The 55,339-nt window shown below is 72.1% G+C and carries 66 protein-coding genes, 1 tRNA gene and 1 pseudogene (1 of these 68 cut by a window edge); 11 read left to right on the forward strand and 57 right to left on the reverse strand.

Annotated elements, in window-relative coordinates:
- Positions 1-184 precede the first annotated feature (184 nt).
- The 4 genes from ACIQVZ_RS27740 (at position 185) to ACIQVZ_RS27755 (ending at position 4,979) form a co-directional block, all read left to right on the forward strand.
- Positions 185-631, forward strand: a complete 447-nt coding sequence (locus ACIQVZ_RS27740; RefSeq protein WP_402453505.1) for a MobC family plasmid mobilization relaxosome protein — start codon at positions 185-187, stop codon at positions 629-631.
- 173 nt (positions 632-804) lie between these two features.
- Positions 805-2,340 (forward strand): relaxase/mobilization nuclease domain-containing protein, encoded by a 1,536-nt coding sequence (locus ACIQVZ_RS27745; protein WP_402453507.1) that lies wholly within the window; start codon positions 805-807, stop codon positions 2,338-2,340.
- 82 nt (positions 2,341-2,422) lie between these two features.
- Complete coding sequence (locus tag ACIQVZ_RS27750) at positions 2,423-3,709, forward strand: MFS transporter (RefSeq protein WP_402453508.1); 1,287 nt, start codon at positions 2,423-2,425, stop codon at positions 3,707-3,709.
- A gap of 13 nt (positions 3,710-3,722) precedes the next feature.
- Positions 3,723-4,979, forward strand: a complete 1,257-nt coding sequence (locus ACIQVZ_RS27755) for a hypothetical protein (RefSeq protein ID WP_402453509.1) — start codon at positions 3,723-3,725, stop codon at positions 4,977-4,979.
- Between the two features lie 94 nt (positions 4,980-5,073).
- On the opposite strand, the gene ACIQVZ_RS27760 is transcribed toward ACIQVZ_RS27755, so the two are convergent.
- A tRNA-Met gene (locus ACIQVZ_RS27760) sits at positions 5,074-5,150 on the reverse strand.
- 316 nt (positions 5,151-5,466) lie between these two features.
- Between ACIQVZ_RS27760 and ACIQVZ_RS27765 the strand changes: the two genes are divergently transcribed.
- A complete protein-coding gene (locus tag ACIQVZ_RS27765; RefSeq protein ID WP_402453511.1) occupies positions 5,467-5,838 on the forward strand; it encodes a hypothetical protein in 372 nt (123 codons plus the stop codon).
- 155 nt (positions 5,839-5,993) lie between these two features.
- Positions 5,994-6,239 (forward strand): hypothetical protein, encoded by a 246-nt coding sequence (locus tag ACIQVZ_RS27770; RefSeq protein ID WP_402453513.1) that lies wholly within the window; start codon positions 5,994-5,996, stop codon positions 6,237-6,239.
- A gap of 46 nt (positions 6,240-6,285) precedes the next feature.
- Here ACIQVZ_RS27770 and ACIQVZ_RS27775 read toward each other — a convergent pair whose 3' ends face one another.
- Entirely contained in the window at positions 6,286-6,567 is a 282-nt protein-coding gene (locus ACIQVZ_RS27775; RefSeq protein WP_402453515.1) for an FAD-dependent monooxygenase, read from the reverse strand.
- A 4-nt stretch (positions 6,568-6,571) separates the two neighbouring features.
- Positions 6,572-6,739, reverse strand: coding sequence for a hypothetical protein (locus tag ACIQVZ_RS27780; protein WP_402453517.1), 168 nt, complete (start codon positions 6,737-6,739; stop codon positions 6,572-6,574).
- A gap of 923 nt (positions 6,740-7,662) precedes the next feature.
- Here ACIQVZ_RS27780 and ACIQVZ_RS27785 point away from each other — a divergent pair.
- Both ACIQVZ_RS27785 and ACIQVZ_RS27790 read left to right on the forward strand, forming a co-directional pair.
- On the forward strand, positions 7,663-7,902 hold the full coding sequence (locus tag ACIQVZ_RS27785; RefSeq protein WP_402453518.1) for a DUF397 domain-containing protein: 240 nt from the start codon (positions 7,663-7,665) through the stop codon (positions 7,900-7,902).
- 138 nt (positions 7,903-8,040) lie between these two features.
- A complete protein-coding gene (locus ACIQVZ_RS27790; RefSeq protein WP_402453519.1) occupies positions 8,041-9,138 on the forward strand; it encodes a helix-turn-helix transcriptional regulator in 1,098 nt (365 codons plus the stop codon).
- On the opposite strand, the gene ACIQVZ_RS27795 is transcribed toward ACIQVZ_RS27790, so the two are convergent.
- From ACIQVZ_RS27795 to ACIQVZ_RS27810, 4 genes are all read right to left on the reverse strand, one after another.
- Entirely contained in the window at positions 9,135-9,953 is an 819-nt protein-coding gene (locus ACIQVZ_RS27795) for an SAM-dependent methyltransferase (protein ID WP_402453521.1), read from the reverse strand. The two genes, ACIQVZ_RS27790 and ACIQVZ_RS27795, sit on opposite strands and share 4 nt — an antisense overlap.
- Before the next feature lie 197 nt (positions 9,954-10,150).
- Positions 10,151-10,666, reverse strand: a complete 516-nt coding sequence (locus tag ACIQVZ_RS27800; RefSeq protein ID WP_402453523.1) for a hypothetical protein — start codon at positions 10,664-10,666, stop codon at positions 10,151-10,153.
- 103 nt (positions 10,667-10,769) lie between these two features.
- On the reverse strand, positions 10,770-10,916 hold the full coding sequence (locus ACIQVZ_RS27805; RefSeq protein WP_402453524.1) for a hypothetical protein: 147 nt from the start codon (positions 10,914-10,916) through the stop codon (positions 10,770-10,772).
- A 397-nt stretch (positions 10,917-11,313) separates the two neighbouring features.
- Complete coding sequence (locus ACIQVZ_RS27810) at positions 11,314-11,622, reverse strand: hypothetical protein (RefSeq protein ID WP_402453526.1); 309 nt, start codon at positions 11,620-11,622, stop codon at positions 11,314-11,316.
- A gap of 420 nt (positions 11,623-12,042) precedes the next feature.
- Between ACIQVZ_RS27810 and ACIQVZ_RS27815 the strand changes: the two genes are divergently transcribed.
- From ACIQVZ_RS27815 to ACIQVZ_RS27825, 3 genes are all read left to right on the forward strand, one after another.
- On the forward strand, positions 12,043-12,702 hold the full coding sequence (locus ACIQVZ_RS27815; protein ID WP_402453527.1) for a hypothetical protein: 660 nt from the start codon (positions 12,043-12,045) through the stop codon (positions 12,700-12,702).
- Between the two features lie 375 nt (positions 12,703-13,077).
- Positions 13,078-13,599 carry a glycoside hydrolase family 108 protein gene (locus ACIQVZ_RS27820; RefSeq protein WP_402453528.1) on the forward strand — a complete coding sequence of 174 codons (522 nt, stop codon included), beginning with the start codon at positions 13,078-13,080 and terminating at the stop codon, positions 13,597-13,599.
- Between the two features lie 72 nt (positions 13,600-13,671).
- A complete protein-coding gene (locus ACIQVZ_RS27825) occupies positions 13,672-14,160 on the forward strand; it encodes an IS5 family transposase (protein WP_402453529.1) in 489 nt (162 codons plus the stop codon).
- 132 nt (positions 14,161-14,292) lie between these two features.
- Here ACIQVZ_RS27825 and ACIQVZ_RS27830 read toward each other — a convergent pair whose 3' ends face one another.
- The 50 genes and pseudogenes from ACIQVZ_RS27830 to ACIQVZ_RS28075 form a co-directional block, all read right to left on the reverse strand.
- Entirely contained in the window at positions 14,293-14,685 is a 393-nt protein-coding gene (locus tag ACIQVZ_RS27830) for a hypothetical protein (RefSeq protein ID WP_402453530.1), read from the reverse strand.
- Between the two features lie 51 nt (positions 14,686-14,736).
- On the reverse strand, positions 14,737-14,988 hold the full coding sequence (locus ACIQVZ_RS27835) for a hypothetical protein (RefSeq protein ID WP_402453531.1): 252 nt from the start codon (positions 14,986-14,988) through the stop codon (positions 14,737-14,739).
- Positions 14,989-15,020: 32 nt separating this feature from the next.
- Positions 15,021-15,368 (reverse strand): DUF317 domain-containing protein, encoded by a 348-nt coding sequence (locus ACIQVZ_RS27840; protein ID WP_402453533.1) that lies wholly within the window; start codon positions 15,366-15,368, stop codon positions 15,021-15,023.
- Positions 15,369-15,644: 276 nt separating this feature from the next.
- On the reverse strand, positions 15,645-17,444 hold the full coding sequence (locus ACIQVZ_RS27845) for a hypothetical protein (protein ID WP_402453535.1): 1,800 nt from the start codon (positions 17,442-17,444) through the stop codon (positions 15,645-15,647).
- Positions 17,441-18,661: an AAA family ATPase gene (locus tag ACIQVZ_RS27850; protein WP_402453536.1), complete on the reverse strand. Its 1,221-nt coding sequence runs from the start codon at positions 18,659-18,661 to the stop codon at positions 17,441-17,443. Before ACIQVZ_RS27850 ends, ACIQVZ_RS27845 begins: the two co-directional genes overlap by 4 nt.
- Positions 18,658-18,936, reverse strand: a complete 279-nt coding sequence (locus tag ACIQVZ_RS27855) for a hypothetical protein (protein WP_402453685.1) — start codon at positions 18,934-18,936, stop codon at positions 18,658-18,660. The genes ACIQVZ_RS27850 and ACIQVZ_RS27855 overlap by 4 nt, the downstream gene beginning before the upstream one ends.
- A complete protein-coding gene (locus ACIQVZ_RS27860; RefSeq protein WP_402453538.1) occupies positions 18,933-19,883 on the reverse strand; it encodes a hypothetical protein in 951 nt (316 codons plus the stop codon). Before ACIQVZ_RS27860 ends, ACIQVZ_RS27855 begins: the two co-directional genes overlap by 4 nt.
- A gap of 154 nt (positions 19,884-20,037) precedes the next feature.
- On the reverse strand, positions 20,038-20,763 hold the full coding sequence (locus tag ACIQVZ_RS27865; RefSeq protein WP_402453541.1) for a hypothetical protein: 726 nt from the start codon (positions 20,761-20,763) through the stop codon (positions 20,038-20,040).
- A gap of 472 nt (positions 20,764-21,235) precedes the next feature.
- Positions 21,236-21,643: a hypothetical protein gene (locus ACIQVZ_RS27870; RefSeq protein WP_402453542.1), complete on the reverse strand. Its 408-nt coding sequence runs from the start codon at positions 21,641-21,643 to the stop codon at positions 21,236-21,238.
- Positions 21,640-22,926, reverse strand: coding sequence for a hypothetical protein (locus ACIQVZ_RS27875; protein WP_402453544.1), 1,287 nt, complete (start codon positions 22,924-22,926; stop codon positions 21,640-21,642). The genes ACIQVZ_RS27870 and ACIQVZ_RS27875 overlap by 4 nt, the downstream gene beginning before the upstream one ends.
- Positions 22,923-23,612 carry an HAD family hydrolase gene (locus ACIQVZ_RS27880; protein WP_402453545.1) on the reverse strand — a complete coding sequence of 230 codons (690 nt, stop codon included), beginning with the start codon at positions 23,610-23,612 and terminating at the stop codon, positions 22,923-22,925. Before ACIQVZ_RS27880 ends, ACIQVZ_RS27875 begins: the two co-directional genes overlap by 4 nt.
- Entirely contained in the window at positions 23,609-24,835 is a 1,227-nt protein-coding gene (locus ACIQVZ_RS27885) for an MFS transporter (protein ID WP_402453548.1), read from the reverse strand. Before ACIQVZ_RS27885 ends, ACIQVZ_RS27880 begins: the two co-directional genes overlap by 4 nt.
- Positions 24,836-24,869: 34 nt before the next feature.
- On the reverse strand, positions 24,870-25,316 hold the full coding sequence (locus ACIQVZ_RS27890; RefSeq protein ID WP_402453550.1) for a hypothetical protein: 447 nt from the start codon (positions 25,314-25,316) through the stop codon (positions 24,870-24,872).
- The gene (locus ACIQVZ_RS27895; protein ID WP_402453551.1) at positions 25,313-26,077 is read right to left on the reverse strand and encodes a DUF317 domain-containing protein; all 765 of its coding nucleotides are present in this window, start codon (positions 26,075-26,077) and stop codon (positions 25,313-25,315) included. The genes ACIQVZ_RS27890 and ACIQVZ_RS27895 overlap by 4 nt, the downstream gene beginning before the upstream one ends.
- Before the next feature lie 98 nt (positions 26,078-26,175).
- Positions 26,176-27,129 (reverse strand): winged helix-turn-helix transcriptional regulator, encoded by a 954-nt coding sequence (locus ACIQVZ_RS27900; RefSeq protein WP_402453552.1) that lies wholly within the window; start codon positions 27,127-27,129, stop codon positions 26,176-26,178.
- Positions 27,130-27,174: 45 nt separating this feature from the next.
- A complete protein-coding gene (locus tag ACIQVZ_RS27905) occupies positions 27,175-27,531 on the reverse strand; it encodes a hypothetical protein (protein ID WP_402453554.1) in 357 nt (118 codons plus the stop codon).
- Between the two features lie 14 nt (positions 27,532-27,545).
- Positions 27,546-28,178: a DUF4913 domain-containing protein gene (locus ACIQVZ_RS27910; protein ID WP_402453555.1), complete on the reverse strand. Its 633-nt coding sequence runs from the start codon at positions 28,176-28,178 to the stop codon at positions 27,546-27,548.
- A 333-nt stretch (positions 28,179-28,511) separates the two neighbouring features.
- Positions 28,512-28,895 carry a hypothetical protein gene (locus ACIQVZ_RS27915; RefSeq protein WP_402453688.1) on the reverse strand — a complete coding sequence of 128 codons (384 nt, stop codon included), beginning with the start codon at positions 28,893-28,895 and terminating at the stop codon, positions 28,512-28,514.
- 115 nt (positions 28,896-29,010) lie between these two features.
- Positions 29,011-29,532, reverse strand: a pseudogene (locus ACIQVZ_RS27920) (DNA cytosine methyltransferase); the annotation flags it as partial.
- Complete coding sequence (locus tag ACIQVZ_RS27925; RefSeq protein ID WP_402453557.1) at positions 29,529-29,990, reverse strand: hypothetical protein; 462 nt, start codon at positions 29,988-29,990, stop codon at positions 29,529-29,531. The pseudogene ACIQVZ_RS27920 and the gene ACIQVZ_RS27925, both read right to left, overlap by 4 nt.
- A gap of 114 nt (positions 29,991-30,104) precedes the next feature.
- On the reverse strand, positions 30,105-30,650 hold the full coding sequence (locus ACIQVZ_RS27930; RefSeq protein WP_402453560.1) for a hypothetical protein: 546 nt from the start codon (positions 30,648-30,650) through the stop codon (positions 30,105-30,107).
- A 56-nt stretch (positions 30,651-30,706) separates the two neighbouring features.
- On the reverse strand, positions 30,707-31,159 hold the full coding sequence (locus ACIQVZ_RS27935; RefSeq protein WP_402453563.1) for a hypothetical protein: 453 nt from the start codon (positions 31,157-31,159) through the stop codon (positions 30,707-30,709).
- Positions 31,160-31,309: 150 nt separating this feature from the next.
- On the reverse strand, positions 31,310-31,834 hold the full coding sequence (locus ACIQVZ_RS27940; protein ID WP_402453565.1) for a hypothetical protein: 525 nt from the start codon (positions 31,832-31,834) through the stop codon (positions 31,310-31,312).
- Between the two features lie 80 nt (positions 31,835-31,914).
- Positions 31,915-32,391: a hypothetical protein gene (locus ACIQVZ_RS27945; protein WP_402453566.1), complete on the reverse strand. Its 477-nt coding sequence runs from the start codon at positions 32,389-32,391 to the stop codon at positions 31,915-31,917.
- A gap of 182 nt (positions 32,392-32,573) precedes the next feature.
- On the reverse strand, positions 32,574-33,743 hold the full coding sequence (locus ACIQVZ_RS27950) for a DnaB-like helicase N-terminal domain-containing protein (protein WP_402453569.1): 1,170 nt from the start codon (positions 33,741-33,743) through the stop codon (positions 32,574-32,576).
- Positions 33,740-34,549, reverse strand: a complete 810-nt coding sequence (locus ACIQVZ_RS27955; RefSeq protein ID WP_402453572.1) for a hypothetical protein — start codon at positions 34,547-34,549, stop codon at positions 33,740-33,742. The genes ACIQVZ_RS27950 and ACIQVZ_RS27955 overlap by 4 nt, the downstream gene beginning before the upstream one ends.
- A gap of 314 nt (positions 34,550-34,863) precedes the next feature.
- Complete coding sequence (locus tag ACIQVZ_RS27960; RefSeq protein WP_402453573.1) at positions 34,864-36,102, reverse strand: DNA cytosine methyltransferase; 1,239 nt, start codon at positions 36,100-36,102, stop codon at positions 34,864-34,866.
- A 188-nt stretch (positions 36,103-36,290) separates the two neighbouring features.
- The gene (locus ACIQVZ_RS27965; protein ID WP_402453575.1) at positions 36,291-37,175 is read right to left on the reverse strand and encodes a hypothetical protein; all 885 of its coding nucleotides are present in this window, start codon (positions 37,173-37,175) and stop codon (positions 36,291-36,293) included.
- A 68-nt stretch (positions 37,176-37,243) separates the two neighbouring features.
- Positions 37,244-38,077 (reverse strand): hypothetical protein, encoded by an 834-nt coding sequence (locus ACIQVZ_RS27970; protein ID WP_402453669.1) that lies wholly within the window; start codon positions 38,075-38,077, stop codon positions 37,244-37,246.
- Positions 38,078-38,232: 155 nt separating this feature from the next.
- Positions 38,233-40,002: a type IV secretory system conjugative DNA transfer family protein gene (locus tag ACIQVZ_RS27975; RefSeq protein ID WP_402453672.1), complete on the reverse strand. Its 1,770-nt coding sequence runs from the start codon at positions 40,000-40,002 to the stop codon at positions 38,233-38,235.
- Positions 40,003-40,142: 140 nt separating this feature from the next.
- Entirely contained in the window at positions 40,143-40,532 is a 390-nt protein-coding gene (locus ACIQVZ_RS27980; RefSeq protein ID WP_402453577.1) for a hypothetical protein, read from the reverse strand.
- A 249-nt stretch (positions 40,533-40,781) separates the two neighbouring features.
- Positions 40,782-41,198: a hypothetical protein gene (locus tag ACIQVZ_RS27985; RefSeq protein WP_402453579.1), complete on the reverse strand. Its 417-nt coding sequence runs from the start codon at positions 41,196-41,198 to the stop codon at positions 40,782-40,784.
- Positions 41,195-42,031, reverse strand: a complete 837-nt coding sequence (locus ACIQVZ_RS27990; protein WP_402453580.1) for a hypothetical protein — start codon at positions 42,029-42,031, stop codon at positions 41,195-41,197. Before ACIQVZ_RS27990 ends, ACIQVZ_RS27985 begins: the two co-directional genes overlap by 4 nt.
- Positions 42,028-42,708, reverse strand: coding sequence for a hypothetical protein (locus tag ACIQVZ_RS27995; protein WP_402453582.1), 681 nt, complete (start codon positions 42,706-42,708; stop codon positions 42,028-42,030). The genes ACIQVZ_RS27990 and ACIQVZ_RS27995 overlap by 4 nt, the downstream gene beginning before the upstream one ends.
- The gene (locus ACIQVZ_RS28000) at positions 42,705-43,181 is read right to left on the reverse strand and encodes a hypothetical protein (protein WP_402453584.1); all 477 of its coding nucleotides are present in this window, start codon (positions 43,179-43,181) and stop codon (positions 42,705-42,707) included. The genes ACIQVZ_RS27995 and ACIQVZ_RS28000 overlap by 4 nt, the downstream gene beginning before the upstream one ends.
- Positions 43,182-43,208: 27 nt before the next feature.
- Entirely contained in the window at positions 43,209-43,706 is a 498-nt protein-coding gene (locus ACIQVZ_RS28005; RefSeq protein ID WP_402453586.1) for a hypothetical protein, read from the reverse strand.
- Between the two features lie 14 nt (positions 43,707-43,720).
- A complete protein-coding gene (locus ACIQVZ_RS28010; protein ID WP_402453587.1) occupies positions 43,721-44,698 on the reverse strand; it encodes a hypothetical protein in 978 nt (325 codons plus the stop codon).
- Between the two features lie 199 nt (positions 44,699-44,897).
- A complete protein-coding gene (locus tag ACIQVZ_RS28015) occupies positions 44,898-45,836 on the reverse strand; it encodes a hypothetical protein (RefSeq protein WP_402453590.1) in 939 nt (312 codons plus the stop codon).
- A gap of 44 nt (positions 45,837-45,880) precedes the next feature.
- Positions 45,881-46,621: a hypothetical protein gene (locus tag ACIQVZ_RS28020; RefSeq protein WP_402453592.1), complete on the reverse strand. Its 741-nt coding sequence runs from the start codon at positions 46,619-46,621 to the stop codon at positions 45,881-45,883.
- Positions 46,618-46,959: a hypothetical protein gene (locus tag ACIQVZ_RS28025; protein WP_402453594.1), complete on the reverse strand. Its 342-nt coding sequence runs from the start codon at positions 46,957-46,959 to the stop codon at positions 46,618-46,620. Before ACIQVZ_RS28025 ends, ACIQVZ_RS28020 begins: the two co-directional genes overlap by 4 nt.
- A gap of 122 nt (positions 46,960-47,081) precedes the next feature.
- A complete protein-coding gene (locus tag ACIQVZ_RS28030) occupies positions 47,082-47,789 on the reverse strand; it encodes a hypothetical protein (protein ID WP_402453596.1) in 708 nt (235 codons plus the stop codon).
- Positions 47,764-48,429 carry a hypothetical protein gene (locus ACIQVZ_RS28035; RefSeq protein ID WP_402453599.1) on the reverse strand — a complete coding sequence of 222 codons (666 nt, stop codon included), beginning with the start codon at positions 48,427-48,429 and terminating at the stop codon, positions 47,764-47,766. Before ACIQVZ_RS28035 ends, ACIQVZ_RS28030 begins: the two co-directional genes overlap by 26 nt.
- Positions 48,430-48,480: 51 nt before the next feature.
- Complete coding sequence (locus ACIQVZ_RS28040) at positions 48,481-48,933, reverse strand: hypothetical protein (RefSeq protein ID WP_402453601.1); 453 nt, start codon at positions 48,931-48,933, stop codon at positions 48,481-48,483.
- Positions 48,930-50,516, reverse strand: a complete 1,587-nt coding sequence (locus tag ACIQVZ_RS28045; RefSeq protein ID WP_402453603.1) for an ATP-binding protein — start codon at positions 50,514-50,516, stop codon at positions 48,930-48,932. Before ACIQVZ_RS28045 ends, ACIQVZ_RS28040 begins: the two co-directional genes overlap by 4 nt.
- A gap of 26 nt (positions 50,517-50,542) precedes the next feature.
- On the reverse strand, positions 50,543-50,974 hold the full coding sequence (locus ACIQVZ_RS28050; RefSeq protein WP_402453606.1) for a DUF6238 family protein: 432 nt from the start codon (positions 50,972-50,974) through the stop codon (positions 50,543-50,545).
- A gap of 17 nt (positions 50,975-50,991) precedes the next feature.
- The gene (locus ACIQVZ_RS28055) at positions 50,992-52,452 is read right to left on the reverse strand and encodes an SCO6880 family protein (RefSeq protein WP_402453675.1); all 1,461 of its coding nucleotides are present in this window, start codon (positions 52,450-52,452) and stop codon (positions 50,992-50,994) included.
- Positions 52,453-52,591: 139 nt separating this feature from the next.
- The gene (locus ACIQVZ_RS28060) at positions 52,592-54,112 is read right to left on the reverse strand and encodes a conjugal transfer protein TrbL family protein (RefSeq protein ID WP_402453608.1); all 1,521 of its coding nucleotides are present in this window, start codon (positions 54,110-54,112) and stop codon (positions 52,592-52,594) included.
- Positions 54,113-54,147: 35 nt separating this feature from the next.
- Positions 54,148-54,849, reverse strand: a complete 702-nt coding sequence (locus ACIQVZ_RS28065; protein ID WP_402453610.1) for a hypothetical protein — start codon at positions 54,847-54,849, stop codon at positions 54,148-54,150.
- The gene (locus tag ACIQVZ_RS28070; protein ID WP_402453677.1) at positions 54,850-55,161 is read right to left on the reverse strand and encodes a DUF6112 family protein; all 312 of its coding nucleotides are present in this window, start codon (positions 55,159-55,161) and stop codon (positions 54,850-54,852) included.
- 95 nt (positions 55,162-55,256) lie between these two features.
- A protein-coding gene (locus ACIQVZ_RS28075) for a C40 family peptidase (RefSeq protein WP_402453678.1) crosses the window boundary here: on the reverse strand, positions 55,257-55,339 show its final stretch. Its footprint extends 1,054 nt past the window's final position; 83 of the gene's 1,137 nt are visible here — the last part of the coding sequence; its start codon lies off the right edge, out of view; its stop codon occupies positions 55,257-55,259.

Genomic DNA, 55,339 nt, shown 5'->3' on the forward strand with positions numbered 1-55,339 from the left:
GTCCCCCCGTCCGGCGCACCGCCCTACCCTGGTGTCTTCCCAAACCCACCAACCCCCGGCCGCCCCCGGGGGGGGGGGGGGGGGGCGGGTGGGGGGGGGGGGGGGGGCCCCCCCCCCCCCGACACTCGGCTCGCCGCAGCCAGGGGGCATCGGCGGGCAGGAGAACCGACAGGAACAGCCCGAGATGACCGCCACCGAGTCCGCTGCCGAAGCCGAAGAGCCGAACGCTGAGCGCCGCCCGCGCCGTCGCTTCCACGAACCGCAGCAGCGCCAGCAATTCCTGACGATCCGAGTGAGCAACGACGAGAAAGTCCTGCTCCGCAGCGCCGCCGCCGCCCGCGCCGAGACCGTCGCCCGCTTCGTCGCGAGTGCCGCGCTCGCCGCCGTGAGCCACCCCGACGCCGCGCGCAACGAAGACGATCATTTCGATCGCGCGATCGACGAACTCGCCGCAGCACGACGCCAAGTCGCCCGCGTCGGCAACAACGTCAACCAGATCGCCCGCGAGCTGAACGCCGGCGGACTTCCCCACCCGGCTGACCTGGCCGATGCGCTGGTCCGAATCCGCAGCGCCATCACCACGGTCGACACCACAGCTGCTGGCCTCCTCAAGCGACGGAAGAAGCCCTGAACCCGAACATCACCCGCGGAGAACGGACTTACGGCCTTCTGGCCTACCTCTTCGGTCCCGGGCGTAAGGACGAGCACAGCGACCCCCACCTCGTCGCCAGCTGGGACGGATTCGCACCGGACCCAGGGCGGGACCCGAACGCCTCGATCAAGCAACTGCAGACGGCCTTGGACATGCGGGTCGACCAGCGCGGGCCCCGGCGACGGTTGAAGAAGCCGGTTTGGCACTGCTCGGTCCGCACCGCCCCCGAGGACCGGTGGCTCAGCGACGAGGAGTGGGCAGAGGTGGCGCGCCGGGTCGTCGCGGCCACCGGGATCGCCGAGGACGGCGATCCCGACGGCTGCCGGTGGGTGGCCGTGCGCCACGCCGAGGACCACATCCACATCGCCGCAACCATCGTGCGCGGCGACTTGCGCAAGGCGGACATCGAGTTCGACTTCCGCCGGGCGCAGGCCGAGTGCCGAACGATCGAGCGGGAGTGGGGGCTGCGCCAACTCAACTCAGGTGACGGCACCGCCGCGAAGGAACCGACCAACCGCGAGAAGCACAAGGCCCAGCGCCTCGGCGAGGCGGACACGAGTCGTCAGCGACTGCGCGACGCGGTCCGCCAGGCCCTGGCCGGCGCGAACGACGAGGCCGAGTTCTTCGCCCGGCTGGAGACGGCCGGCGTCTTGATCAACCGCAAGATCGGCCCGTCCGGTGACACCCTCGGCTACAGCGTCGCCGTCATCGGCGAGCGCGATGCCAACGGCGAACCGGTCTGGTTCGGCGGCTACCGGCTCGCCCCTGACCTGACCCTGCCCAAGATCCGCCGTCGCCTCGCGTCGGCCGAGAACCGGCCGGCCGAGCCCCGCTCCGCCGTAGGGGACAGCGGTGGCCGCAGGCGGGCCGGGCGTCGCTCTCCGGCGGCTGAAGCCCGTCTTCGGGCGGCGGACAGCGCGCTGGAGGGCATCGACCTGTTGCGTGCCGAGCCCGAGGCTGCGGCGGGAGTCGTCGAGGCGACCGGGGAAGTACTCGACGCCCTGGCTGCTACCGCCCTGCCCACGCAGAAGGCCGAACTGCTGGCCGCAGCACGTGCGTACGAGCGAGCGTCGCGCTCGTACGTGCGGGCCGCGAACACCGACTCCCGCGCCGTGCGTGCCGCCGCCCGCGCGGTCCTGTCCAGTGGCTACAGCACCAACCGGGGCCCGGACGCCGCCGCCGCGGCCACCGCGCTCTCCGCACTCGTGCTGCTCGTGATCGCGGCCAGCCGCTGGCACGCCGAGCGCGGACACCGCCAGCAGGCCGCAGCCGCCCGAGCGGCGGCCGAGCACCTGCGGGCGGCCTACCGGAAGGCTGCGGGCCAGCCGATGGCCACCCTGCGCGAACGGGGCCGGCAGCTTCCCGCCGCAGTGCGCGACCGCCAGGAGCAGGCCGTGCGCCGCGCTGTACCGGGCGAGGGTGGACGGCAGCTGCTCGCCGAGCCGGAGTTCGACGCCCTCGCCGCCGCCCTCGCCGAGGCAGAGGCAGCCGGGCACGACCCGACGGCCCTGCTGGAGCGCGCCCGGTCCTGGCGGGAGCTGGGCACGGCCGACTCGGTCACCGCCGTTCTCACCTGGCGCGTACGACACATCGCGAAGCTGCCGCACCCGGCCACGGACCAGCCGGCCCGCGCTACCGGCTCGCCGGCCTCGATCGCACCCTCCACCGCCGCCCCGCGGCGCCGCTGACCCGGCCGCCGACGGACGCCACCAGGGCTCCGCCGGCGGCCGTACCAACCCCACCTACCGCACCCCGAGCAGGGAGGCCACCTTGCCCCGCCCAACGGCCGCCGGCCGCACCCGGAACCGAGCCGCCAACGCGGCCGAGCGCGACTGGATGCTGCGCTGCTACACCCTGCGCGCCGGCGAATCGCTCGCCGCCGCCGTGGTGATGTACGCCGCCCCGCTGCTCGTCCTGAACCTCACCCACTCCACCGCGCTGGCCGGCCTGGCCTTCCTGCTGGAATGGCTGCCACGGCTTGCCGCCATCGCCGGCGCCGGACCCACCATCGACCGCTACAGCCCCCGCACCGCCGTCCTGACCACGAGCCTGCTGCGCGGCGTCACCGCCCTCGCCACCATGGTCGGGCTGGCCGCCGGCGCCGGAGTCTGGCTGGTGCTGGTCTTCGGCGTGGTCGCCGGCATGCTCGCCGAGACCGCGTACCTGGCCAACGAGGCCGTGGGAGCAGAAGCAACTCGCCGCGCGGGACACAACGCGTACCGCGTGCAGTCCGTCCTCACCGGCACCGACCGGGCCGCACTCCTGCTCGGCCCACTGATCGGCGGCGCTCTCCTGCTCGCCGGGCCCGCCCTGCTGCTGGCAGCCGTGGCGATCCTGTCCGCGGTCACCGTCACCGTGGCAGCCAGCGTGCGCACCCACCGCCCCCACCTGCACGTCGTCACCGACCCGGTCACCGCCCGCCCGCTGGCCAGCCTCGCCACCGGCATGGGCACCCTGCGTCGAACCCCCGCCCTCGCCTGGCTGGTCGGAGCCCTGGCCAGCGCCAACCTGGCCGGCGGACTGGCGCAGGTCTCCACCGCTGTCACCGTCGCCCGGACACTGCACCACTCCAGCGCCGCCGTCGGCGCGCTCTGGAGTATCGCCGCCGCGTGCTCGCTGGCCGCAGTCGCCGCCACCCGCCGCGCCGTCGACCGCTGGGGCCTGTTCACCGTCGGCAGCATCTCGGCCGCCGCCATGTGCACCGCCACCTTCGCCAGCGCCCTGGCACCCGACCTCCCCCTCTACGCCACGGCCGTCGCGCTGCTGATGGCCGCCCAGAGCGCGGCGACCGTTGTCCTGCGCACCGTCCGCGCTCACCTCATGCCCGAGCGGGCCTTCGCCGCAACCCTCGCCACCACCGTCCTGCTCGTCCTTGCCCCGCTCCCGCTGGCCGGACTGCTCGTCGCGCTGTGGCCCGGCGACCACCAGGGCCTGCTGGTCGCGGTGACCGGACTGATCGTCTCGGCTGGCACCTTGACCTGCTTCCGCGGTCTACGCCGTCACCGCACCGCCTGGCAGACCACCGACGACACCGAACGGCCCCTGAAGGCCGCCTGATCCGGAGGCTCTCATGCCCAGCCGAGACCTGACCAACTACATCGACCACGCCGACCTCACCGCCGAGGACTTCGCCGCCTTCGAGTACCTGCGTGCCTACCTGCCCAACACCCACCCGCGCTGGGAGCTCGTGCTCGGCGTCAATTCCTTCACCAGTGACGGCCAGTGGGCGAGCACTGAAGCCCTGTTCGGGCCAACCGACTCGCCCGCCGGAGCCGGACGGTTCGCGCAGGTGTACTTCGACGAACACGGCAAAGCTCTTCCCGATCGACCGACTGGTCCCGTCAGCTCGCCGCTCGCCGGGCAACTGGCCGGCCACCTGCCCGGCTGGTCGGTCCAGCCCCTACCGCTTCACCCCGGTCGTGATCTCGCCGACCTGCACAACCGGGCATGGTCGTGGTCCTGGTCCGGCTTCACCAGCACCAGCGCTCCGCACACGGCCATCGCCCTCACCGGCCCCGCCGGTGAACACCTGCTCGTAATCCGGCCGGGCGAGGACACCCCACTTCATGTAGGCCCGGCCCGCCCCGACGACGCACACCACTTCTTCGGCAGCGCGTCGCAGCCGCCAGAGGTAGCCACCTTCGCGGGGCGCCTGGACCTGGCGGCGGTGACAGCCGAGATCACCGGCACCCTCGCACCCCGCTGCCAGCAGGCGCTCTGGCGGGCCCGCTCGCACGCCGCGGAGACCGCCGTCGAAGGCCTACGCGCCCTGAGCAACGCCCTGATCGGGGAGACCACCTGGTCGGACACCCGAGACCGCTCGATCCAGGTCTTCGACTCCGAGGACGACCGCAACCGCAGGGCCTGGGACCACGTCGAGGTCCTGCTCGACACAGGGCAGCACCTCCTCGCCGGCATCCGATCCACCACCCACGTCGAGGACCACCTGGACCCGCTTGCAGGACCCGACCTGCGACGCCTCTACGTCGTCGAGAACGCGCTCACCCGGCTCCAGGAGATCCGGGACGGCTGGCGCGAGGCGGTGACCGCCCTCGTGGGACCGCCTGGCACGATCGAGCTCCTGCTAAGCCGTGCCGAGAACCTGCGCAACGAGGAGGCCTGGCCGTTCAGCCAGCGCCTCGCCGACGGCCCGCTGCCCTCGCTGGCCGCCTACGTCGCGCCGAGGATCGGCACGGCTGGCCCCAGCCGGGACCAGCAGATGAACGCCGCCGTGGCCCGCACCACGGCCCTTCCCGCCCAGACCACAGCCGCCGCGCCACCGACGAAGCCAACGGCGCAACCGGGCAGACGCGAACTCACTCGCTGACCATCGGCGCCGCCAGCGTGACCGACTCCGTCGCACGCAACCCTACGAACAAGGCCGGGCCCGGCGCGCAGTGCGCGCCGGGCCCGGCCTTTCGTGGTAGCGGGGACAGGATTTGAACCTGCGACCTCTGGGTTATGAGCCCAGCGAGCTACCGAGCTGCTCCACCCCGCGTCGATGGACAAGACTGTACGCCACCCACTGTCGGGAGGAGAAACGCACGTGGGCCCGGACAGGGTGAGCGTCGAGAACCGCGATGTCGGGTGCGAGACCGACGTAGGCTGCCGACCTCGCACACCGGGCAGCGGGGCCGGACTGGGTCCATCGGGCTGACGCCTCTTCACGAGGTGCTGGCGCTCTCCGGATCGGGCTGCAGCGGGGACCGCGGTGTGGTGACGCAGGTCACCCGGAAATACGGACAAAAAGGGAAGAAATGTTTCCATACTGGGCCTTTCCTCTCATACGTCACGAGAGTTGGGGACTCCAGACCATGTTCGACGACCACGACCTGCCGCGCTACACCCACTTCCGCTACGGCGAGCAGCCGGAGCCGGCCTCGCCGGCGGCGGAGACGTTGGCCGTTCCGCACCCCGGCCCCCTGAGTCCCCGCGGCATGCTCATCGCGTGCGCCCAGTGCCACGCCAGCCGTGACTTCCTCCTGATCCACGTCCGTAGTCGGCCCGGTTCCGACCTGGTCTTCGTGCGGTGCCGGTGCGCGCACGAGTGGCTGGAGCCGGATCTGGAGGCGAGCCAGGTTGCCGAGGCCCAAGGCGCCAACGCCGAGGAGCGTCAGTGGAACTCCTTCGAGGAGATGTATCGGGGCCTGGGATTCGACGGCACGTTCCGCGGCATCTACTTCTAGTAATGAGCGGTATTGCGGTGGATGCAACATAAGCCGCATCTCGCGAAGGGCTCTGACCTGTGGTTTTCCGAGGGGATCAGCGTCGGGCTGATCCCCTCGGGCGGGCTCCACCTTGGGTGCGTAATCAGATGCAACGATGTTGCGTTGGATGCAACATGAGTCGAGCGGTTGATTTTCCGGGTGCCGCCCAGCTGGTGCTGGCTGGTGGCGCCGTGCATCTGGACCCTGAGCCAGCGGTCTTCGAGTCGATGCTGGACGGCTGGGTGCTGCAGCAGAAGGCCCGCTTCCTGGACTGGGAGCAGACGATCAAGCCCCGGTTGAGGCTTATTCGCCGGTTCGCGGAGTTCACCAACGAGGCGGCGGTCACGGTCCGCATGGTCCCACGGGTGACGCTCCGGTAAGAGCGGTTTTGCCCGGAGCGGGAGAGGTTCGCGCCACGTTGGTCATCTACACCAGCAGCGCCACCGCAAGGTCCGCTACCAGTGCGGTGTTGGCGCCGATGCCCAGGGCGGGGCTCATGGCGTGGACCGCGTCGCCCGTGACCGTGACGTTCGACGGGTCCCAGGCGTCGACGGGCACACAGCTGCGGCACTTGAGGGCCTGCACGGTGGCGGTGTCCCACGGCCGGACGGTCTCGACCAGGGCCGGGTGCCAGGCGGCGACGCGCTCCAGCACGTGCGCCTTGAGCTTCTCGGGCCCGGCGGTGAACAGTTCGCCGTCGGGGAGCATCCCGTCAGCGAGGGAGTTGAAGATGCTCAGAGCGTAGTCGGCGGTGGCCTCGCGGCCGGAAGGAGGCGTCCTGCTCGGCTATCAGCGGCGAGGTCGGGTCGGTGCGCTCCAGCGGGCCCAGGGTCAGCCCGGTGAAGTCGGCGGCGTAGGCCAGCGAGACGGTGTTGAACAACTGCGGGGGCAGCTTGGCCTTCGCAGCGTCGGTGAGATGGATCTTCGCGGCGATGTGCCGGGAACCGAGGTCGGCGGCTTCGACTCGGGGCAGGCACTGGGCGCTACGTCGGCACCACGTCGATCAGCGGCACGTGTTCCTGGTGGCGACCGCATAGCGGGCCCCGTGGCGTCCCTGAGCCCGGCGGCAGTAGCTGCCGGGAACGTACGGCCGCCTCGGGCAGCAGCGGTAGGCGGAACCGGTGGCCGGCGCGGCGGTCCTCTGCCGTTTACCCAGCGGGAGAGGCCCGGGGGCGAGCAATCCAGGGGAAGGAGGAGCGCCGCCCGCCCCGGGCGTCCGCACTGGCCCCGTACTGCGCAGTGCCGCGGTTCGCGACAGGCGAAGACGGCCGCCCCAGGGATTCGGCGCCGGCGCGAGTCCCGTGACAGCAGCCCTCCGGAAGAGCGCCACTGGTAGCAAGGGGTCAGGGCCGGCAAGCGGGTGGCGACGCCGAGCACCGTGAAGCACTGCATCACCACGCCGGCGAGGGCGGAGGTCCGTGCAGAACAGTCGGCGCCTGCTGTGGACCGCTGTGGTCGACCGGGAGGCAGAAGGGCGGTTCGTCACCGCAGGCCGTACCGAACGGTCTCCGCTATGTCGGGCGGGCGCGCACCCGTGGGCCCCGGTGCCGGCGCTGGCCTGGCCAGCCCGGTCCGAACACGTGCCGTCCTTCCGGAAAGTTCGCAGCATGCGGGCGAATTTAAAAAGATAATCGCCATTCAAATCCCCCGTTCGGCCGGTGCGGTGTTCGAAAATAAATGGCTAGCATTCATGGCTCATGGGGTGCTGCAATTGCAGCACCCCAGGCCGCCCGAGGGATGTCCGAGACAATCCCGATCACACCCGAAGGCTGCCGGTCAAGTACGTCGAATGCGGGAGGTCACATGCAGGGCTTCACCAATGGAATGTCGGCCGCGCTGATCGAGGATGTCGCCTGGATCAAGGCCCAGGCCAGCTACGGAGACGGCGGCGAGTGCGTCGAACTCGCCGGACTGCCGACCGGCGACGTGGCCATCCGCAACTCCCGCGACCCGGAGGGTGCCACCCTCATCGCCACGCGCGGTGAGATCCGGGCGTTCCTCGACGGCGCCAAGCGGAACGAGTTCGACCACTTGATCGCCTAAAGGAAAATCCAAGGTCAGATAAGTCAGATTAGCTTCATATTCTGACCGGGGTACTTCCGCGTGACGGCACGCGGGCGCGGCATGTGGGAGTATGTAGGCCATTGGTGTCAGGCCACCCGAATCGCCTACGGAGTCCGCGTGTCGTCCATTTCCGAATCCGCCGAATTGCCCGCCGGTGAGCGCCCTGCCGGCAGCGGCACGCCCCAAGGCGAGGATCCACTCCAGCCCGCAGAAGGCTCTGGCGGCCACAGTCTCGCCGCCGTCCTGTCGCTGAACCCTCGTGCCGACATGACGGCGCCGCCGGTGCAGGACACACCCACGGCGGACCGGGTGGTTTTGGGAGAACGCCTGCGCCGGGCCCGCGACCGGCGGGGCCTGTCCCAGGAGCGGGCGGCCGCGCACGGCAAGATCCTGCTGCCGGAATCCAAGTTGTCGTACTCGACGCTGTCGCGCATCGAGTCCGCCAAGACGCCGGTCTCCAAGGAGATCGTCACCGCCCTTTCCGAGGTCTACGGGCTCGACGCCAGGGAACTGCGGGAGCTGCTGGACCTGGTCGAGCGGGGCCGACGACTCGAATGGTTCGAGACCCCGGAGTGGGAGGGCGCGGTCGCCCCGCACTGCAGTACCTACCTGGGGCTGGAGCCGGTCGCCCGGGAGCTGCGCACCTTCCAGACCACGATCATTCCCGGGCTTCTGCAGACGCCGGGCTACGCTCGCGGCATCATCGCCGACCACCACCTGGCCGTCGACGAGGAGCGCGCTAAGCACAGGGTCCGCGCCAGGATGGAGCGGCAGCGGCGCTTCTTCGCTTCGCCGCCCGCGCGGACCGTCCTCGTGATCAATGAGCTCGCGCTGCAGCTGACGATCGGCAGCTCCACCGTCATGGCGGCGCAGGTGCGTCACCTGCTGCACGTGGCGGACATGCCGAACGTGAAGGTGCGCGTCGTGCCGCTCGACCAGACCATCGCGACGCCCGTCAGCGGCCTCACCCACCTGATGTTCCAGCCCGAGGGACCGCCCGAGATGGTCTACATCGAAGGCCTGAGCTCGTCCACCTACCACCCGGCCGACACCGGGGAGCCCAGCGCGCGCAAGAAGGTGCGCAAAGGCAAGAATGCCAGCGCGGACATGGAGTCCTACGTTCAGTTGGGGCTGAAGATCAGCCAGGGCGCGGCCCACCGGCGGCGCAGCATGGACATCCTGGCGCGGGCGTTGAAGCGGTTCGAGGGGCGCTAGTCGGCCGGCCGGGGGCACGGGATGCGGGCGAGGCCCCCGTACTGCTGCCACTGGCTGGAGCGCAGGGCCCGCTGAAGGGCCGAGTCGGGGCGCCAGTCGGCGACGTCAACCAGCCCGGGCTCTTCGAGGGCCAGGCCGTCGAAGTAGGTGTCGACCTCCCAGCGCTCCCGTACCCGGCCCCAGAGTTCGCCGGTCTGCTCGGCCATGATCCTGGTGACGTCGCCGCGGAGCTGCGGGTCGTCGCTGACGACATGGCTGATGGCCACGAAGCTGCCCGGGGGCAGCCGTTCGACGATGCGTCGTACGACGCTGCGTGGCCGGGCGGAGTCCGGCAGGCACTCCAACGAGGCGACGAACAGGACGGCGGTCGGCTCGTCCGGGCGCAGCAGTTCCTTGACAGCCGGGTGCTCGAAGACGCCTTCGGTGTCCGTCATGTCCGCGTTGAGCATGGCGGTTCGGTCGTTCTCGTCCAGAGATTCGCGGCCATAGGCGATCGCGATGGGGTCGTTGTCGACATAGACGACGCGCGACCTCGGGTCGACGGCCTGGACGATCTGGTGGACGTTGAGCGTCATCGGCTGACCTGAGCCGCAGTCGAGGAACTGGCGGATGCCGTACTCGGCGGCCAGAGCTCGCACCGCGCGGTGCAGGAACGAGCGGTTGGCGAGTGCGAGTGCGTCTGCGTCCGGTACCCGCTCGCGCAGGCACTCGGCGGCGGCGCGGTCGGCGTCGAAGTTCAGGCTCCCGCCCGCCAGTACGTCGTAGATGCGTGCCGAGCTGGGCACGGTGACGTCGATCTCACGTTTGGACCCCACAACGCCCCTCGCTCCTGGCAACCATCGCAGGCCGCACGGCTGTTGAGCGCCCATTGTAAAGATCGCATGACTGAAAGCGCCACGGGTCTGACGGTGCGTCACCCAAAGGGGGTGGCGCGCAGCGCGGCGCTGGACAGTCCTGTGCGCCGTCACCCGCCCGCGCACAACGTGTGGCGGGCGGGTGGCGGCGATGTCGCTCAGGTCCTGGGCGCCCTCCCTTCCATGTGGGAGGGCGCCCCGGCGGCGATCAGCCGGTCGGCGCTGCGAAGCCCCGCCCTCACCGCGCCGGGGTCCGTGCCCATCAGGCGGGCCGCGTCGGAGGCCGACAGGCCCAGCCCGTGGTGGAGGAGGGCGGCATCGGCCAGGGGGTCCGGCAGGTGGCGGTGCAGCACGTCGACCGGCCCCTGCCGCGGCGCGGTGGCGTCGGGGCGTGGGCGGTGTGCGGTCACTGCGGCGCGCAGCACGCACCAGGCGTCGCCGGCGGGCGAGGGACCGGCCAGCAGCGCCGCCCAGCGTGCGTGGGTGTGGGCCAGCGCCTCCTCGACGGCGGCCGCGCCGCTCGCGCCGTCCCTCAGCCGGGCCGTGGCGTAGTCGAGGTAGCGGTCGTACACGAGGGCCACGAACGCCAGGAATCCGGCGTCGGGTCCGGTTCGGCGGGCGCGGCGGGCTGAGCCCGGGGCGGTGCCGGGCCCAGGGAGTGATGCCTCTGGCATATTCAGGTCCTGGGATGGCCGTTGAAATCCGGCGTGCGAGCCGGGCGCGGGGGTGTGCGGGGTGCGGGGAACGGCCGCTGGCCGATCCCCGCACCAGCGGACGTCAACGCAGCGTCAGCCGCCACCAGGTGACCGCGTTGTCGCGCGAGAGCGTGCCGAGGGCGAGCACGACGACGTACCGCTCGGCGCCGTCCAGCACGAGAAGGGCCCCCAGCAGGGCCAGCGCGTTGAGGAGTGCGGCCACGGGCACGCGCGCCCCGAACACCTCGATGACCCGCCCACAGGGGTGCTGCGGTCCCACGGGCGGCGGGGTGGGACTGATAACGTTCACCGCCGTGGAGGGCGCCTTCGGGCGCACTCCCGGGCGACGGTCGGGCTTGGGCATACTCAACCTACGTGTGATCGACGTCCAGCCCCGGTCGGCGGGTTACGGCCGCCGGCCAGGGCAGCCCCGCGAGGAATCGGGGAGCCAACACGAAACGCTACTCCCCGTACTGGCCAGTAAACCCATTGTGGCGGGCGCTGCAAAAGCCACCCCGGGAACGTTTCCCCCGACTCCGGACAACCGGGACAACTCCCCCCGCCCGCAGCGGACATGGGCCATCCGGCGGCACCTTCCCGCCACCGTCGGTCAGCGGCCCGCCTCCTCACGCACCAGACGCCACCAACCGTGAGCGAAGGCAGCGCCGAAGAAGATCACAGCCGTCGACCACGGGCATCTCGCGCGTGCAGAACAACGCTGACCGCCCGACGAGGAGAACCTCCTGTGCGCGCGCCATCTCGGCGACAAGGTCGACATCGCCGTCCTGGGCGACAGCCCAGTCACCGCTCTGCACCGCGACGGAGCCGTCCTCCAACGGCGTGACGACCGGCTCGCCCACCTCGTCGAGGCCCAGCCGCAGAGCGTCCTCTACCAGGAGAGGCTCCGGTCCGGCCACGGTTCCGGCGATCGGCACCGCGAACTCCTGCGCGATCCGCGGAACTTCCAGGACACCCAGGTCAACCGCCCCGGGCGGGTACTGGATCGCCTCAGTCGACCCGGAGGCCGGCCAGCACGTCTTCACCACCGCCTGGTCGGCCGACGACCTGACCGACCTGCTACTGGCCACCGACAGCGTCAGCGCGGCCGTCGGCTCCTACGGCCTCCTCACCCGGCCTCAAATTGCCGTGCTGTCCCGGGCACACGGACCGGACACCGTCATCGACACGATCCGCGACTTCGAGGAAGCGGAGACTGACGAACGCTGCACCGTTACCTCGCCGGAGTGCCCCTCTGCTGCCCGTCGCCGCCCGCAGGTTCGGGTCGGAGACGAGCAGCAGAGGGGCCCAGGCGATGGGCGCCCGGCCGAGGCTAGGACATCTTCCTTACGGTGTAGGTGGGACGTGGGCGACGGCATCTCGCCGGGCCGCGAGGGGTGGCGGTGGACGCGCAGGGCAACCTCTACATTGCCGACACGGACAACAGCCGGGTGCGCAGGGTGTCGGCGAGTACCGGGATCATCACCACCGTCGCTGGCACGGGAACAAGAAGTGGGATGTTGGTCGATGGCGTGCCCGCGACCCAAGCGGCCTTGGACTACCCGACGTCACTGGCGGTGGACGCGCAGGGCAACCTCCTATTGACCGATGGGTACCTCGTGTGGAAGGTGACACTTCATGCTCCCGCGCCGACGCCGGTTCCGGTTCCCAGCGCGCCGAAGGCGCGTGCGAACCTCTCGGGAGTGGGGTCCTGCAACCACCAGAAGGCCGCGGCGGGCTCCGCTTTCAAGAAGCGGCTCAAGGTGACCGCCACCGACGCCGCCGACGGCTCCCCCCTCGCGGGCTTGCCCGTCCTGTTCAGCGTCTCCGGCAGCACCGGCTCGCACTTCCCCGGCAACGCCACCAGCGTGGAAGCGGTCACCGACGGCCAGGGCGTCGCCACCGCCCCCGCACTCACCGCGGGCCCCACCCCGGGCCCGGTGACCATCAGCATCGAAGCCCCTCACAACGCCGGCAGCAACCCGGCCCACTACCAAGCCGAAGTCACCTACGCCTGAACCAGGCCGAATGGGCGCCGCATCCCGCCACCCAGACGGATGTGGGGCAGTTCGGGCCAACCGAGCCGGCGGTCGGGCTGATCCCTTTCGCAATGCGCGCCAGGGGAGCGAAGCGTGGGGAATACGACACGTCAGGAATAGGCACCCTCCGCCGGTAGGGCTCTCTTTTGGATCATCGGGCGGACCAAAGGGCGCTCGGCGTCGCCGAACCGCGTCGGACCCGGCCGACGGCCTGCCGAAGGTTCATTCGCGAGAGCTGCAACGCCCCGGGTCACTCGTTCGGGTGGGGGTCGGATGGCGTATACGAAATCCGCCCCAGTGATCACTAGCGTCGGCTGCACCGGAACACGACGCAGAGAACAAGAGGGGTTCATCATGAGCACGTTCGACGATGCCTTCGATCACACGGTAACGCTGGAGGGCGGCGGTCCGACGGGCGCGAGCGCCTACGGCATCACCGAGGCCGTGGCCCGGTCGGCGGGGTACACGGGCGCGATGTCGGAGCTCCCGCTGGATACGGCCAAGAACATCTACCAGGACCGCTACTGGAAGCCGCTTCGCCTGGACGCCATTGCCGAGGTGTCGCCGCCGGTCGCCATGAAGCTGTTCGACACCGGCGTCAACATGGGCATCGGAACGGCGGCGAAGTTCCTGCAGCGCACCCTGAACGCACTGAACCGGCAGCAGGCCGACTACCCGGACATGACCGTGGACGGCGCGATCGGCCCGAAGACCGTCACGGCGTTCGTGACTTTCATGTCCAAGCGGAAGCCGCAGGGCGAAACCGTAGTCCTCAAGGCGATGTCCAGCTTGCAGGGTGCGCGGTATATCGAGATCGCTGAGTCTCGGGAGCAGAACGAGGCATTCGTTTTCGGCTGGCTGGCGAACCGGGTCTGACTGCACCGCCCCATCTGACCTTCTGCCAACTGCGTTCCTGCTCGGGCACCGGCTCGTTGGTGGGCTGTGCCGTTGACAGACGCGCAGTGGGCGCGGATAGAGCCGTTGTTGCCAGCCCGGACGCCCAAGCGGGGCGGGCGGTGGCGGGACCACCGGCAGGTAATCGACGCGATCGCATGGAAGTTCCGCACGGGCTCGCAGGGGGTGCACTTGCCCGCCGAGTACGGCTCGTGGAAGGGCGTCTGCACCCGGCTGCGGAACTGGGCGATCGACGGTACCTGGGCCCGTGTCTTCACCGCCCTGCTCGCCCAGGCCGACGCCGAAGGCGACCTGGACTGGGTCGTCGCAGTCGACTCCACGATCGTGCGCGCCCACCAGAACGCGGCCGGAGCCCGAAGAACAGGGGCTCCGGCCGCCGAACCCGACCACCACTCCATCGGGCGTTCCCGCGGCGGCCTGACAACCAAGATCCACCTCGCCGCCGACAGCCGCTGCCGTCCGCTGTGCTTCTATCTCACCCCAGGCAGGCCAACGACGCACCTGTGTTCGAGCACATCATGACCGCCCTGCGAGTGCCCCGGCTGGCCGGCAGATCGCCGACCCGTCTTCCCGTGGGGTATTGACGCTCCGAACCCGTGAACGGCCGCCCTCCACACCAACCGGTGTGGAGGGCGGCCGTTCTGTGTTTCGGGCTCAGCGGGCGGCGTAGCGCGCGATCCCGTTGACGGTGTCCACCGCTGAGACGTCTCCGGTGTTCTCCAGGCGGCGCAGGCTGAGGCGGACCAGGCCCGGAGCACGGCGTAGGTGGCGGGCCATGTTGTCGGCGCTGCACGGAAGGGGCGCGGTCCGCAGCCAGGCGAGGACATCGTCATCGGTGAGAGTGTCCAAGGAGCGGGCGGTGCCGAGTACGCACAAGGTCCCGGCGCCGCGCACCACGAGCGAGCCTGCGTCGACGGTGTGGTGAACGAGAGCGTCGAACGCGGCGCGAGCACCGAGCCCGCCCGCGACGGCTGCGTCGACGGCCAGCACGATTCGGAGGAACACTCTGGTGCGGCGGTTGAGCGGGCTGCGGATGGTCGTCTTCATGTGCTGGTGTCTCCTGGGCCGAGGTCCTGACGGGAAGTCGGCTGATCACGCTCAGTTGGAGCTGTCGTGCTGGTGGGAGATCTGGCCGGTGGAGCGAGCCGCCAGAGCGGCCCGCCGCACGCCTCGGAGCTTCGCCTGGACCCAGATCTGCGAACCACACGTCAACACGAGGTTCTCGGTGAGCAGCCACTCATGCAGGGTCGCGCAGAGCGAGGCTGCGGAGGCGGTGGAGATGATGCTGGCGGTGGTGAGCAACTGCGCCGAGGCGAGGCGCCTGATGATGTCGGACGTGCAGGTAGACACGTTGACGATGGGCACGAGCTCCCTCCGGTACTTCACCGGGTGGTGCGGCTGTACATGGCGGCGAGCAGGTCCAGGACGAGTTCGACGGGGGCGTGCCGGTCGAACGTCGCCTTCCAGTCGTGTTCGCGGGCGGTGCCGGTGACCGCGATCGTCCAGGTGTCCGCGGTCGGGTCGTCCGGGGCGTAGCCGAGGTAGACTCGAGTGTCGGGTGACGCGGCGTGGATGGTGCCGCGCGGGTCGATGACCCAGCTCCAGTTGTGGGCCGCCAGAAACGCGCTGATCGCGTACGGGCTGCCTGCGCCGAGCAGCCAGGTTCGGCTTTCGACGGGATCGCCCGGCTTGAGGCCCGGCACGGTGGGAGCGGTGACGGCCACGGTCATGATGAGCGCCTTCCTTCCTTGTCGAAGGCGTCCATAGTTCCTTGGGGGTGGGCGATTTGCGTAGTTCGTGGTGTCTGCTGGGGGCGAACGGCAGTGTGCCGCACAAGCATCGCCCCCGGGAGCGACAGAGGTCGGTCCCGGGGGCACTGTCCTGTCCCGATGAACCCGGCGGAGCTCGGTGAGCTTGGCCGGTCGTGGACCGCTCCTCTCGGTTACGTTGGCGAAGCTGGCGGACCGGGGCTTCTGCGTCTAAGCACCCAGTTGTGCGACGGCGTCTCAGCGTGTCTTTCGGATGGCGTCGGTGGCGGCCTTGGCGATGGCGGCGGGGGCACTGGAAGGCCGGGGCAGGTGAAGCAGGGTGGTTCCCGGCAGGTGGCGGGATCCCTGGGTGAGGGTGAGCTGGAGTACGGCGCAGCCTGCGGCGGTGAGGCGTTTGATACGGGTGACAGCTTGCTCGGTTTCGTAGCCGGCGTACTGGGCGTCGGTGACGATCACAAGGAGGCGGCCGGTGCCTGGGCGGCTGAGGTCGAGGCCGTGGTCGAGGGCGTCGATGGCGTCGCCGAGGTTGTGGCTGCCGCCCCCGGCCTCGAATGTCGTCACGCGCTCTGGCGCCCAGTGGGTGGGGCGGGTGAGTGCGGTCAGATGGTGGTCGTAGGCGATGGTGGCGGTACGGGAGTCGGGGTCGGTCAGGGCCGCTGCGCGGGCCACGATCCAGGCGGCGGATGCGACGGGTTTGCAGGCGGCCTTCATGGAGCGGGAGACGTCGACGGCGATGCCGACGCGCAGTGGAGGGGTGGCGCTGGTCCGGCGGCGGGTGCGGGTGAACGGCTCTGCGGTGGGCACGGCGCCGACGGCGCGCTGGGCGTCGCGGGCGAGGGCCCGACCCACGTTGAGGCGGCCGGGCGGGGTGGGGCTGGTGGTCCGCTCCTCGGTGCGTTCGCGGTAGGCGGCTGCGCGAAGGGCGCGGCTCAGACGTGCGGCGGCGCTCTGCTCGGCGGCGGTGGGCTTGCGAGTGCCGGTGACGGGGCTCTCGTGGGGCGCTGGTGTGCCGTTGGGGCTGACGGTGCCGCGCGAGGTGAAGACCGACTTGGCGGTCGCGGCGGCCTTGCGTCGCTGGCCGGCGTTCTGGGCGCGGTCCTGGGCCCGCGCCTTGGACTGCGCGGCCACGGCCCTGTCCGTGGCGGCCCGTGCTGCGGCGTCGGCGGCGTCGTTGGCGGCCATGCTGTCCAGGACGACCGCCACGGCGCCGGACAGCAGATTGGTGAGGTCCTCCGGTACGGCGGGCGGGGCAGGGACAGCGGCATCCAGGGCGTCGCACCAGTCCTGAGCGTGCGCCAGCATGGTGGATGCGTCATGGTCGGCGCACCGGTGGGCTGCGGTCCAGATGTCGGTGAGGGTGGCCAACAGGTCGGCGCCCAGGACTCGCTCGCACACGGTGGCGACGGCTTGGGTCTCGCCGGCGTCCAGGACGCCGGCGTCCCGTCGGCCGAGCATCAGGGCTGCCACGCTGGCGGCATGCTCGATGCCCTGGACGCTGGGGTTGGCGACGTCGGGCATGACCAGGGTCCGGGCGCTGGTGCGCAGGTACGTGCGGTCGGTGGGCCGCCTGGTGAGGTGGGCGCCTTCGGCACGGCTCTCCTCCAATAGGAGTGCGGCCTCGACGACGCGGGGGTCCGCGCCGGTCGGCTCCAACCATACGGAGTGGGCGGCGTGGGCGGCCTCGTGGCAGAGGACACCCCAGGCGGCGGGATAGCGCTCCTCGTCGCCCACGATCCGCGGGTGGACCTCGTGTGGCTGGAGGGGCTCGAACAGGTCGGCGTCGAACTCCACCTCAGCCAGGCCGGGAAAGAACGCGGCCGGCGCCCCGGAGCGGGTGCCGCGCCTGCACGTGACGACCAGGTCCTGGCGGCCGGACAGGGCGACCAGCCGGTCGCCGAGCTCGGCACCCACACGCAGCCACGCGGCCGGAGAGGACGAGGGCTGTCGGGGCGGGGCACCGTCGTCGTCCCAGCGCGCGAGGTCGGCGTCGTCGTCGGCCTCGGGGACGGAGGACTGGATGTGGTGATGGGCGCTCATCGCGAGCGGCCCTGGGATGCTGAGCCGGTGCTGCCCGGGGACTGCCACTGCCGGGCAGCCGACGCGGTCGCGGCGGAGAGCTGCCGACCCAGAGTAAGGGGCGCGACGCCCTTGACGCCGGCGACCTTCGCGACGGCAGCGGCTACAGCGTCGCGGTCCTCCAGAGGAGCGATCCCGATCAGATTGCCGAGCGCCGCCTTGGTACCGAGGACCGCCTCCGTCTTCTGGTAACTGATCAGCTCACGCAGTTGGGGGGCCCAGCCCAGTTCGCCGAGTTCGACCTGGCCGGCGAGGTGGCGGGCGACCCGGACCACCCGGGCATCGATCCGCAGCGCCAGGGCGAGGTCGTAGTCCGTGCCGACCTGGATCTGCACGCTGAACCGGGACGCCAACGCCTCCGTCAGCACAGCACCGTGCACGCCCGGATTGTGGCCCGCCACCACATAGAAGCCCTTCTCCGCCGTGATGGTCTCGCCCTTGTGGTTCTTGACCTGGATCTGGCGGCGCCCGTCCATCGCCGGGTACAGCGCCGACAGCACCTTCGGTGGGATCAAGGTCGCGTCGTCGATCAGCAGGGCGCGGCCCTCGGTCATCGCGGTGACCAGCGGGCCGTACTGCCAGGCGTAGTTGCCGCTGTCGTCCAGCGTGTAATCGCCGATCAGGTCGCCGACCGTGGTGTCGCCGTCGCCGGCGACGGTGATCAAGCCCGGGAACGCGGCCTCCACTAGGGAGGTCTTGCCGGTGCCCGGGGGACCGTAGAGCAGCACCGGCACGTCGGCGTCGCGCAGACGACCCAGGGCCTCGACATCGGGCAGGTCGGCTAGCTCCCGAGGGTGGTAGAGCTGGCCTCCGGGGCGGCGGATCGGGCCGGTCTGCTGGAAGGTCTTCGATGCAGGAGGGGTCGTGCGGGCCGTGGCCGCTTGGGCACGGGGAGAGTGGGTTCCCGGTGGACTGATCACTGCGGCCTGCGCGGCGGCGGCGGTCTTCCCGTTTGCACGGAACTGCGGCTTCCCGGAGCCGAGTTGGTCAGCTTCGCCGCGCTTCGCCAGAGTAAGGGCGGCGTTGCGGACGGCACCGTGGGAGTGGCGGAGCTGCCTGGCCATGTCCCCGATGGTGAGCTTGTCCGCCGGCCGGTCGGCCAGCAGCGCGGCGACCTTGGCCCGAAGCTCGCCACCCTTGGTGCGTGCTGTAGAGGCGGGCGGTCCGGGTGTGGTCAAGGAGTCTCCTCGAAGCCGCGCTGGAGCAGGACCCGCCGGGCGGCGGCGTTGTAGCTCGTGGTGGTGATCTCGCCGGTGGTGGAGTGCCGCATTGTCACGAACGGCTGCTGGGCTGTGCGCTCTGCTGGAGCCGCCGCCTCATGGACGGGCGATGGCCCCTGGAAGACAGGGGTGCGGGCCGCCGACAGGGTTTCGAGCGCCTCCATACGGCGGTCGTTCAGGTCCTCGTCGATGGCCTTGGCGTTGGTGACGGGGTCGAGAGGATGCGAGGTCACGATGTTCTCCGTGGTGATGAAGGCGAGTTGGTCGGAACGATCGGCGGTCCGGGCTGCTGGGCCTTGGCGCTGCTGCTTCGTTTCCTCACGGCGACCGAGGCCGGAGCGGCCGGCACCGGGGCGAGCGAGCGGATCCGGGCGACCGACGACCTCGGGCCGGCGGGCGGTTCGTGGAGCCGGGCTGCGGCCAGCCGGAGCAGCTGCTGCTGCTCGGCGGCGGGAAGGGCGGACAGCCTCCGCAGGTGCTCCGAAGTGTCGGCGTCCAGGAGGGAGCCGGTGCCGAGCCCCGAGGTGGAGAGCAGCGACTGCCGTGCGGCGGCCTCGATCAAGGGAGCCAGCTCGTCGGGCAGGTCCAGGTGCTCGCAGACGTACTCGCCTCCGCCGGTGAGGACGCTGGCCAGGCCGGTGGGCTCGTCGCCCAGGTGGAGACGGAGCTCGGCCACTGAGAACAGGGTGTGCACCGCTTCGCGCAGCACGGCGGGGTCGCTGTTAGGTGGGGACCAGGGCGAGGGCAGCGCCCGGCGGATCGCCGTGTCGTAGCGCGGCAGCAGCCGTCCGGTCACCGACGCGGCGGCGCGGACCGGATCGGCGCTGACAGTGATGCCGTGCGGTGACAAGTCCTCGAACCGGTCCGTGGCGCGGCCGAGGACCTGGGGCAGGAGCGGGGCCATGATGTACTGCTCGGTGCGCGGAGCGGGGCGGGGGAGGACGACCAGCTCGCGGCTGGCCGACCCGCGCAGGATTCCCGCGCGCTCGTACACGAACTCGGCCACGGCCCAGTCGGCGTGGGCGAGGTCCCAGAGCCGGTCGTGAAGAGCGCTGCGCTCCGTGCCCGTTGCAAGAGGAGTGAAGTCGGCGTCCCATCCTCCGGGAAGGCGCGCTGCGAGCGCGAGGGTGAACTCGGTCAGCGCGTCCCGTGCGTGGCGCCGCGTGGTGCTGGCGTTCACCAGAGGCCGGGAGGCGGCTTCGGGCTGAACGTGGGTGTGCGGTGTCGACGTCGTGGCCAAGGTGCCCTGGGGAGTTGAAGGGGAGTGGTTAGCGGGGACGGCGCTGGCTCGCGGGTGGGGGCTGAGCCGACGTCGGTCCGTGGGGGTGGGGCCGTCACCGGGTGCGGGTGCGGGGGCGGGTGGCGGTCGGGTCGGTGGCCGCGGCTGCGGCGGCGGCGGGGCTGACAGCGGCGGCGGGGCTGGTGGTGCGGGCGGCGGCGGTGCGCGGGCTGCGGACGACCTCGGTCTCGACGGGCGGGAGGGGGTTGTCCGGCTCGCCAGCGCGCCGGGTCCACTCGTAGGCGGCATCGAGGTCCGGAAAGCCGCCCTCCCACAGGGTGTAGGTGCGGCCGAGGTAGTCGACATCCTCGTAGAACACCCGGACGGGGTGCTGGCCGGGCTCGGGCCGCCGGTCCTCGGCGATGATCCAGGTGTTGAAGTCGTAGACCAGGTCCTCGTTGCTGCTGGGTGGCCCGCCCGAGGAGTAGGCGGGGTCCAGGACGAGGTCGGAGGTGTACGAGTTCGCGATCCTGTACCTGTCGCCGGCCTGGGCGAGCTGCTGCTCCAGGTCGCGGCTGGGCTGGTCGCAGGTCGGAAGCTGCTCGTCGTGCGGTGTCACCTGGTCGAGGTCGGCGCCGCGGGAGACGAGCCAGTTCTGCGCGAGTGCCACGATCGGTGCCCGCTGGTATTCAAGCCGGTACGTTCCGGCGCCGAGGTCGCGCTGGACGTGGATTCCGGCGAGCTGATTCGAGCCGGGGATGTCCCAGGTCATGGTGCCGTCGTGGACGACGAGGTAGGAGTCGGTCAGCAGCGGCGTGTGCGGGTTGGCCGTCTTCTGCACGGCCAGGACGCCGATGTTCCGCTCGTACGCGAACTCCCACCACCTGCGCTTGTCCTCCTCGGTGCGGGCTTCGAGGTCCTCGACCTGGAGGGCCTCGTCAATGGCGAGGAGCGGCTTGGTGACGTCGCTGATGGGTTGCTCCGGTGTTCTCGGGGGGGCGTGGAGGTGCTGCTGCGACCGAGCGGGGCGCGGCGGACGGTGCCGGCGTCGCGTGCTCGGTGGATTGCGACGATGTTGGGCGTACCGGGGACGGCGAAGATCGCCGAGGTGTCCGCGCCGACCAAGTAGCTGGCGGACAGGTGAGAGTCGGCGTCGGACCGGTGCTGTGCGGAGATGGGCAGGAGCTCGCTCTCGCGGGCCGCGAGCCTCGACAGGACCTGTCGGGTCTCCTCGTCGGCCGGCACCAGGTCGTAGATGTTGCCTCCGAAGCCGAGGCCGGATTGGAGGCTGGGGGCGATCGGGGGCTCTTGGGTCAGCGGCGGTGGGCTGTTGATCGGCCGGCCGGTGCGGGAGAGACTGCGGCTGGGACGAGGGTCGCTGTGCTCGTCCGGGCGCCGCGTGCCGTGGCCGCGGCGCGGCGGGCCGTCGTCGGCGCGACCTGGGCAGCGAGCCAGGAGCGGGCGTCGTTGCCGCCGCCGGTGTGGCGCAGGCGGATGGTGTAGGTGCCGGCGCGCTGGTCGCGGGAGATGAGGGCGGCGATGTGGCGGCCGTCGACCGATCCCAGGATCGTGCTGGTGCGCAGGCGATGGGTGTGCTCCACCGCGAAGTCGGCGCCGCTGTGGCGCAGGAACCGGGCGTTGACGGCGTCGTCCGCAGTGGCGGGGTCCAGCCCGGCGAGGCCCAGGTCGACCTCACCCGACGGGACGGGGACGGTGGTCACCGGTGCGGCGCCCGAGGCGATTCCGGGGCCGACTGGGCAGGCGCGGCGCCGACCACCAAGGTCGTCGGCGGCGTGGCGGCGGAGGCACGGGAGCGGGCGGCGACGGCCCGGCCCACCTCCGGCGCCTGCGCGAGGCGCTCGGCTGCCTTCCGGTACACGAAGACAGCCTGGCCCAGGTGCTCGGTGGCGAGATCGAACCGCGCTCCCGAGGCTTCGAGGTCCGTTCCCAGCATGCGGAGTACCCTGTAGCGCTGGACCTCGTGGTGTTGGCCGGACCGGATCCGGTCGAGGCGCTCGATCGCGTAGACGGCCGACTGGCGGAGGTCCTGGTCGAGTTCGTCGGCCCGTGCGGCCTGGCGCGAGATCAGCGCCGCCAGGGTGCGGAGCTCGCGGGGCTCCTCATGAAGGGTGAGCAGGTCCTCGGTGTCCATCCCGAGGCGCTCCACGACGGCCAGGCGCCCAGCGAAGTCGGGAGCGCCGGTGACCAGTCGGGCCGGGGCCGGGCCGGTGGTGGGTCCCCTGTTCATCGCGTCCTCGCCGTGGGCCGGGGCGGGGCCGGTCCCCGCCGCCGCGGACGCGTGCTCGGCAGCCACCGCTGGCTGGTGTGCCGCTGTGGTGCGGGCGTGGGCGGCGTGGACGCGGGCGCCGAGCGAGGTGATACGGACCTTCTGGCCGACGTAGAGGCTGGTGCTTGTGTCCTGGACGGCCAGACGCTTGTCGATGAGGAACTGCAACGTGGCCGGGCGGACCTGGACGTCGGCCTGGATCTTCCGGCCCTGCTGGATGCTGTACTCGGAGACGAAGACCTTGCCGCGGGCGACGGCGTCCAGCGCGCGCAGCTGGGTATCGTTGACGCGCAGCTCGGCGGTGACGGTCTGCACGGGTGTGTTGGTCGGGGGCGGTGGGGCCGGATCGGGTGCTGCGGCGAGGAGCTGGTGCAGGTCGGTGAGCACCTCCAACTGCCCGTGGAGCTCGTTGCCGCGCACGGCGAGAGCGTGCAGGGCCTGGGAGTCGGGGCCGAGCCCTCCGGTGGCCTGGGCGAGCGGGTCGCGGCCTGCGATGACCAGTTGCATGTCGGCGCGGATGGTGCGGGCCCGGCCCACCAGGCGCTCCTGGATATTGTCCAGGAGGCTGGCGGTGGTATGGATCTCCCTGGTGACCCGGCCCAGCGGGGTGCTGGTGCCCTCGTCCTGGCCCGGCAGTTCGCTGAGGCGCTCGGCACTCAGGCGCTGAGGGACCAGCGCGGTGCCGATACCCGTCGGCGCGGCGGGAGTCTGGGTCACGGGCGGGCCTTTCGGCCGGCGGCGACCTCGGCGAGTCCAACCTCGACCGCCTCGGCCAGGGTGTCCACCAGCGGGGCGCCGACGGCGGCCAGGCGCTCGGGGCAGTGCAGGCCGCCGGTGTGCAGGACCGGCACGGCGCCTACCGCGCGGGCGGCGACCGCGTCGTCGGCGCTGTCGCCGATCACCACCACGGTGGACGGGTCGATGCCGGGACCCAGGGCGGCGAGGTGGGCGGCGAGCGCGGGTGCCTTGGTGGATACGGAGGGGCCGATGCGGCCGTCGATACGGTCCAGCAGGCCGCCGATGCCGACCTGCCGTACTTCGGTGAGCAGCCGCTCGTGCGGGGCCAGCGAGAGCAGAGACTGACCGACACCGCGGGCTCGCAGGCCCATCATCAGCTGGCGAACCCCCGCGCGCAGCTGGACAGGCCGCCGATGCAGGACGTCGAGAAAGGCGGCGTCGTTGTCGCTCCACTCCTGGTCGGTGATGGTGCGTCCGAGCAGGTGGTCGTAGAACGAGCGGATCGGCACCCGGTGCTGGGACCGGTAGGTCTCGACGCTGACCGGCTTGCCACCGAGCACGGGCAGGGTCGCGTTGAGGGCCGCGACGTGGTCGCCGAGATCGTCGCGCACGGTCCCGTTCCAGTCCCAGACGATGCGGATACGGGCGGCGGAAGTGGTGGTCAAGCGGGGGTCTCCAAAGACGAGTTGGGATTGGTGACGAGCAGATCGGTACGGGGTAGGAGGACGGCGGCGGCCAGGGCGGCGGCGAACACCGCAGCGGTGGCGACCGGCACGGTGCCGCCTTCGGCGAGGTGGCCGGCCACCGCAGTCCCGGCGGCCTGGCCCACGCCGATCACCGCGATCAGCCAGGCCGCGGCCTCGGTGGCGGTGCCCTCGGGGGCCAGGCGGTCGCAGAAAAAGAAGGCCGAGGCGAGCAGCGGCGACAGGTAGAGGCCGGGTGCGACGCCGAACGCGATGGCCGTCAGCGGGGTGGTGGCGAGCAGCAGCGGGACGAAGCAGACCGCGTAACCCGCTGCCGCAGCGAGCAGTTGCCGCTGCGGTGGGAGCGTCCACGGGGAGCGGGTGTAGGCGATCCCGCCGGCCAGGCTGCCGACCGACAGGGCCGCGGGGAGCATCCCGGTCAGCCAGCCCGCTCCGGTCCGGTCGGCCAGGGAGAGCGCTAGCACGTTGAAGGCACCGAGGTTGAAGCCCAGGCAGGCCATTGCCGCCAGCAGGAGCAGCAGCCCGCGCGAGCGCAGCGGCCCGCTCCAGTGGACCTCACGCCGCCCGGCGGGCGGCCAGGTGGCCGGCGCCCGGGTGGCGACCAGGGCGGTGCCGAGGGCGCCGATGACGCCGCAGGCCCACAGCGCGGCGGCTGGGGCGACCAGTTGGCACATTGCGGTCGCCGCCAGCGGCCCGGCGACGAAGACGACTTCCTGGCTGACGCTGTCCAGGGTGTAGGCCACGCGCTGCTTGCCCGGGTCGGGTACCAGGCGTGGCCACAGTGCGCGGAGCCCGGCCTCCAGCGGCGGAGTCGCCGCTCCGGCGAGTACGGCGAGTGCTGCTGCGGCGATCGGCTGCGCGACCAGGTCGGTCACGGCCAGCAGGGTGAACGCCACGAACGCCACGCTCGCCGCGATCGCGGAGACCAGGCCCAGGCGGGTGCGGTCGACGAGCCGGCCGATCAACGGCTGGCCGACGGCGCTGGCCAGCCCGTAGAGGGCGGCGAGGACGGCCCCAAGCAGGACCGGTCCGCCGGTGGAACGCACGGCGAGCAACAGGGCGAGCGGTGCCATGGCGGTGGGCAGCCGGCCGATGAGGGTGCCGGCGAGCAGTGCGGGCACGTGGGGGAGGGCGAGGACGTCGCGGGCCGTCGGTTTGAGAGCGGAGGGTGCGGCGGGGGGCATGCGGGCGGCGGGTCTTCCTGGTTGCTGGGCGGTGTCAGCCGGGCGGTGCGGTGCGCAGCACCGCGGCGGCGGCGCCCAGGTGGGCGCTGGCGCTGGTGAGCAGGGCGGCGGCTCGTAGCCGTGCGGCCTGCACGAGGCCGGCGGAGTCGGTGATGGTGCTGTCGGGGGTGGACAGCTGGTCCAGGGCGGTCGACATCGAACCGCCGGCCGACAGGAGGGCCTGCTGGGCCTGCTCGATGCGTGCCAGGGCCCGCAGGTGGGCCTCGGAGGGCGGGTCGGCGGCGTCGACGACGGCTGCGGCCGAGGCGCTGACGGTGGCGAGATGGACCAGGGCGGCGAGCAGGTTACGGCTCAGCAGCCGGACCGGGTCCGGTGCGCGGGGCGGAAGGTCGAGGGTGCGGGCGAGCGCCTGGATCTGCTCCGATTCCTCCTGGAGATCGGTGGTCAGCAGCACGGTCGCCTCGTGGTGGACGGCGGTCAACGGGCTCTCCGGGTGGGTGCGGTGGCGCTGTGAGCGGGGGTGATGACGAGGGCGGCCGGCCCGGCGACCCGGGCGGCCGGGGAGGTGCGGCAGGCCGCGTCGGAGCGGTAGGGGTCCGGGCCGATGTCCAGGTAGCGGCGCAGGACGCTCGGCAGATCGGCGGTGCTGCGCCGGACCGGCGACTCGGCGGCCAGACAGCCGATGACGTTCTCGATCAGGAGCTTCGGGCAGTCGCCGACCAGCTCGGCCTCCCAACCCTCGCCGTCAACGCCGGCGGTGATCAGCCAGGCCTGCCGGCCCGCCGGGTGCAGGATCTCGGCGAGATGGTCGGGGGAGGTGATCCGCGTGATGTCGCCGCCCCGGCTGTTCGCGCCGTCCCAGCCGGCCTCGGACAGGCAGTAGAGCGCCCCGTCGAGGTCGTCGTGCTCGGCCGGCCCTGCCTGGCGGGTCGCGGCCGTCTCGACCAGGGCCTCGGCGGCGGAAGCGAGGACCTCGTCGGGGGTCAGGGAGCTGAAGGTGGCGCGCCAGCCGGGCCCGTGGGCGGTGAACGCCTCGCGCTGGTACGTGTGGTCGCTGGAGTCGTTCAGCAGGATCCGGACGTCGCCACGCGCGAACACCTGGCCGTTCCCCTGTGCGGTGCGGGTCCAGGACGCCTCCTGCAGCACCCGGCGGGCCCGGACCACCGACGTATAGGAGCCCAGGGCGAGGTAGGCGGGCCGGACGCCGACGGCTCGCCGGTTGTTCCGGGTGGACTGTGGCATCGGTGGGACGGGCCGCGGCTTGGGAGTGCCGTCGGCCGGGCGGCGCGCACGGGGGGCAGCGGGAGTGGAGGAAGGAGTGCTGGTGGCCATGCGTGTCCTCATCGCCGCTTTGCGGCAGTGGAGTTGGAGATGAGCGGGGCGGGCTGCTGCGGTGCCTCGTGACTGAAGACCAGTGCAGCGGTCACCGAGCGGAGCCCGGCGGCGTTCGCGCGGGCGGCGGCCTGCTCCGACGGCGAGGGCGCAGGCCGTGTCCCCGCGGCAGGTCCGGGCGCGGGCGCGAGCGGCGGCTCTGCGCGGCGCGGCCCGTCGGGCACCGGCCTCGCGGGAGCCTGCCGGGTGGCCGGGGCGTCGGCGGTCGGCGTGATGTCCCGCGTGCCCGTGCGGCGGACGGTCGTTTCGGCGCGCGGCGGCGTCGGGAGGTGGCGCTGCGCCCAGCGGCCGATGGCCTGCAGCGGATCGGCGAGTGCCTTGCCGGCGGTGGTTAGCCCGTACATGTAGTAGCGCGGCTCGCCGCTGCGCTCGACCAGTCCGTCCTTCTCCAGCTGGGCCAGTCGCTGGTAGAGGTTGCCGGGGTTCATCCCGTCGGGCAGGGCGGTGTCCAGGATCTCGCTCGGGTAGGCCGGTTCGCCGAAGGCGTCCAGGGCCATCACGGTGGCGATGGCGTTGGTCCGGTTGAGCGTGGCGAGGGCCTGCTCGGTGTACGCCCCCGGTCCGGTTCCGTACTGCGGGACCGGCTGGTGTGCGGAGGCCCAGCGGGTCACCGGGATCTGGATGTACGCGACGGCCTCGCGTCCGGCCCGGGTGAGGGAGACCAGGGTGGTGCCGGAGTCCTTCGTGCGGGTGATGAGCCCGCTCTCCTCCATCCCATCGAGCCGCCGGTCGAGCTGGGTCTCGGTCATCCGCGGTGACTTCTCGGCCAGTTCGGCCAGCGGCCGGACGCCGTCGGACAACTTGAGCAGGCGCAGGAGCGAGATGGTGTCCTGCGGGCCGAGGATCGACACGGCGGCCTGGATCCGCTGGGCCTGGGCAAGGGTGGAGGAGGTGGTGGGCATGCTGAAGGTCCTTCGAAGAGTGGAAGACAGATGCAGGCGGGTGGTTCAGGCCGCCGCGTGGGAGGTGAGCAGCTGCAGCCGTCGGGCCGCGGTGTTGTAGACCTGGTGTCCGCTGCGGCGTCCGGCGGCGAGCAGGTAGATCTCGGTGCCGCTGCCGGAGGCCGGCGGGGCCGGGCGTTCCTGGTAGACCAGGCGCCAGCAGCGCTCGTGGTCGAGGTAGATTCGGCGGCAGCCCGTCAGGTCCCACAGGCCTCGCCGGCCGAGAGCGGGGCCGCGTTGCTGGCACCGCACCAGGCGGCGCAGCTGGTGCACGGCGGCGTCCTGCAGGTCCTGCGGGAGAAGGCCGAGGTCGCCCAGTGCCGCCGGGTGGGCATCGAAGTCGAGCAGGGCGGCGGCGGTCACGAGCTGTCCTCGGTCTAGACGGAGGTGCGGGGCACTCCCGGCTGGGGCAGGGAATCGGGGTCGGTGAAGGGCGGGTGCGGGAGCAGCCGGTGGTGCGGGTGGTCGGGGTTGGTGGTGCAGGCGCCGAACGGGCCGTCGGGGGCGCGGAGTTTGAGCAGCAGTGGCTCCAAGTGGTCGCGCTGCCAGACGCTTGGGCCGGTCGCCCCGGATCGGGAGTCCGTCAGCTCCTGCCACGCCAGCCAGGCGTGGTGGATACGGGCCAGCGCCTCGTCGTGCTCGGGCCAGCGGGCGCACCACGGCCTGCCGCTGGTGATCTCCTGTCCGAAGACGGCCAACAGGATGTGGTCGACCCACGGCACCATCGTGGCGACCTCCGCCGCGAGGGCGTCGTCGTCGAAGGCCAGGACGGTCAGCGAGACGGGATCGGACTCGCCGGGCGTGCCGTCCTCGCCTTCGGCGGTGCCGGCGCCGCCGAGCAGATCGGAGACCGAGAGGTCCTCGTCCTGCTCCTGGGCGAGCTGCTCGGCGACGACGGCCAGCGAGTCCCGCTCCGCCTGCAGTCGGGTCAGCGTGGCTTGCCACTCGGCCACGGTCTCCGGAGTGACGGTCGGGCGGTCGGGCGGATCGGCGGGGGGCGGGGTGGACAAGGGCGACTCCTGGGGAATTGGCGGTGCGGTCGGTGAGCACGACTCTGCCCGCTGGGCAGGTCCTTGCGCGGGAGATATGCCGTGAGGTATGGAGCGCCAGAATTCACCGAAGTGGGGCCGGATGGTTTTCGCAGAGGAAGATATCTGATGTCATCAACTCGACTGCCATTGAGGCTTGTTGAGGGACGACTCCATTTCCCAGGGCGGTCAGTTGGGCAGATCGAGAAAGCTGTGTGATCTGCGTCACCCAGCCTTTTTCGAGACCCATGACCCATTCCACGAAAGCGGGAGAAAGGCGCCCCCGGGAATCCACCGGATCGGGCGCTGGGCGGGTTATTCGCTCCCACTGGGCGATGGCGGCGGCGTACTCGCCCCAGCGGGCCGCTCCGGCGGCGGGGGCCATGTCGGCAGCAGCAGTTGCGCCTGCGAGAGGGAGGAGCCGGTGCTGTCCGGGCCGCGGAGCCGCGCAGTCCCGGCCCGGCTCGCCTCGGCCGGCGGGCGCAGCCGGGCTGCGGCGCTCGGCAGGGTCAGATCGCCCCGGCTTCCCCGCTGGTTGGGGCCGCCCTTGGTCCCGTCGCTCGCCCGCGGTGTCGGCAGTAGGTGCTCCACCAGGTCGGACAGGTTCGGGCCGTGGCCGCCGGCCTTGCGCCGCTCGGGGTGCTGCGAGCCCCCGATCGAGCCCAAGTTCGAGGTCGGGGTGAGCAGGAGCGTGACCACGTGCCCCAGGTCCTCGCGCCGAACGTCCGGGCCATTGAAGTCCCGTGCGCGGGGTGTCGGCAGGCCAGGCGGCGATGAAGACGCGCTCGCGTCGGTGGGGGGCTCCGACGTCGGAGGCACGTAGCACCTGCCAGCGCGCATCCATCCCCGCGCCGGCCAGGTCGGCGAGTACGGCACCGAGTGCCCGCAGATGATGCTCATCTCCGGTCTCTCCCAGACACCACGGGCAGGGTTCCACGTCGCCATCGGTATTCGAGCGAGCGGGGGTCGAGAGCAGGCCTCGGACATTTTCCAAAACCACCAGACAGGGCTTGAGAGTTGATATGGCGCGGGCGATGGTGTGCCACAGGCCCGAGCGGGTGCCCTCGGCCAGGCCAGCCCGGTTGCCCGCCACCGAGACGTCGGTGCACGGGAAGCCCGCGACCAGGACGCAGACCGGCTCGACGGTGCGGAAGTCGACCTGGGTGATGTCGCCCAGGTTCGGGACACCTGGCCAGTGGTGCTCCAGGATGGCCGCGGCGCCGGGGGCCGGGTCCGCGTGCCAGGCGATCCGGCCACCGAGGACGGACTGCACGCCCAGGTCGAGACCGCCGTAGCCCGAGCACAGCGATCCGATGCGAAGACCGGTCACCGTCACCGCGTCTTCCTGGGTGCGGTGGACACGGCCGGGTTGTCGAAGCGGGAGACCTCGACCACGGCTCCGCCGGCCGCCGGCCGGCGGGTCGCGGCCGAGCGCAGGCGCGCCGCAGCGGTGCGAAGGGTACTGCGGGAGGGGCGCTCGGCCCGCTCGGCGGCCCGGTGCAGGTCGTCGGCGGCCCGGTCGAGCACCCTTTCGGCCTGGCGCAGGGAGCGGTGGTGGAGGCCGGGGTCGGCGGTGTAGGTGTCGCCGGTGACGTTGTCGCGCCACAGGTTGCGGGTGACGGTGAGCAGGTGCCGGTCGGCCTCGGTGAGGGCGAACGCGGCGTCCCGCAGGGCGGTTCCGGCCGGATGCGGCGCCTCGCCCGCGGTGCGGGTCGCGGTGAGGTCGGCGGCCAGCAGGACGATGTCCAGGTGCGTGTAGCGCAGCGCCTCGATGTGTGCGGGGGCGGTGGCCATGGTGGCGGGCCTACGTAGGGCGTCGAGGCCGGTGCGGGCGTTGCGGATCCGCTCGGAGAGCCCGGTGAGGGAGGCCGGCAGATGGTGGGGGGAGGGCAGGGGGAACTCCGGAGGTCAGAGCCGCTTGGCGGCGGAAGGGCCGGGGGAGGGCGTGGGGTCGAAGCGCCCGGCGTCGGGGCCAGTGCGGAACGGTCGGGAGAGGACGGAGCGCAGGCGGGCGGCTACCCCGCGGGAGGGGCGGTCGGCCTCGGCGGCGGACCGGACGGGCTTGGGCGCGGATCGGGGCGCGGGGCTGTTCGCGCGCATATGGCGGGCGGCCGTGGCCAGTTGTTCGCCGGCCTCGCGGTACAGCCACTGGGCGTGCTGGCACACCAACGGTGTGGGCGAGAGCTGGTGGGCGTCGGCGAGTTCGAGGACCTCGCTGAGGTTCTGCAGAGCTGCGGCCGAGTGCGTGACCGCCCTGGTGGTGGCCCGCCGTTCGCGTCGTAGGGCGGCGGCCTTGTCCGGGTCGGTGAACGGGTCGAGGGGGCGCAGGGCGGCCTCGGTCAGCCCGGTGTGCGCTACGTGCAGGGCGAACATCTGCATACCGACGGCGGCCGGGGCGGGGAGTGGGCCGTTGGCGGGCACGGCGGGCCACGAGCGGGCGAGCTCGTCGAGCATCGCGGCGAGCTCCCACGAGGTGGGGTGGGGCGTGGGCAGGACAGGACTCCTGGTGGTCAGCGGCCTCGGCGCAGCGGGATGACCGGTGCGGTCGGGGTTGCGGGCTCGGGCGAATCCGCAGTGGCGGGCTGGGTGCTGACGATCCGCGACGACTTGGCCACTGCGGCTGCGGTCTGGGCAGTGCGCCGCTGCTGCAGTTCGTCGGCGGGCAGCGCGACCACCGGGGCCACGGAGGCTGCGGAGGCGCGGTCGGCGGCGGTGCTCAGGCCGCGGGCGGCCAGCGCGGCGAGATCGTCCGCTCGGGTGATGGCCGCGCGGGCGGCGCTGGGGGCGCCGGGCAGGGAGCCGAGGATCAGCTCCGAGGCGTTGGCGAGGGAGGCCAGGGCCTGGCCGCTGTGGGAGGTGGCGGCGGCGAAGGCGGCGAGCGCGGTGCGGTCGGCCGCCGGGTCGGCGATCCGGAACAGGTACTCGTCCGACGCCTCGGCGGCGATGCCGACGAGGTGGGTCATCGGCCAGGCAGTCTCGGCGGGTTGGCCACTGGCGGCTGCGGCCGGCAAGGTGCGGCGTACGGCCTCCAGTCGGTCGGCCAGGGACCGCAGCACCGCCTCAAGGTCAGTCGTGTTGTTCAGAGTGCTCCGATCATCGAGGGAGGGATGAGGTCACCGGTGCCGCGCCGTCGTCGCCGGCGCCGGGCCAGAGGCCGGCGGCGCTGCCGAGGCGGCGCGAGCGCGCCCCGGGCGCGCAGGCCCCGGTTCGGCGGGCGGCAGGCGCGCGCTCAGTACCACCAGCTCCTCGCCCGCGGTGACGGCGGTGTTCTGGGCCTCGCTGAGCACGCACAGCACCTGGTAGCCGAGGCGCCGCTCGCGCTCGGCGCCGTCGAGGTCCTCAGGCGCGGGCAGCGGGGTGCTTTCGAGGCCGATCACCCGGTCCAGGGCCTCGGCGAGATGCCGATGCACGGTGGCGGCGTGTACCCGGCCGGCCTGGAACGCTGCCTGGACTGCCGCGGTCCTGGGCGGGACCTGAGCGGGAAGCTGACCCGCGAGGTCGGCGAGCCGGGTCTCGCAGTGCCGCAGAACGACCCTTGCGTTCTCGGTCTGGGCACTGGTGGCCCGGACGGTGGGGATCCCGGGACGGCCGGGCATGGCGGGTGCCTGGCCGATGTTCTCCGCGACGTACGTGAACACGGCGGCGAGCTGAGCGAGTTCCTTCTCGTGATGGTCTGCTGGGGGTGAGGTCGTGGCGATGGCCGGCTCCTGGGCGGGATCTAGCGGCGGTGCGCGGCGGCAAGCGGGGAAGACGCCGGGGCGCTGGCTGTCGGGGCGGTGGGCGAGGGGGCGGAGGGCGTGGCGGAGCTGCGGGCGATGGCCGCTCGGTTGCGCACGGCCGGCAGGGCCGCGGTGTCGCGTCCGGAGCGGGCCTGGTCGCGCAGGGCGTCACTGGCCTCGGTGAGGGAGAGGCGGGCGCGGGAGAGCGCGAGGTTCAACTCGCGGCCGGCGCGCTCACGCACGCTGTCGGCTCGAAGGCCGCTCAGGCTGGCGACTTCGTGGAGCCGGGCCGACATGGCGAGCGCCCGGCTGATGCTGGACAGCGCCTGAGCCGCGTCGTCGCCGGCGTCGGCGAGCGCACGAGCCGTGGCGCGGCGGCTGCTGTCGGCGACCGGCGATGCCAGAACGACGGCGGTGGCGGTCAGCGAGAGGTGGCGGTCGCGGATGTGGCCGGTGTGCTCTGCCAGTTCGCGCACGCTCGGCGGGCCGTCCTCGCGGTAGGCACCTGGCAGTGCCGCGACGACGACGTCGATGGCGTCGGCCTCGGCCCGCAGGCGGGTAGCCTCGGGGCTCGGAGGCCGGGGCGGATTCGTGGGGCGCAGGGGGAATCTTCCTTCGCGAGGGGCTTATCGGGAACGGACAGGTCGGTTGTCGTCGGTCAGCGTGTGCTCCTGACCGGGGATCGAGAAGAGGCCGCGGCTTCGGCGGGGGAAAGAGCGACGGCGGTACGTGAGACGGGCCCGGGCGTCCGTACACGGGCAGCACCGCGCCGATCCGCTCGGACGGCGGCGGGCGGTAGTTGGGTACGGGGCGGTGCGCCGGTAGCGGTGCGCCAGCGGTCCTGAACGGCCTCGGCGGTGCCGAGGGTGTGCAGTGCGCTGCCGAGCAGCCGGGCGGTGGGCAGTGCCGTGTCCCTGGACAGGAGCCGCACCACGCCAGCCGCGTCGGCAGTGCCGCGCAGCACCGAGGCCCGTAGGACCCGCTCGCCCCAGTACTGCGGGTCGCCGCTGAAACCGTGGCGGGTGGCGGCTCGCACACCGTCGGCGGTGATGGCTCCGGAGGCGATGGCACCTCGACGCTGCGTCTCCCAGAGCACGGTCATCGCATCGACAGGCTCGGCGTGGCGTGCGAGGGCGGCCAGGGCCTGGTAGACGGCGCCGTGCCCGGGATCGAGGAAGTCCGACGGACGCAGCCACCGGGTGGTCGCGATCAGCGTGTCGGGGACGGAAGTGGAGGAGGAGAGCAGTGCGGTCTCGTCGAGCAGCGTCTTCTCGCGGATGCCGTCCGGTAGTTCGAGCGGCCAGGGACCGGGTAGGGGGCGGGGGCATTCGTCCAGCGAGCCCCAGGTGGTCGCCAGTTCGTGGATGGCCGTGTGCAGTTCCGCGCTCAGGCGCAGTACGTCGTCCAGGGAGCCGGCGCGTGCAGCGTGCTGGAGGCGGTGGGCGTGCGTGTGGACCTGGCGGCGGATCGCGCTCTCCAGGACCATACGGCCGTAGGCATTCGCGTGGCTCGCGGTGGGGCAGACGAGCATAAGGGTGGACGCGTAGCTGGGGGTCAGCCCGCGGCTGGCCTCGCGCGCTGACGCCAGTGCGTCCAGCGCCCAGTCCCGCAGCTGATCTCTGGTGGAGTCCTTCGCCGAGCCGGGGTGGCCGGAGGCACGCTGAGCGAGGAGGACCTCGTACAGGGCAGCGTGGGCTGGCCGCAGGAAGTGGCTCGGCTTCAACCACACCTTGACCGTCTCGAGTTCGGAGGGTGCGAGCAGCAGGGCGCCGAGCAGGGCCTGCTCTGCCTCCAAGTCGGGACTCAGCGCGGTGGCGGCCACCGTCATCGCGTCCGGTGGGGGGAGGCCGCCGGCTGGACCGCCCGGCCCGAGGTCTGGACGGGCGCCGGTACGGGACTTGGGGAGAGACCGGTGACCGGGTCGGTCGCGGGAAGGGGTGGGACCGTGCCCGCCCTTCCGTCGATCTGGTCGATCCAGTGCCGGGCCTGGGCCATGGTGCGGAACCCGCCCTCGGCGATGTTGTAGGTCGCGGTGCGGAGCTGGATGGTCTCCAGCTGGATGAGGAAGCGCCGACCGGCGGCGCGCGGGTCCCGGTCCTCCAGAAGTACGAGGTTGGCCTCCCGTTCCTCGTTGAAGTACGCCGAGTAGGCCTCCTCGGAGGCCAGGAGGCGGTAGCGGTCGCCGGAGCGGCGCACGCGGTCCTCGATGAGTCGGGTGGGCCTGCCACCGGGGCGGGCGAAGCCGTAGTTGTCGCCGAAGAGTAGACCCTGGGGTTTGTTGCCGGGGCCGAAGTTGTACGGGTCATCGGAGACCGGCAGGAACTCGCCGACCGCGCGGGGGTCGGCGCCCCGTTCGACCAGCCAGTGGCCTGCCCAGCCGAAGGTCGGCGCCGACCGCACGCGTGCATGACACTGATGCGCATCGGGCTCGAAGGACAGGTGGATGCCGTACGTACGCGGCCACGGCCCGCTGGTCGAATCCCAGTTGAAGGCCACCAGGAACTGCTGGTTGCCCGCCCGGTGTGAGCTGACGACCTCCAGGAGCTCGGGAGCCAAGGTCAGGAACTCGAAGGTCTGGTTGGAGACTTGATCGTCGGGGGTCCAGCCGCGAAGGGACTGGGCGATGGTGTTCACGGGCCTCCGGAACAGGACGGGGAAGGGGGCGTCAGGGGGGTGCTTGCCGTCTGCACCGCCGTAGGTCCGGCCGGGGTCGGACCCCGGCGGCCGACGGGTGGTCCTGCTACCGGTTCCAAAGGGCCCGCAGGGCGAGCAGCTGGGACAGCGCCTTGGCGAGGCGTTCGCGGGCGAGCGCTTGCTCAACGGCGGCTCTGGCGGCCGAGTCCGGGGGGACTCTGAATCGGGCGGCGGAACGTGATCGGCAACAGGCCACTCTTCGCCGGGTCTTGGTGATGCGTGCCATCAATCTCCTGTTCGAGAGGGGATGCGTGTCAGCGGTTCCGTGAGGTTGCACGGGGAGGGGAGGAGGCGGTGGACAGTTCGAGGCCGGGTAGTGCCGGGGTGGCGGAGACGATTGCGCCGCGCCGGGGACCGGGGGTGACCGAGGTGCGGGCGGCTGCTGCCCTGGTGCGGGGGCTGTAGAGCCCGGCCAGGTAGCGGCGCACCGGATCCTGCCAAGGACAGCGGAGTACCGCAGCGAGGACCCGAGCGGCTTCGGTGGGAGCGACGACGTCGCCCGCCTGCTGGAAGGCACTCGACCGCGACCCGACCCACGGGTGGTTGGTCGGCATCCCGACCAGGAGCGCGACCTCTTCCAGCGTGAGCCGCCGCTGCGGATCGCTGGCCCAGTACGCGCTGCGCGATCGGCCGGTGAGGGCGGGCGCCGTGTTGTCGGCCGGCCACTCGTTTCCGCCCGAGGTGGTGCGGTTTCCGCGGGTGTTGACTTTCACGCCCGCCGGCCAGCCCAGGACCTGAGCGGCACTGCGGGCAGGTACGGGTTCGTCGGGGTGGGGGGAGACGAGCCGCAGGTACTGGTGCCGATGTGCGACGAGGTAGTTGCGGCGGCGGTGCGACGCGAGACCGAGGTCCGCGGCGTCCAGCTGCCAGTGCACCGAGTCGCACCAGTCGGTCATGTCCAGGGCGTCTGCGATCGAGTCCAGCACGATGTCCGGCAGCGCGCTGGACTGCTCCATCACCAGCCAGCGCAGACGGCCGTGGCTGGCATCCAGGCTCATGGCCCACAGAGCAGACTCGGCGACGAGCCCGATGCCGGGGTCGGTCATCCTGGAGATCGGCTCCCGGGCATCGGTTCGGGTGATCAGAGGGCCAGTCCAGCCGGAGTGTCCGTTCCACGTAGGGTCGGTGCAGATCAGGCACGGTGCCGATTCGCATTCGGTGTCGCTGTCGCCGTGCCAGTGGCCGAACGTCGACTCCACCGCCAGCGGGAGCATGTCGAGCAGCAGCCCCAGGTTCTTGGCGGTGTGGCCCTGCCGCAGCCCTGCCGGGCTCCAGCTGATGCAGGGTGCGCTGACGATCAAGCCCTCGACGTAGCGCAGTGCCGGGTGGGTAGGGTCCAACTGGCGGACGTCGCAGACGATGCGACCGAACCCGGCAGCCCGTGCCGTGGCCGCTGCGTCCTCGTTCCACTCGACGCCGACGGCGTCGAACGGCGGTCCGCCGTCGGCCAGGATCTTCAGGCCGACATCCCAGCCCCCTGGTCCCGCGAACAAGTTGACGATGCGCGGCGGATCGCCCGGTTGTGGCGGGAAGAGCCAGCTGACCGGCCAGGGGTGCGCGAGCGCTACCAGTTCGCGGTGGGACCACGGGCCTACCTGCTTGGTCCGGGGAAACCAGTCCGGATCTCCTGCGCTCGACAAGGTGGGCCAACTACGGGATCGGACGTAGGCGGTATCCGGTGTCACCGGCGTGCCGGGCCGGGTGCGCCGGGCGGTTCGGCGACCGTCCTTGTTCCGGTGGGAGCAGCCCCGAGCGAGGTCGAGGAGACAGCGGACCCGGTGGCCGACGCCGCCGTACGGCGGGTGGCTGCGGCTCGCCGGACGGTGCGGCTCGGTATCGCCCCCGAGGTGAGGAGATCGGCGGTGAGCTCAGCGTCGATGCCCGCCAAGGTCTCCGCGTGGGCGCGGAAGTCCGCGGCCTGGACCGGGTCGAGAAGGCTTGCGGCGAGCTCGGCCAAGGAGGACTGCAAGCGCCTGAGGTTCTCCAGTCCGTACGCGACGTCGATCGGGGCGCAGTCGGCCGCCTGCCGTTCGCCGGCGATCCGCACGAGATCGGGATTGATCTCCGCGGTGACGTCACGCAGGACCTCGGCATGCGCGAACGCCCGCCCGGCGAGGGCGTTCGGGGTGGTGTCGCCGAGGACGTCGAGGCACCTGGCGAGCCTCCACAGACCGTCCAGCCGGGCCGCCGCAGCGAACTGCGGGGGCGCCGGCGGCGCGAAGGTCTCGGTGAACGTCTGGACAGCATCCCGCAACCTCTCGGCACTGATGGAGTCGTCCTGCAGCAGCCTGTCCTGGTTGTAGCGGTTGAGCCTGCCGTAGTCCTCCAGCTCCGAGTCGCGCTCGAACAGGCCGTGTTCGGCGAACCCGAACCAGTTCTGCGCGGCGAGCTTGCCGGCAGCCGGCACCACGAGCCGGACGCTGATGCCGTTCCAGGTGTCGCGTTCGATGGTCTGGGTGAGAGCGGCGACGACGACCAGGTCGCCGCGGCGGGCGACCTGCTGGACGCCGGTGACCGTCCCGTCGGGCAGCGGGCAGATCTGTCGCAGCGCCAACGCGCGGTCCACCGGCACGTACTCCTTCGGGATGAACGGCGTGGACAGAGAAGGCCTCCGGAGATGGGTGGGGAAGAGCGCTAGGCGACCGGGTCGCCGGATCGGCAGGAGTACGGGGAGCAGCCGTCGGCGGGGCCGAACTCGGCAAGATCGTCGGCGAGCCGCTCCTCCAGGTCGAGCTGCTCACGACGGGTCAGGCGGTCGATGGGAGCCTCGGAGAGGGGAACGCGCGAGCGGTGCAGGTAGGCCTGGCCGAGCAGGGGCCGTCCGTCCGCGTTCGCCCGGGCGTTGCCGGCGCGGATCTGCTCGTCGAAGTCGACGACGTCGGCCCACTCCTGCGGGGCGGCATCGCGAATCGCGCGCCACTGGGCGTTGCCGTGGAACGGGCACCCCAGGCAGCTGGACTTGGGAGTGCTCTCCAGGCCGTGCTCGGCCAGCAGGCCCAGGCAGTCGCCGCGCGAGAGGCCGAGCTCGATCAGCGGGAACCGGTTGCGCGTGTACCGGACGTCGGCGTCCTTCGCGCGGTGGAACTCGTCGGTGGAAATCCCGATCCACTGCTCGGCGAAGACATCAGCGGGTATTCGCGCCGGATACGGATATCCGAGGATTTCCCGAACCTGCCGCTTAATGGGCTTGATTTTATATTCGCCAGTGCACTGGCGCCGCGTCATCCCAGGTGAGCCGTCCTTGTTCAGGATGTAGAGCGGCATGCTGGCGAAGCGGTGGGACGGGTCCAGGGCGTCGGCCCTGATGTTTCCCGAGGAAACCCGGAGGATTGGAATTCCGGCGGGTTCCGCTATTTCCCGTTCGACCCGGTCGAGATGAGAATAGACCTGCCTCGGCTCCCATCCCGTGTCGGCGAAGATCGCGACGTCCAGCTTGGGGAGCTCGCCGAGGGCGGACAGCAGCAGCAATGTGGTGGACTGCACACCGGCGCCCAGGGACAGGGTGCGCACGGTCGGGGTGCTGCCGGGCTCTGCCGCTAGGCCCGCCGCACGGTGGGGGCGAAGTCGTTCATGCCGGGCGGGCGGTGCGGGCGGGAGATGGGCCGGGGACGGCGGGTGCAAGCTCATGCGGCCGCCTCCGCTTTGGCCTTGGCCCGCGCGGTGATCGCCGCGGTCTGCCGGGAGGAGGCCTTGCCGATCACGTCGGCGCCGGACTCCTTGTACCAGGGGCGCAGTTGGAGCAGGGCGGGCTTGATGCCGGTGGCGAAGAGCAGCGCCGACCCCTTCTTGAGGGCACGGATCTGGTCGGCGGGAAGGATCCGCTCCTGCCGCATCGAGACGGAGGTGGAGCGGCCGGAGTCGGAGGTGGAGTGCGAGACGGTCTCGACGTCGTGCTCGCCGACGAGCCGGCTGAGCTTGTCGGCGAAGTCGGCGTCGTCGATGCCGGATCCGACGAGCTTGATCGTGGCGGCGGACCACATGGCGTCCATGCCGACCTCGCCCCACACCCGCTGGCCCTGCCGGTAGGACTGCAGAATCGTGATCGGGATGACCCCGCGAGAGCCCAAGTGCGAGTACAGGTCCGGGAGATCGCCGATTTTGCACACGTTGGCGGCCTCGTCGAGAACGCACAACAGCGGCGGGTCGAGGCGGCCTCCGTCGCGCTCCGCCTGGATCACCGCGGTGCGCATCACCGAGTCGGCGGCGGCGGCGATCAGAGCCGAGGCGGATCCGCCGCCGTCCTTGGACAGCAGGTAGAGGGTGTCCCGGCGGGTGACGAAGTCGGCCGGCTTGAACTCGGGCAGGGTCTCGTTCGGGGTGACCCAGGCGGAGATCTTCGGATCCAGCAGGCAGGCCGCGTACTGGCGGGCGGTCTCATAGATGCCGTCGCGGGTCTCGACCGCACCGCTGACGGTCCCCTGCAACTGCGCAGCGATAGCCGTGAGTTGGTGGGCCTTGAGGATGTCGATCGGGGTGCGGTCGGCGGGCTGGGCGAGCCAGCCGAGTACGTCGGTGATCGGGCGCCCGTCGGCGCCGGCGGCCAGGAACAGTGCGGTGAGGGTGTTGGCGGCGGCGGTGGACCAGAAGTCGCCCTGCTCGCCCTCGTCGACCGAGGCGGTGACGAAGTGCTGCGCGAGGCGGCGGGCACCGGGCAGGTCCTTGGCGTCGGCCAGCGGATCCCACCACATCGCCTGCTCGGTGTGGGCGATCTGCTGCGGGTCCATCGTCCAGACCCGGCCGGCCTCGACTCGGGCGTCGTAGGTCACCGTGAACGCGTCGTTGGCCGCCTTGTTCGAGGTCAGCAGGACGGGCCCGGGTGCGCGCAGGATCGACGGGACAGCGAGGCTGGTGGTCTTGCCGCTTCGCGGCGCCATGATGGCGACTGCGACGTCCTCCCAGGAGGTGCGGACCTCTGGTCCGGTCTCGCCGAGGTTGCCGAGCAGGATGCCGGTGTCGTCGGGCTTGATCGATCCGGGCTTGGCGTCGGCCAGGCTGGGGCGCAGGCTCTTGGCCTTGGCCGTGATCTCCTTGGGCAGTAGGACGGCGAGGTCGTGGCTGGTGGCCAGGCCGTTGGCCCGCGAGCGGCGTCGCTTGAGCACCCAGCCCGCGCCCATGCCGGCCAGGAGGGCGAACAGCAGCCCGGGGACGATCCGGGCACCGACCTGTACCTGGACCGGGCCGAGGCCTGGCCACAGCTGGCCGGGGTGAAGGGCGGCGGTGACCGGCTGGTAGGGCGGCCACGGCCCGCTGCCGAAGGCGTAGTTGGTGATATTGCCGCCGACCCAGGCGAGGGAGCCGTAGGCGGCGAGGGCGAGGCCGGCACCGATCAGCGTGTAGAGGACGGCGTCGGTGCCGGGGGTGGACGAGGGGGCCTTGGGAGAGGTGGAGGGCAGGAGAGGTCCTTGCGGGAAGCCCGGTCGCGGGTGAGGGGGTGCGCGGGCGTGGAGAAGGCCGCCGGAGGCGGGCCTGGGAACGGGCGGGCGGCGGCGCGGTGCGGTCACGCGCTCGCGGCCGGAGCCGGAGAGTCGCTGGGTCAGCGGCGGGGCATACTCGGCCGGTTGGCCAAGGGCCAGGTCGGGCTGATCGTTTCCGGAGCTGCGGAGCTGACCGGTCCGTGACCGGTGCGCGAGGTTGCGGCTCGGCGCCGGCCGTTGGACAGTTCGAGGTCGGCGAGTTGGCAGGCCGCGTGCGCGAGCGAGTGGTCGCGGTGCAGCGGTGGGACGGTGCCGTCGGGGCGCATCAGCGGGGCGATGATCCGGACCTCGTGGCTGCCGGTGCGCAGCGCGACCCACCGGCAGCCGGCCGAGGGCTCGTCGGCCGGGACGATGCCGGTGGCGGCCAGGACCCGACGGGCGGTGGCCGCCCACTGGGAGTCGGTCAGCCGCGGAGCATCGGGGTGGTCGCGGATCGCACAGTGCCACACGTCGCGACTGCGCCCCGGCCGTTCATCGCGACCGGTGCTGTGAGCACGCAGCAGGGCGTTCAACTCATCGACGAGTAAGTCCAGTTCACTGGACTCAGGTGACGGCAGTGTGCTGATGGTGCGCCAGGCGCCGATGATGTGGGCCGCTTGCTGGCCCGGCAGCCGCAGCGCCTGGTGCTGGGCGGTGACGAGCAGGTCGCGGGTGCTCGCGTAGCGGGTGATGGAGGGGATCAGGGAAGGAACGTTTCTTCATCGCCCGCGGGCGGGTTGCACGGCTGCGGCCGGTGACCGCCACGGTTCGGCCGCCGGGGAGGGGATTGTGCTGGGGCGGGCTGCGGCGGAGCGGATCCGGGCCGAAGCCGCGGGCAGGACGCGGATCTGCTCCGCCGCTTCGGCGAGCTCGGCGCCGGCCTCCCACACGTCATCGGAGGCCCGGGCGACCTGCTGCCATAGGTCTGCGCTGCCGGGCTGGTCCTTGAGCCAGAGGCTCGCGCTGGCCAGTACGCCGGACAGGGTGTCCAGGGTGCCGCCGACGCGGGTGATCTCGTGGACCATGGCTGCGGTCTCGGCGGGGCTGGTGGAGCGGCGGATCTGGTCGTCGAGCTCGCGCAGGCCGTTGGTCAGCTGGCCTGCCGGAATCGTGTTCTCCTTCGGCGGGTGGTTCATCGATGGCGGCCCGGAGCGGGCACTGCCGAGGTGGGCAGGGGCGCTGAGGCGTGCGGTTTCCCCGGAACAGGCGTGATGGAGATGATCCGCGCGGCCTCGGCGCGGGGGGCGAGGTAGGAGTTGCCGGGGCGGCAGTAGTCCCACGGCCACTGGCCGCCGATCGCGTAGAGCCCGCGGTCGTCCGGCTCGACGTGCGCGCGTCCGCCCCCGCCGTCGTACTCCGCAGGCCAGGTGTAGACCAGCGATCCGTCCGGCTGGAAGGCGGCCGTGAAGCCGGCGTCGTCGCTGAGCATGTCGGAGACGATGCGCTCGGCTCCTTCGCGGGTGAACAGAGGCGCGCCGTAGGAGTCGGCATCGCCGTGGACGGCCGGGGCGAGGCCGCGCACCGGGGCGTGCTGGGACCCGTCGGGCCAGACCAGGTAGACCCGTTCGTCGCCACGGACTTCGGGGCCGTCCCACAGCCGCTGCTCGTGTGCCCGGCGCGCCATCGCCGCGTCGGCGGGACTCGGGTGGTGGGCCATCATGCGCTCGACGGTCACCATGGACGAGCCGGCGTCCTCCATGAAGTCGAAGCAGTGATCTTCGACCATGGCGATCCGGGTGCCGAAGTCGTGCAGTATGCCGGTGGCGGGCTCGGCGCGCAGGGCTTCGGACCACGTGCCGAGGTCGGTTCGGACGTCGTGGGCGAGTTCGTGGGTGAGGCGAACCAGGCCGCGGTCGGCGACGAGGGCCTGGAGGCGGGCCCGGTCGGGCCCGTCCTGCGGTGCGTCGAGGCGATCTGCGATGTCCCGCAGCCAACGGGCGTAGTCCTGGGGCGTCGTCGGGTCGGTCACACGCGCACTCTCCTTGGATCGGCTCCGAGCGAGGTAGAAGGTGGGGTCGAGCTGGTGAGGGAGGTAGGACCGGTGTGGTGTGCCGCTGAGCGTGCTCGGGCCGCGCCGACTCGGGCAGCGTGCTCAGCGCTGGGCTGCAGGTAGGCCACGGAGGCGGCGCGCGCCTGCAACGAGGTGACCGCTTCGGCGCCGTCCTCGAACCAGCTTGTGAGTTCGGCGCCTTCGCGCCAGGGGCTGTCGGCGCTTCGGGCGGAGCGCGCCGCGGCGAGGAAGAGCTCCCGGGCGGCGTCGGCAGGGTTGTACGCCCCGTGCACCATCTGGGCCGCCACCCCGACCAGTTCGTGCAGGTCGCTGATCCGGCCGACCAGGCCGGCCAGTTCGCCCAGCTTGCCGTGCAGGTCGGCGAGGACCTCCAACGCCTGCTCGCCGGCGTCGGACAGCTGGAGCTCGGGGGCGACGTCGACCTCGTAGCCGGCGCGGCGCAGGCCGCGTGCGGCTGCGCCGACCTGGGCGAGGTCGGCGAGCGGCTCCCCGGAAGGGTGCAGCGACAGCGGCTTGTCGGCTCTGCGCGGCGGAGTGAAGCCGAACCTGGTCAGCACAGCGCTGGCAGCTTGGTCGGCGTTGTTGACGGTGGCCAGGCCGAAGCTGCCGGGCACGATCCGGATCGGATCGCTCAACGCCTGGCCGCAGAGCGGTCGGTGCTGGTGACCACGACGGATGCGGGAGCCGGGGCCTGCGGCTGCGCGGACCGGGGGACGGGTCCGGCGGCCGGCGTGCTGCGCTGGGCGGCGGCGGCCCGGGGGGAGAGCTCGGCGGCTTCGGCGGGGAAGTCGAGGTCGTAGCCGCGCAGGCGGGTCGTGATCTGCTCCAGGTGCAGGCGCAGCATCACGGTGGTGGCACTGGCCTGGCCGAACTGCTCGGCCACGGCGTGGGCGGAGCCTGAGGTGCTGGCGCCGCCCGTGGCCTCGGCGGCCAGGCGCAGGGTCTCCTCGACCTCGTGGAGCAGCGGTTCGAGCAGCGCGATCGGCCGGGCGATGTCCGAGGGCAGGGTGCTGTCGGCCACGGAGTCGCCCAGGCGGCGCACCGCCCGGGCCGCGGCCCTGGAGGACTCGCCGTCGTCAGGCTGGCTGTACGTCAGTACGGTGTTCACACTCAAGTGGGCGGTGGGCCTTCCGACTTAGAACGGGTTCTCGACGACGCGGTCGGCGTCGGTGGCGGCGTCCAGCAGCTCCGGCAGGTCGCCGGGCGCGGCCTCGCGCTGGTCGACCCACCAGCCGGCCCGGTCGACGGTGCGGGCGAGGTCCTCGACCTGCCGCCACCGCTCCTCGGTGAGGTCGCCCTCGGTGACGAGGGTCTGGTACGAGGCGGTCACCAGCTGGTGGCGGCAGCGCTCGCCCCAGTCGAGGACCGACGCGGGACCCGACAGCGGCGGCATACCGTAGCGCTCGGCCCACTCGGTGGCGGCCTCCTGCTCCTCGGCGCGGCGAGCGGCGATCCAGGCGGCGCGCTCCTCGTCGCGGTTGCCGTCGCGCTGAGCGCGCCAGCAGTCCGTGCAGTCCCGGCTGGCGAGCCACCGGGCGTAGCCGGCGCGCCGGTCGGCCGGACGGGCGGACAGGTCGTGGGTGTGCTCGTGTCCGCAGGAGTGGGTGACTGCCCACTCGGTCTTGACGGGCAAAGGGTCTCCTTGGGTCAGCGTGCGTGGATGCTGTAGGCCTGGCGCGGGTCGACGGGGTGGGTAGCGGCCTCGACCGGCTGGGCGGCGGTGACGCGGCCGAGCCGCATGCTGGTGGCGGTGGCCGCCTGCGCGCGGGCGCCGAGCTCGGGCGAGACGGCCGGCCGGGTGGACTGGGCGGGGCGTGCTGCTCGGGCGGGCGAGGCGGCGGAGATCGTGGCCAGGTCGCGGCGGACGCCGCCGAGCGTGGTCTGTGCCTGGTCCAGCACGGCCGACACCTGGGCGGGGTCCAGGGCCTGCGGGTCGTCGCGCAGCTGCTGCGACAGCCCGGCCAGGATGTCCTCGATCGCGACGAGCGTCGCCTGCCGGTTGCTGAGCAGCGCGCCCATCCGGCTGTTGGTCTGGTGGCGGTCGGGAGCGGGGTGGAGCTGGATGGCGAACGGGTCGAGACCCACTGCGGGCGTGTCGGGCTTCGCCTCCTGCTTGGGCGCCGGGAACACTCGGGTGGCGAAGGGGTCCTTGGCCTCGGAGTTCTTGGCGAGTTTGGCCAGGTGGGCGCGGAACTTCTCGCCTTGGTCTTCGGGAGCGTGCTCGGGGTCGTACGCGGCGTCCGCGGCGACGGTCAGTCCGGCCGCGCGCAGGCTGGCGACGGTGTCCGTGGCCCGCTCCATGCCGCTGTTTGCCGGCTTGGTCAGCGCGTACAGGGACGGATGGCCGGGCACCCGGTAGAAGCCGGCCTTCGCCAGGAGCGGCGCGGCGGCGGGGTTGCCGGTGGTGTTGTTGGCCGTGATCCCGTGCTCGGGGTGGCCGCCGACGGCCACGTCCGCCTGGCGGGGGGCGGCCGGTGCTGACGGCACGGAGACGGGGCCGGGCGTGATGACGGCTGCGCCCTGGCCGACGGCGATCGAGGAGGGGGACGGGTGGCCCGGGTGTGCGTCGTAGTCGAACGCGGGGTCCGGGTGTACCTGGGCGCCGGTGGCACGCAGAGCCGCCACGGTCTGGCGGGCGTGGAGGATCAGGCTGTCGGTCTGTCCGGTGAAGGCCAGGTCGGTGTCGCCGGGGATCGGGGTGAATCCGTAGTCGGCCAGCAGGCGGCGCTGCTGGTAGGTCGCGTGCTCCAGGCCGGTGGCGGTGACGCCGCGGTGGGGGTGGCGGGTGATGCGGATGGCGGGGCTGTCGCTGATGCGGGCTCTCCTAGAGCGTGACGGCGGGGGCGGTGGCCAACGTGTAGGCGGCGGGGGCGGCCTGGATGATCGGGCCCGTCGGCAGGCCGCGCGCGGTGATGGCGCTGGCGGCGGTCGCGCGTGCACTGCGCACCGTCGCGATCGGTGCCTCGACGACGGTGCCGACGTCGGCCAGCGCGGCCTGGACGGCGGTCAGGTTCTCGGCCAGGGAGGTGGCCTGGACCCGGGCGATGCCCACCTGGGCACCGAGGACCTCACCCTGCTCGGGAGGGAGGCGGGAGACGAACTCCTGGGTGGAGTCGAGCAGTTCCACAAGGTTCGGCAGCGCGCCCGCCCTCGGGTCGAGGGCGGCGTCCAGGACGTCGGCCACGTCGCGGCTGTCGGTGAGGCTGCGCACGTTGACCGTCTCGGTGGCGAGGTCTTCGGCCGCCTCGGTGAGCCGGTCAGCGCTGGCAGGCGGCGTCGCCAGACCGACCGTGGCGACCTGCAGCCCCAGACCCTGGAGCACCAGGCTCGCCCGGGCCGCCGCGACCAGGGCCTGCCGCTCGCCGGCCCCGTGGGGCGGCAGGTAGATGTCGCGATCGGGTGCGCTGCCGTCGTAGCGCCAGCCGAACTGGCGCAGCACGTCGGGAACCAGGCCCTCGGTGGAGTCCGTCGAGGTCGCCGCGACGATCCCGTCCGACGCGTGGCGCGCGAACACGACGTCGGCGCCGTCCACGGGCATCGTGCGTGTTGGGGCGACGGCACTCGGCGCGTTGTCCTGGGAGAGCCAGGCCACGTGGGCGGCGCGGGCGGCGGCGTCCGGCCCGCTGAACACCCACTCCCCAGCACCGGAGCCGGGGGCGGCGCCGTTCTGCTGGAGGAGCCGATGGGCGCTGTCGGGTGCGTCGGGCCCCAGCTGGGCGGTGACGGCACCGTCCGGGCCGGGCCTGAAGGAGATGTCGGTCAAGGGGGTGCTCTCGTTGTCGAAGGAGGGAGAGGGCTGGAGGGTGGTCAGCGTCGTCGTCCTGCAGCGGTGGACGGCGGCGAAGCGCGGCCTGGCGCGGGCGGCGGGGTGGGAGCGGGGAGCCGTGAAGAGGCGGTGGCGGCGCAGGCGCGGGTGGCGTTCGGCAGCCGGAAGTCGCGCAGGATCGTCTGGCGGAAGAGGCGGCGGGCCTCGCCCGCGAAGGCCGGATTCACGTCCCCGGTGATGGACATCCGGCCGTCGGACACGGTGTGGAGCAGCTCCAGGTAGTGGTCCGGCCGGTCGCGCTCGGAGGCGATCATCCACTCGGAGCCCTCGATCGTGCGCCGCGCCTCCACCAGCAGCTCACCGGAGGCGATCTGCACGGTGGTCTCCAGCGAGTACGCGGGCTGGGGCCGGTGCAGTCGGCCGGCGGCCTCGGCGCGGGCCGCAGCCGAGGTCGCCTCGGCGTCCGGGAAGGGTGCCTGCGAGGTCAGCCAGTTGTAGTGCCGCACGACGTCGGCGGTGCGGTGCTGAGGCGCATGGCAGTTGCGCAGCCGCCAGCCGAGGTCCGCGAGCCGACGCACCGCGTTCGCCGCGTTGTCGACCCGCTCCGGCTCCGGGGTGTTCTGCGACATGTTCCAGAACCGGTACGTGTCCGACCAGTACCAGAAGCCGGTCTCGTCGAAGAGGTCCACGACATCGTGCGGGAGACTCTGTGGGGCGATGACGAACTCGCCCAGGTCGTCGTGCCAGCCGAACCGGGCCTCGGGTCGCCGGGGGCCGGTCACCGGTGCCGGGCCGGTGTGGGGCGCCCGTCCGGGGAGGTCGCGGCCGGCGGGCGCTGCTGGACCTCCGTGAGGCGCGCCGCCAGGTCGGCCTCGGCCTGGTCGCGGGCGGCTGCCGCGTCTTCCAGGATCTCCAGCTGGTCGGAGAGGTCGGCGAGCAGTTGCTCGTCGACCTGGCGCTGCCGGTCGGCGCAGATCATCAGCCGGACGCGCTCGAACGAGAGACGGGTCTCGGCCGTCACCAGGGCGCGATGGGCGTCCAGTACTCGTGCGGACTGGGCGTTCAGGCGGGCCTCGTCGGCGTTCAGCGCGGCGATGCTGGTGCCGACGGCCGCTTCCACGCGAGAGTCCAGGCGGGTGAGATGGGCAGACAAGTGGGCAACTCCAGTGCAGGGCAGAGCGAATGGGTGTGGTGCGCTGGGGCCGGGGACGACGGCACCCGGGCGAGGTGGAAGCGTCGAGGTCAGCGGACCCGGCCGGCCGTCGGCTTCGGTGTGTCGACCAGGCCGTGGGTGTCAACGGGTTCGGCGGAGCCTGCGGGTGCGGCGGAACGGATCGAACCGGAGGAGGCCCGTGCGGCGGAGGCGGCCGGGGACGGCGGCGGGAGGATGGGCAGCCGGCGGTCACGCGACCACAGACCGGCGCTGTCGCTGAAGGAGGAGGTCGGGTCGGTCCCCCAGGGAACCACCGGCCCGCGCTCGTGCTCGTAGAGCCCGATCACCTCGACGCCGTGCGGGCGGAGGACGTATGCCCAGCTCAGCTCCTCGGTCCTCTCCTCGGTGATCAGGTACTTCTGGGGCGGAGAGCCGTCGGAGGTGATGATGCGGGAGGGGTCGGACTGCTTGCTGGGTTCGTAGCCCACCAGGGCGGTGCGGATCCTCCGGGGGGCACCGTCGAGGAGGTCGCTGCCGAGTTCCTTCCACTCCAGGGCCGGGGTGTCGATCAGGTGGTGGGACAGGGCCTCGACATCACCGTCGAAGCGGTGCTGCTGTGCAGCCAGCAGCAGGGGCAGCATGTGGCTGGGGTAGCCGTCGAGGTGGCAGTAGATGCCGGTGAAGCCGGCGCCGGTGGGACGGGCGATGACCGAACGGGTGGCCAGGGGGTGCTCCAGGTGTGGCGGAGAGGCAGGAATGCGAGTGAAGTGCTCACAGGCGGGCGGCGGTTGCGGCACGCGGCTGCGGCACGGGCGACGGCGCAGCCGGATCCGGACGCGCGGTCCCGCTGGCCTGGCCAGTGCTCTCGGCGGAGCTCGTGGCGGTGGCGGCGGCCCGGCGAGCTTCCGGCACCGGGGCCGGGGTGGTCAGCGGATAGCCGAACGCGGCCACCGCCTCGTCCAGGCTGGGGTACAGGGTGATGCCGAAGAAGCTGGTGTCCTCGGTAGCGAGGATCCCGGCCATGCCGTCGGCCGGGAAGTGGACCAGCACCCGGGTGGAGCCGGCGGCCTCTCGGAGCTGGGCGTGGACCACGAGATGGCCGGTGGTGATGTCGTGGGCCACCGTGTGAAGGCGGATCGTGCCCGGGGCACGGGTCAACGAGGGCGCGTCCGGGTCGGGCTGCGTGGCCGACTGCCGCTGCTCCTGCTCGGAGTAGAGGCGAAGGACATCGTAGCCAGCCCTGTTGAGCAGGCCGTACGCGTCGGAGACGATCCGCACGACCGGAGCGTCCTTCCGGACCCGGTGCTTGCCGGTCCCGTCGTCGCGGACGAAGCCGGCCTGCTCCAGCCACTGGCGGCTTCGGCGGTCGACGGGTTGGGTGGCGACCGTGTCGAGAGCGGGGTCGATGGCGAGGGTGACGGTGGTGGATGAAGGCACGGCCCTCCGTTCAGGTCATGGGGCGGTCGAGGGGCTCGGTGGGTGCGGTGCTCACCCGCCGTTGAGTTCCTCGTAGCGCGACAGGTAGAGGTCGGGTCCGGGTCCGGGGGCGAAGTCCTCCCACTGCGAGAGGTCCTCGGTGTACTGGTCCAGCAGCCCGGCCTGGATCTTGGCGGGCAGCTGGTGGAACTCGTCGAGGCCGAACAGGAGGTTGAGGTCGAGGGGGCCGGTGGAGGCCTCGTCGATCGTCCAGTTGGCGATGACGTGGGCGGCCTGGGCCTGGACCAGGTGGGTGTACGAGGCGTCGAGGCCGGCCTGCTCGCACTCGGCGGCGGCGAGGGAGGCGAGCGCGTCGACGATGTTGACGTCGTCCTGGACCGCGAACTGGACCATCTGCACCAGGCCGGCGACGGCTTCGCGCAGCTGGTCCCGCAGGGCGCGGTCGGTCAGCCAGAAGCCGGTCTCGCGGGGCTTGAGCGGACTATCGTTGTCGGGGGTCTTCACGGAGAGTTCCTGTCGGGTAGAGTCCCGCGAACTGCTCGCGGGTCCGTGGTAAGTAACTGTGGATGAAGGCGAGTTGGTGGCTCGGCCTTCATGCGGCTGTCGGTGTCGTAGAGCCGGCGCTCGGCCGGGTGCAGCAGATGCTGAACCACGAACGACCTGCCCGCGATCTTGTAAAGGCCGCGCCCTCGGGTGAGCGCGGAGATGGCCTGGGTCTCAACTCCGGTAAGCCCCAGCAGGCTTGCTGTGGCGGCGAGCTGGTCGGCTTCCTGGCGGTAGATGATCCGCGTCGCGCAGTCGGTGAGCAGTCCCTCCGCCAGGGCCCGTCCGCGCGAGCCCGCGTCGCCGGCCGACAGCAGGTCGGACAGGCGGTGGATCACCAGGAGATTGGCGATGCCGAGGCCGCGCGACAACTTCCACTGCTGCTGCATGCGCTCCAGCAGCGGCAGGTGGCGCATGAGCCGCCACGCCTCGTCGTACACGACCCAGCGCCTTCCGCCGCCGGGGTCGGACAAGGCCGCCTCCATCCAGGCGGAGGCGCAGGTCATTGCCAGGATCAGGCCGGTGTCGTCGCCGGCCGCGCCGAGCTGGGACAGGTCGATGTTCAGCATCGGTGCGCGGGCGTCGAACTCCACTGTGCTCGGCGCATCGAATATGCCAGCCAAGTCGCCCTGGACGAGGCGCCGCAGCGCGTGGGCGAGGTCCTCGGCAGCGACGCCGAGACGGCGGGCAGGATCGCCGAGGGCGTCGTCCAGGCGCCGGGCGTTGCCGAGCATCGCGGCGATGTCGCCCAGCAGCGGGACGCGGCCGGCGCGTTCGGCGTCAGCCACGACCTCGTCCAGCGCGACGTCCAGCGCGGTGTGCTCCATCGGCGCCAGATCGCGGTGCAGCACCGTGCGGGCGAGCGCGCCCAGCAGCAGCAGGCGCCGCTTGCGGACCTCGCTCGCCCAGTCGGCGGCGACCACGCCGGCCGGGGCAACAGGGGCGTCCAGCGGGTTGAGCCTGCCGCTCATCCCGGGGCCCAGGGCAATGGTGCGCCCGCCGAGCGCCTCGGACACCGCGCTCCACTCGCCCTTCGGATCACACGGGATGTAGACCTTGTAGCCGTGCGCGATGCTGCGCAGGGCAAGGGACTTGGCCAGTGCGCTCTTGCCCATGCCGATCACGCCGGCGAGCAGGACGTTAGGATTTGTAAAACCTTCAACTTTTCCGTACAAGCTGAACGGATCGAAGGAGAAGCCGGCTTCGGCGTGGACGTCGCGGCCGATGTAGACCCCGCCCGCGCCGAGACCGCCTTCGGCGAGGAAGGGGAACGCTCCGGCGGCGACGGCGGTCGTCATGCGGTGCGGCGGGAGCTTGAGCTTGCCGCCGCGGGCGGAGGCGGGGCCGGGGCGGCCGGCGGCGGGGTAGACGGGGCGGGCGTCGAGCTCGTCGATGGCGGTGGTGTCGCGGAGGCGGGGCTGGTCGGCGAGTCGGGCCTCGCGCCGGGCGGCGGCGAGGTCGCGGCGGGCCTGGCGGGCCTCGTCGCGCTTGCGGCGGGCGGGGGTGAACAGCGCGCTGGCGCTGGTGCTGGTGCGTATGCGCAAGGGTGGGGTTCTCCTGGCCCGGCCGGTCAGTGGTGGATCATGCCGGTGGTGGGGGCGTGCAGATCGGTGGGCGTGGTGACGTTCCGCACCCGCTTGGCGGCCTTGAGGTGGCGCTGGCAGATCGTCAGGTCCGGCGCACCCTCCGGCAGGCGGAGCGCACAGGCCTCGCGGGTGGGCGCTCGCCCGTCGGCGCGCGGGGCGGTGTGGTAGGCGAAGTGGAGGTGCTCGGCGGACTGCCACAGGCGGATGCGGGTGTTGTGGAGGTGGTCGCCCGCGGCGGCCGTGTGGGCGCGGGTGCGGGCGGTTGCCTGGTCGACCAGCCGCTGCAGCGCGACGACGTGCTCGTGGAGGGCGTCGAGTTCGTCGCGGGACACGGGCTGATCGCTCGTCAACTCGGTGTCGCGGTGGCAGGCGAGGGCGGAGGTGGCGAACCTGATCAGGTTCGACTCGTTGTGCATGGGGTGCCCTTCGGCGGTCAGAGTCGGGCCAGCGGGAGGGCGGCGCAGGTGAAGGCCTCGGCCTGCTGGAGCGTGAGGCGGCGCAGGTCGATCAGGGCGGCGACGGCGGCGGTCTCGACCTGGGCGCAGGCGGCGCTGAGCTGGTCGGAGTCGTCGGCGCTGACGACGAGCAGGCCGGTCATCGCGACGTCGGCGTGGCCGGCGATCAGCTGCAGTTCGCGCGCCTTGACGTCCTGGTACTCGACCGTGTCGGCCTCGCTGTCGACTTGGCCGCGGCGTACGCGCTCGGCGGCGTCGGCGATGATCGTGGCTTTCTTGCGCTGGACGTCCTTGAGCGCGGCGTCCAGGCCCTGCGGGGTGTAGAGCAGGGACAGGGTGCGGCGCACACCCGAGGAGTACAGCAGCTGGTGGAGAAACCCGGCCGAGGCTTCGGTGCGGGGCCACTGCTCGATCCAGAAGACGGCGTGGTGCGCGGAGTCGGTGCGGACCTTGTCCGGCTCCTCGACCAGAACGACGGGCCCGGCGGCGGCGACGTCGGCCTCGGGGCGGCCGGAGTCGGACCAGCGCTCCAGAGCGCCGAGGACGGCGGGGTCGTAGGCGGTGCGGACGGTGGCGGCGATCTCGCCTGCGGTCAGCCAGCCGCCCGGTGTCAGCCCCGCGCCGCGTACGGATGTATCGAGGGACGCGGTGAGCTGGGACAGGACGGCGAAGGCCCCGGTCAGCCCGCCGCCGGCCTGGTTGATCAGCCGCCGGGCGGCGCGCAGGTCCAGCGCGAGGGAGATGTAGGCCTCGTGCGGGGCGGCGCTGGGTCCTGCTGCGGCGAGCAGGTCCTCGTAGATCGGACCGGCCACCGGGGTGGAGGGCTGCCCGTGCTCCAGCCAGTACCGCTGCAGGGCGTCGCCGCTGTCCGGGACGGTGCGCTCCATCACCTGGATGCGGGCGATCTGGCCCGAGCGCGACAGCGCGGCCAGCGCCCTGCCCCAGCCGGCCACATTGCCGGCCTGGGTCGAAGGGTCGAGCAGCGCGAACGCCCTGGAGGAGACGCGGGTGACGGCGGTCAGCGTGGCCTGCTGCTGGTCGTGGACCGCGCCGAGTCGCCCGTCCGGGCTCGTGACGGCGCGCAGCGAGGCGGCGGTGCCAGGCAGGTGGAGCAGACCCTCGACGCGGGGGCGGGCCGAGGGACGGGCCAGCCAGACCAGCTGGCCGCGGGTGCGGCGCAGCCAGTAGCGCGTGGCGATGGGGGCCCAGTCGGCGAGCGACCGGCCGCGTATTCGCACGACGACCACGAAGGCCATCAGCGCCCACAAGGGGGTGAGGAGGACGGCGCCGACGATGCCGAGCGTCATCAGGACGGCCAGCAGGACCGCTGCGCCGATGGCGGTGAGGACCAGTTGCGGCAGGGAGAGGCCAAGGAGGATGCCCCGGCGGGACCTGGAGGGGAATTTGACGGTGGTGGGGGTCTGGCTGGGCGTGCTCAGGACGAGGTGCTCTCTGGTGCGGGGGCGGGAGGCCAGCCCCAGCCCCCCCGGCAAGAAGCCTGCCGGGAGGGCGCAGAATCGTTTCTGCTGGCGGGGTGGAGTGGGCGGGCGCGGCACCGGCGGGCGGCCGGACGGGACGTCAGGCGGACGGCGGACCCTGGGGGAAGACGAACCGGGTCCCGGTGCCGGAGGCGGCCGGGCCGGTGGGCGGGGAGATCACCGGATCGAAGGCCGAAGAGCCGGTGCCGCCCGAGGGCGCGGGTGCGGAGGCGGCCTGCGGGCCTGCGGTGGCTCCGGCCGGTGCGGGGGAGGAGGCGCCCGGTGTGGACAGGCCGGCAGCGCCTGCCGCTACATGCGCGGCTGCCGAAGGACTCGGCGCGCCGGACGCGGCGGGGGCTGGCGAGCCGCCGCCGGAGCCCGGGGCGGCGTCGGCACCGGAGGGACGGGTGACCAGCGCGCGACCCTGGTCGCCGTCGCTGCGGTCGGTGTTGGGCCGGGAAACGAGCGGGACACCGCCGTCACCGTCACCGGAGCGCTGCTGGCCGTACTGGAACGAGGTGGGTGTGGCCTTGGAGAGCGTGTCGGTGCTCGGGCCCTCCGGCCCGCCGCCGCCCTGGCCGCCCCCGCCGCCTCCGGCGGACTGCATGCCGGGGACCTCGGAGGGGCCCGCGGGGCTGCTGCCGGCCGTCCCGGCACCGGCCGCAGCCCCGCCGGAGCCTGCGGTCATCGCCATCTGGCCGCCCTTCTTGGCGGCGCCACCGGCGGTCTGCAGGCCGGCGGCTGCCGACTGGTGCAGGCCGGCGGACTGGCCGTCGCCCGCCCAGTGGACGAACTTGTAGATCATGAACGGGCACAACAGGACCAAGGCCATCACGACGAGGCCGGCGATGATGTCCGACAGTGCCTGGATGCCGTCCTTGGTTTCGCTGTTGCCGATCGCGGAGACGCCCACCAGCATGATGATCGTCATCACGAGCTTGGAGAACACGATCGTCGCGGTGGCCTCGGTCCAGCGCTTGCGCCAGTCGCGGGTGGGCTCCCACGGGCCGCCGGCGGCGGCGAACGGCGCCAGGATCACGAGGATCAGGATGCTGACCTTGCGGAAGATCATCATCCCCCAGTAGAGGATCGCGCCGACGGCGCAGCCGAGCGCGACCAGGGCGGGGACGGCCCAGCCCAGCGGGGAGACGATCGGGATCATCGACACCCGCACGACGCGGCGAACCGCGTCGTCCATGCTGGAGTTGGCGATGGTGAACAGGCCGCGGGAGAGCCCGTCGACAACGGCCAGGGCGACGCCGGTGAAGCTCACCGCTGTGACGGCGAACAGGGTGCTGCTGATGGTGGCGGTCACGGCCTGGCCCAGTGCTTGCCCGTCCCGGCGCCAGGCCGCCCGTAGTAGTTGGAACATGAAGGTCATCACGAGCATGACCAGCGCGATGGGCAGGATGAGCGCGTAGTTGTGGCGGAACCAGTCGGCGCCGAGGTCGACACTGGTGGTCTTGTCTACGGCGCGGCTGGCCAGGTCGACGGCCGATTTTGCGAGATCGCCGCACGACTTCGCGATCCACTTGCCGATCGAGTCCGTGATGCTGTCGGACACGCCGCCGACGACGAAGTCGCAGAGGAGCCCCGAACCCGGAAAATCACAGAAACCCATGGTCTTCTCCTCAAGTAAGAGACGGGTAAGGGGTGTTAGGGGTAGACAGTGGGGGCGATGGCCGCGAGTGCGCAGTCGCTGTTAGGCCGGCACTGGACGGCCAGGGTGATCGCGCGGTCCTCGGCGCCCCGGCTGCCGCCGTCCCAGGTGACGGTGACCTTGGCGGTGGCGGTGACGGCGTAGAGGTAGGCCTGGGTGAGGGCGGCCGGGTTCTGCTGGATCGCCTTGGTGTAGGCGTCGGGCACGTGGGCGGCGACGTCGCCAGTCGCGGAGGTCTGGCCTGTGTCGCGCAGCCGCGACCACAGCACCGGGTCGGGGACCTGGCCGGCGACGGAGTCGGCGTCGGCGTACTGGGCCTCCGGGGTGAGCCACAGCCGCAGGCCGGACACGAAGTCGGGCTGGGTGACCTTGCGCGCGTCGTAGGTCCACAGGGCCTGGGCGAACGCGGCGGCGTAGTCGGTCGGGCTGCTGGTGTGCGGGGGGAGGGCGACGGCGCCACTGGACGGTGTGGCGGGAGCGCCGGTGTTGCTGCCGGAAGCGGGAGTGGAGCGGGCCGGGGCGGTGGCACGAGGGGAATCGCTGGGCCGGGGGGCGGGGCGGGGCGTGTGGCCGCCGCCCGCCAGCCGGGCGAGGAGCCCGGCCAGCAGTCCGGCGACCAGCAGCACGCCCAGCCCGATCAGCAGCCTGCGGCGAAGGGTCGAATCACCGCCGTGGACAGGGGACTTGGGCTGCGCCACTTACTTGACCTGCGTCCCGAGGGCGGAGAAGAACGCCACCAATCCGTTGGCCGCGCCCAGGAGCAGGGCGACACCCGCGGCCACCATCGCGCCCTGCTTGCCCTTGGCCTCGGCGCCGTGGCTGCCGGTGTGATGGCCCCAGGCCCACACGACGCCGGCCACGCACAGCGCGCCGACCGTCGCGACGACCGCGAACAAGTTGATGGAGGAGACGACCTGCTTGAGGACGCTCAGGCCAGGGAGGCCGCCCTCGGCCGGCTGGACACCCGGGTCGAAAGCGAGGGTGGTTGCCGCCTGGGCGGCGAGGAGCAAGGACAAACGTTTCTCCAAAGGGGAGGAAGAGGGCATACCGGGTCGCGGGTCGGCGCTGCGCCGGCATGGGAAGAAAAGAGAGGGGAGGGTGGGGCTCAGGGGGCCACGCGGCGGATCGCGATCACGCCGCCCTTCCAGGAGCTGTAGGACGCGACGCGCACCACATCACCGGTGTGCG

This window comes from Kitasatospora sp. NPDC098663 (assembly GCF_044760075.1).
In the GTDB taxonomy this organism is placed as follows: Bacteria; Actinomycetota; Actinomycetes; order Streptomycetales; family Streptomycetaceae; genus Kitasatospora.

Bases quoted from the DNA above. Each gene is read 5' to 3' on its own strand.
- ACIQVZ_RS27740 (WP_402453505.1), top strand. From the start codon at position 185: ATGACCGCCACCGAGTCCGCTGCCGAAGCCGAAGAGCCGAACGCTGAG.
- ACIQVZ_RS27745 (WP_402453507.1), top strand. From the start codon at position 805: ATGCGGGTCGACCAGCGCGGGCCCCGGCGACGGTTGAAGAAGCCGGTT.
- ACIQVZ_RS27755 (WP_402453509.1), top strand. From the start codon at position 3,723: ATGCCCAGCCGAGACCTGACCAACTACATCGACCACGCCGACCTCACC.
- ACIQVZ_RS27765 (WP_402453511.1), top strand. From the start codon at position 5,467: ATGTTCGACGACCACGACCTGCCGCGCTACACCCACTTCCGCTACGGC.
- ACIQVZ_RS27770 (WP_402453513.1), top strand. From the start codon at position 5,994: ATGAGTCGAGCGGTTGATTTTCCGGGTGCCGCCCAGCTGGTGCTGGCT.
- ACIQVZ_RS27775 (WP_402453515.1), bottom strand. From the start codon at position 6,567: ATGCTCCCCGACGGCGAACTGTTCACCGCCGGGCCCGAGAAGCTCAAG.
- ACIQVZ_RS27785 (WP_402453518.1), top strand. From the start codon at position 7,663: ATGCAGGGCTTCACCAATGGAATGTCGGCCGCGCTGATCGAGGATGTC.
- ACIQVZ_RS27800 (WP_402453523.1), bottom strand. From the start codon at position 10,666: ATGCCAGAGGCATCACTCCCTGGGCCCGGCACCGCCCCGGGCTCAGCC.
- ACIQVZ_RS27820 (WP_402453528.1), top strand. From the start codon at position 13,078: ATGAGCACGTTCGACGATGCCTTCGATCACACGGTAACGCTGGAGGGC.
- ACIQVZ_RS27830 (WP_402453530.1), bottom strand. From the start codon at position 14,685: ATGAAGACGACCATCCGCAGCCCGCTCAACCGCCGCACCAGAGTGTTC.
- ACIQVZ_RS27840 (WP_402453533.1), bottom strand. From the start codon at position 15,368: ATGACCGTGGCCGTCACCGCTCCCACCGTGCCGGGCCTCAAGCCGGGC.
- ACIQVZ_RS27845 (WP_402453535.1), bottom strand. From the start codon at position 17,444: ATGAGCGCCCATCACCACATCCAGTCCTCCGTCCCCGAGGCCGACGAC.
- ACIQVZ_RS27885 (WP_402453548.1), bottom strand. From the start codon at position 24,835: ATGCCCCCCGCCGCACCCTCCGCTCTCAAACCGACGGCCCGCGACGTC.
- ACIQVZ_RS27895 (WP_402453551.1), bottom strand. From the start codon at position 26,077: ATGCCACAGTCCACCCGGAACAACCGGCGAGCCGTCGGCGTCCGGCCC.
- ACIQVZ_RS27900 (WP_402453552.1), bottom strand. From the start codon at position 27,129: ATGCCCACCACCTCCTCCACCCTTGCCCAGGCCCAGCGGATCCAGGCC.
- ACIQVZ_RS27925 (WP_402453557.1), bottom strand. From the start codon at position 29,990: ATGGCCACCGCCCCCGCACACATCGAGGCGCTGCGCTACACGCACCTG.
- ACIQVZ_RS27930 (WP_402453560.1), bottom strand. From the start codon at position 30,650: ATGCTCGACGAGCTCGCCCGCTCGTGGCCCGCCGTGCCCGCCAACGGC.
- ACIQVZ_RS27935 (WP_402453563.1), bottom strand. From the start codon at position 31,159: ATGACCCACCTCGTCGGCATCGCCGCCGAGGCGTCGGACGAGTACCTG.
- ACIQVZ_RS27950 (WP_402453569.1), bottom strand. From the start codon at position 33,743: ATGACGGTGGCCGCCACCGCGCTGAGTCCCGACTTGGAGGCAGAGCAG.
- ACIQVZ_RS27985 (WP_402453579.1), bottom strand. From the start codon at position 41,198: ATGAACCACCCGCCGAAGGAGAACACGATTCCGGCAGGCCAGCTGACC.
- ACIQVZ_RS28050 (WP_402453606.1), bottom strand. From the start codon at position 50,974: ATGCACAACGAGTCGAACCTGATCAGGTTCGCCACCTCCGCCCTCGCC.
- ACIQVZ_RS28060 (WP_402453608.1), bottom strand. From the start codon at position 54,112: ATGGGTTTCTGTGATTTTCCGGGTTCGGGGCTCCTCTGCGACTTCGTC.